The sequence below is a fragment of the Vibrio genomosp. F6 genome (assembly GCF_005146325.1).
In the GTDB taxonomy this organism is placed as follows: Bacteria; Pseudomonadota; Gammaproteobacteria; order Enterobacterales; family Vibrionaceae; genus Vibrio; species Vibrio cortegadensis.
Genome location: NZ_SYUT01000019.1, coordinates 117,197 through 174,867, shown reverse-complemented (window position 1 = coordinate 174,867; position 57,671 = coordinate 117,197). Strand labels below are relative to the sequence as shown.

Sequence of the window (57,671 nt, the reverse complement as noted above, 5' to 3'; positions counted from 1 at the left end):
AACCGCGGAGACGTGGAGATCGAAGCTGGAGAATCGAGCGTTAATTATCGAATGGAAGATCGTATTCATACTGTGATCCAAGGTTTCTGTGGCGCGAACCGACATCAAGGACACTCGTGATGTTGGCGCTGGCAGAAAGACTTGAACAATATAAAGTCGAAGGGCTAACCAGTCGTCCAATCGCTTCTGGTAAGCTAGTACGTGTTGTTGGGTTAACTCTTGAAGCGACAGGTTGCCGAGCACCAGTCGGCAGTTTGTGTCATGTGGAAACCATGTCTGGCGTGATGGAGGCAGAAGTCGTTGGTTTTGCTAATGACAACTTATTCCTTATGCCAAGTGAACAGATATCCGGTATTTTGCCCGGTGCAAAAGTGACGCCTTTAACCCGAGAAAGTGGGTTGCCTGTTGGGATGGAACTATTAGGCCGTGTCATCGATGGTGTTGGGAACCCACTTGATGGTTTAGGTGCTATTTATACTGAAAATCGAGCTCCACTAAACGCAGTTCCGATCAACCCTCTGGCACGTAAACCAATTTCTGAACCTTTGGATGTTGGTTTAAAAGCGATTAATGGGCTTCTTACTGTCGGTAAAGGACAACGTATTGGCCTCTTTGCTGGTTCAGGTGTGGGTAAATCCGTAACCCTAGGGATGATGACGCGAGGCACGACCGCGCAGGTTGTTGTGGTAGGGTTAATTGGTGAACGTGGACGGGAAGTTAAAGAGTTCATTGAAGAGATTCTTGGAGAAGATGGGCGTAAACGATCAGTGGTCGTTGCTGCCCCTGCTGACTCCTCGGCACTGATGCGATTAAAAGGTTGCCAAACCGCCCTGACGATTGCGGAGTACTTTCGTGATCAAGGGTTAGACGTTCTACTGTTGATGGATTCATTGACGCGTTTTGCTCAAGCTCAGCGTGAAATTGCTCTGTCTGTTGGAGAACCTCCGGCAACGAAAGGTTATCCACCTTCTGTTTTTGCAAAACTACCAGCCTTAGTAGAACGAGCGGGTAACGGAAGCCAAGAACAGGGGTCTATTACCGCCTTTTTCACCGTTTTAACCGAAGGTGATGACCTACAAGATCCAATTGCAGATGCTTCACGAGCAATCCTTGATGGACACATTGTACTGTCTCGTGAAATGGCGGATGCAGGTCATTACCCTGCGATTGATGTTGAACGATCTGTGAGTCGAGTGATGCCGCAAATCACCACTGATGAGCATATGTTGATGTCAAAAGCGGTGAGACAAGTGCTCTCAATTTGCCGTAAAAACCAAGATTTAGTGTCGATTGGTGCCTATAAACCAGGGACCGATCCCGCCATTGATGGTGCCTTTACATTGAAACCTAAACTTGATGAGTATTTGCAGCAGAAAATGAAAGAGAGCGTACCTTACGATATGTGTGTCAACATGTTGAAGCATGTTCTCGGAGGGTAGTGAGTTATGGATAATGCATTAGATTTTTTGCTTGAGCAGGCGAAAGAGAAGCAAAACCAAGCTCAAATGGCACTGAATCAAGCCAATATCGAACTTGAAGACTACTACAAGCAAGTGGCCCAGATAGAACAGTATCGATTGGATTACTGTCAGCAGTTGATTGAACGTGGCAAAAACGGCCTTACCGCCAGTCAGTATGGGCACTTGAATCGCTTCTTAACTCAGCTTGATGAAACCTTATCAAAACAGAGAGACGCAGAATCTCACTTCAAAAACCAAGTGGATAATTGCCAAGAGTACTGGTTAGAAATGCGAAAGCAATGCAAATCCTACGAGTGGTTGATGGAGAAGAAAGAGACAGAGAAGCGACAACTCGAAGAGAAAAGAGACCAAAAACAGATGGATGAGTTCTCTACACTGCTGTATAGCCGAAAGAAATCGCATTTCTGATATTTTTCTTTTATGTCACCACACCGATACCCTATTTGATGAACCATTTTAATAATGGTTCTCCCTCCTTATCAATTTAATAGCGAAGCTTTCCGTTAACTGGCTCATTTTTTGCAAAGTTTTCAGTTGCAATTGTATTTTGTCAATGTTTTAGCTGCTTCTGCTCTTGGCTCAGTACGTGTGGTCCTTCACTTGGTGTGAAATAGAACGATTTCAATCAGAAAACTTTTTTGTGAGAGCCTTTGACATGAACCTTAATATTCAATCAACTTCCGATAGCTCAAAGTCTTCCCTTCTGCAAAAGGGCAGCGGCAGTTCCGCATCTTCTTCCAGTGAGGCGGCAGAGTCGAAAGGTTTCTTTGCTACGCTAAAAGAAGCGTTTGGCCAAGGTGAAGAGGCAAAAGTATCGGATGTAGAAAAAACAAAAGTGAAGTCAGAAAAATCGTCTAATGACTCAGATTCAGACACTGAAATTGATGGTGAGAAAAAAGTCGATAGCAGTAAAGCGAGCGGTGACAACGCGAGCAAAGAGGTCTCCTCTGAAGAGGGCGAGATAACTGCTGATAGTGAAGCGCCTCTTACTTCAAATGAAAAGTCAGTTACTGGTGAAGAGCCAGGAGTAAAACAGACATCTAATACGAGCGGTGACTCGGTTCAGGCTGAGCAGTCTGATAGCTCAAAACATCAGGTAATGAGTGCGCAGCAAGGAAAAAACAGCGAACAAAACCCAGTACTGAAAGCAGGTGAGAGCGCGGAACCATCGAAAGTGTCGGCGGTGATGGATGAAGGAAACGAATTGCTTGGCCGACTGGATGAGGCAAATAAAACGCTTCAACCAGAAGACGGCAAAACATTGCCTCAGTCAAAAGGTGCTTCTGAAACGGTGAGTGCGCAAACGAGCACCCAGAATCCACTTCCTAACCATTCAGATTTAATGAAGAGTGGCACATCTGAAATATCGAAAGAGCTAGATCCTACGCTTACGGTATCGGATGTCAGTAAAGAGCCCGCTTCGGGTGGGCAAGAGAGTGTCGCTGAAGAGTTGGCACCACAAAATGTACAGTTAACAGAGCAAGAACGAGCTTTTATCACAGACGTTAAATTCGCGGATCAAAAACAACTCGACGCCTTGATTGCGAAAAGTGAGACGGTTCCTTTATCTGAACAAGAGCTGGAAGCGGTCGCTGTATTAAAAAGTAAGATCGCGGCTGAAGAGCAGATTTTATTATCGAACGAGCTTCCGGCTACTGATCTTTTGGCAAAACAGCCGCTGTCTAACCAATCTGCGGCTAACAGTTCTGCTGTGTCACCAAATAAAGTCGACACGAACTCGTTATCAAATAAAACGTCTGCCAGTAGTGAACTTTCGAACAATAACGAACTCTCTAGCAACAACGTTGCTGCTAATCCTCAAGAAATTCAGTGGGGAAGCGTGGCAGCAATGGAGCCGAAAATAGACGGGCAGATCGCAGCAAAAGGGGCTCAAGGTGCATTAGCCACATCCGTTCATAATGCATTGAATCAGCAGCAAGCTGCTCAAGCGATGTTAACTGAGAATGACATTACAGAAAAAGTGTTGACTGAAAAAGCGGCCCTAGACAAAAGCGCAGCAGATAAAGCGATAATGGGACAATTTTCAGCACAGCAAGCGATGAGCACTGATGCTAACGCTTTAAACATCGCGGCACAGGCTTCTGGAATGAGCGGTAAAAATGCGGCAAGCCAAGCGGCATTAGCGAGTGCGTTAGGGGCTGGAGCAATAGGGGCAACGCGCAAGTCATCGGGCAATGAAGCTTCAGATACATTAGCTCAGCAAATAGCGTCTGCATCTGGTCAGCCTGGAACGCCGACTCCAGCACAAGCTCGTGCTGAAATTCAAGCAGCACAACAAGCCCCGCTGCAGCTAACAAAAGAGTTAGCGAATGAGCAGGTTCAAGAAAAAATACAGATGATGATGTCTAAAAACCTTAAAAACTTAGACATTCGACTCGACCCGCCAGAGCTTGGTCGAATGCAAATTCGTATGACGATGAATAATGATTTAGCGAATGTGCATTTTACGGTATCAAACCCACAAGCTAGGGAAATAATTGAGCAAACATTACCTCGTCTGCGTGAAATGTTAGCTCAACAAGGGTTACAACTTGCAGACTCATCAGTACAGCAACAAAGCTCGGGTCAACAACAGGGGCAGTTTGGATCGTCTGCAAGTGAAGGGGCATCATCAGTTTTTGGTTCAAATAATGATCAAAATGGTGAAAATTTTGATGCAGATGTCAAACTTGATTTGAATGTCGCTACAAAGCGTGATGGAATCAGTTATTACGCTTAAACTAACAATAAAATAATAACCTAGAGACAATTATGGCTGACGAAGTAGAAACAGGCGAAGCGCCAAAAGGAAAGAGTAAGCTCTTAATCATAATTATTGCCGTGGTCGTACTATTAGCTGGTGGCGGTGGTGCTGCCTTTTTCTTTATGGGGTCAGATAGCTCACCTGAACAAAGCGGAACGCAAGAAGCGGCGCCAATTGCAGTAGAAAATCTCGCCGCTTACGTAAATATTCCTCAGCCTTTCTTATTTAATGTTACTGGGGACAAAAGAGATCGTTTAGTACAAATTAAAGTTCAGTTGATGGTTCGAGGCAGCGAAAATGAAAATGCAGCACGCTACCACTCTCCTTTAATCGAAAGTGCACTGCTTGCTACTTTTGCTTCCGCCACAGTGAATCAATTACGTTCGGCAACAGGTCGTGTGGAATTGCGAAACAAAGCGACAGAAGACGTAAAAGCAAGTTTGACCAAAGCGGTAGGGAAACCTGTTATTGAGAAGGTACTTTTCACTGATTTCGTAATTCAATAGGTGTTACGTGACTGATCTATTAAGCCAAGACGAAATTGATGCGCTGTTACACGGCGTTGATGATGTTGATGATATTGATGATGACGATATTGGTGCCGAGGTTGAAGGTGCTACGAGTTTTGATTTTTCATCTCAAGACAGAATTGTTCGTGGTCGAATGCCGACCTTGGAACTTATCAATGAGCGTTTTGCTCGGCATATGCGAGTCAGCTTATTCAACATGCTGAGAAAAACGGCTGAAGTGTCGATAAACGGCGTTCAGATGATGAAGTTTGGTGAGTATCAAAATACACTATACGTTCCAACCAGTTTGAATATGGTGCGTTTCCGACCTCTAAAAGGAACGGCTCTGGTTACCATGGAAGCGCGATTAGTGTTCATTTTGGTAGAAAACTTTTTTGGTGGCGATGGACGTTTTCATGCGAAAATTGAAGGCCGTGAGTTTACTCCCACAGAGCGCAGGATCATACAGTTACTTCTGAAAATCGTATTTGAAGATTACAAGGAAGCATGGTCGCCAGTGATGGGCGTTGAGTTTGAGTATCTTGATTCTGAAGTAAACCCAAGTATGGCAAACATTGTGAGCCCGACGGAAGTGATCGTCGTTAGTTCATTCCATATTGAAGTGGATGGTGGTGGTGGTGATTTCCACGTCGTTATGCCGTATTCGATGGTAGAGCCAATCCGAGAATTGCTTGATGCTGGTGTCCAATCCGACAAAATGGAAACTGACGTTCGTTGGAGCACCGCACTTCGTGACGAAATTATGGATGTTCCGGTCAACTTCAGAGTTAATCTATTGGAACAAGACATTTCATTAAGAGATTTAATGGAACTGCAACCGGGTGATGTGATCCCGATGGAAATGCCTAAACATGCCACCATGTTTGTTGAAGAGCTACCCACTTACCGAGTTAAGATGGGGCGTTCAGGTGAAAAACTTGCAGTTCAAGTGTCTGAGAAAATTAGCAGACCACATGTAGTGAAAACGGATCTAGCATTCTTGGGTAAAGACATCATGTCTGATCTTGATGCTGAAGAGCAAAGTGAAGAATAAAATAATAGGTATTGAGAATGGAACCAAGTGACGACCAAAAGCTAGCGGATGAGTGGGCTGCCGCATTGGGTGAAGATCCAAGTGCACCAAGTATAGATGTTGATGAGATCATGGCTGCGCCTCTTGAAGAGTTACAAGATTCGTCAGCACCAATATCCGAAGATGAGCGACGTAAGCTCGATACGATAATGGATATTCCAGTGACCATCTCTATGGAGGTTGGACGCTCTCAAATTAGCATTCGAAATCTTTTGCAATTAAACCAAGGTTCAGTGGTTGAGTTAGACCGTGTTGCCGGTGAATCTTTGGATGTGATGGTTAATGGCACCTTGATTGCTCACGGCGAAGTGGTTGTCGTGAATGATAAGTTTGGTATTCGCCTGACGGATGTTATCAGCCAGACCGAACGTATTAAGAAGCTTAGGTAGATCATTAATGCCACGTAAGTTAGGTGTTCAATATTTGTTGGTGAGCTGTGGGCTGTTTTCTAGCCAAGCGATGGCAGCGCCACCAACTCAACTGGATTTAGCGACCACATTTGGGTCGCTTTTGTTGGTTCTTGCCTTTATCTTTTTTCTCGCCTTTATGCTGAAACGCATGAAAGTGCCTTCGCTGATTAACCAAAAAGATTTAAGTATTGTTCGCCAAATTGCAGTGGGGACGAAAGAAAGAATCGCAGTGGTGCAGGCCGGAGAAGAGCAGTTTTTAGTGGGGATTACGTCTCAATCGATCCAGCTAATTTCGAAACTAGATACCCCTATAAAACAGGAGGAGCTGGAGAAAAGCCAGTTTTCAAATCAGCTAAGCCAGCTATTAACAAAAAATGAAAAGAAATAGCGCGTTGAATACCCTATTGGTATACGTGGCGATCCTCGGTGCATTGCTACTCTCTCCATTCTCACTTGCCCAAGAAGAGCTTGAAACGGTTCTTCCTAATTCAGCTGCGACCTCAGAAAGTGTGACTGTCTCTGCGATGGAGAAAGAGCAAGGAGCATCACGCAGCTCAATGAGTAGCGTAAATGGCGCAGGTATTCCAGCCTTTACCATGACCAGTAATCCCGATGGAAGTGAGGATTATTCGGTAAACTTACAAATTTTAGCCTTAATGACCATGCTAGGCTTCTTGCCTGCGATGGTGATTTTGATGACCTCATTCACGCGTATTGTGGTGGTCATGTCTATTCTGCGGCAGGCGATGGGCCTACAGCAAACACCTTCAAATCAAGTCATTATTGGGATTTCGATCTTTTTAACATTCTTTATTATGTCCCCAGTACTTGATCAAGTGAACGAGCAGGCGATTCAACCCTATTTAAATGAACAGATAACCGCTCGTGCAGCCTTTGATGCCGCACAAGAACCGATGAAAACTTTCATGCTGAAACAAACCAGAGTAAAAGATCTGGAGACGTTTGTTGAGATATCTGGGGCAGAAGTGAGAAACCCTGAAGATGTCTCGTTAGCAGTGTTGATTCCGGCGTTCATTACTTCCGAGTTAAAAACGGCTTTCCAAATAGGGTTTATGCTGTTCTTACCATTCTTGATTATCGATTTGGTAGTGGCCTCCATTTTGATGGCAATGGGTATGATGATGCTATCTCCGATGATTGTCTCTTTGCCCTTTAAACTCATGTTGTTTGTATTGGTTGATGGTTGGAACCTTATTTTATCCACCTTAGCCAGCAGCTTTGCATTGTGACGAGGAGTAACCTATGACTCCTGAAATGTTTGTCGAACTCTTTAGAGACGCACTGTGGATGGTTCTGATCATGGTGTGTGCGATCATCATACCGAGTTTGATGATCGGTTTAGTGGTGGCGATTTTCCAAGCCGCCACGTCAATTAACGAACAAACACTGAGTTTCTTACCCCGTTTGATTGTGACCTTATTATCGTTGATGCTATTCGCACACTGGATGACACAGATGATGATGGAGTTCTTTTTTAGTATCGTCGAACGATTACCACAAGTTCTTTACTAGGAACGACGATGGAATACCCCACAGCGGTTGTATTAGATTGGCTAGCCAACTACTTTTGGCCCTATACCCGAATATCTGCCATGTTAATGGTAATGACGGTGACAGGGGCAAGGTTTGTTTCGCCTAGAATACGCCTCTATTTGGGGTTAGCGATCACCTTAGCTGTGATGCCTGCAATACCTGCTGTACCAACCAATATCGAACTGCTCTCATTTAAAGGGTTTATCACGGTTCTCGAACAGTTGATTATCGGTGTTGCCATGGGGATGGTGACTCAATTTATGATTCAGACATTTGTTATGCTTGGTCAAATATTGGGTATGCAATCGAGTTTGGGTTTCGCCTCTATGGTTGACCCTGCGAACGGGCAAAATACGCCAGTACTTGGTCAGTTATTTATGTTTTTAGCGACCATGTTCTTCCTCTCAACTAATGGGCATTTAAAGATGCTTCAATTAGTTATTTTCAGCTTTACAACATTGCCGATTGGTTCCGGTTCGTTGACGACGGTTGATTTTAGAGAGTTAGCGTTGTGGCTCGGCATCATGTTCAAAACGGCACTGAGCATGTCTCTGTCAGGCATTATCGCACTGCTGACCATCAACCTCTCATTTGGCGTAATGACGCGTGCCGCTCCTCAGTTAAACATTTTCTCTTTGGGTTTTGCCTTCGCATTGCTGGTTGGTTTAATGCTCTGTTGGTACATTCTTGGCGGCTTGTTTAGCCACTATGAACTATTCTGGATGGAGGGTGAGCAACAAATTTGCCGCCTGATCCGGTTGAACTGTTAGGGGGCCGATTTGTCAGAATCCGATGGTCAAGAACGTACAGAAGACGCCACGCCCAAACGCTTGCAACAGGCAAAAGAGAAAGGGCAGGTTGCAAGGTCAAAAGAATTAGCGTCAGCATCAGTCCTTATCGTTGGGGCGATATCTCTCATGTGGTTCGGAGATGGGCTAGCGAAAGCTCTCTTCGAAGCGATGGGTAGAATGTTCACACTTAGCCGTGAAGAGATTTTCAATGCCTCTAAGCTCCTCGAAATAGCAGCAGGAGCGGTCGGAGGGTTGATATTTCCACTTCTGCTCATCATATTTATCTTGTTTGTCGCCGCAATAATTGGAGCTGCGGGTGTTGGCGGTGTCAGTTTTTCTGTTGAAGCGGCCATGCCTAAAGCATCAAAAATGAACCCGATGAGCGGTCTTAAGCGCATGGTCGGAATGCAAAGTTGGGTAGAGCTGGTTAAATCGATACTCAAAGTTGGATTAGTGTCAGGTGTAGCTGTTTATCTGATCCAAAAATCACAAGCTGATCTAATGCAATTGAGCATGGACGTCTATCCACAAAATATATTCCACGCCCTTGATATTCTATTGAACTTTGTTCTGCTTATTAGTTGTTCATTGTTGATTGTCGTCGCCATCGATATTCCTTTTCAAATATGGCAACACGCTGATCAACTGAAAATGACTAAGCAAGAAGTCAAAGATGAGTATAAGGACACCGAAGGTAAGCCTGAAGTAAAAGGGCGGATCCGGATGTTGCAGAGAGAGGCAGCACAGCGTCGTATGATGGCAGATATTCCCGATGCGGATGTCATCGTAACCAACCCAGAGCACTTCTCAGTAGCATTACGCTATAAACAAGACAAAGATAGAACGCCCGTCGTGGTCGCGAAAGGGGTTGACCATATGGCAATGAAGATACGAGAAGTAGCTCGCGAGCACGATATTTATATTATCCCAGCTCCGCCCCTTGCCCGTGCGCTTTACCACACCACAGAGCTAGAACAAGAAATCCCAGATGGTCTCTTTACCGCAGTTGCGCAGATCCTTGCTTATGTCTTCCAACTAAAGCAGTACCGTAAACGTGGTGGGCAGCGACCGAAGCTCGACCCTAAAAATATTACGATCCCTCCAGAACTTCGACATTAACGGTGAATGCGGATTAAGTTCTATCGCTGATTTAATATTGAAGCAAATAGCGACCAACTAAACGAAAGGACTATTAACGCGCTATAGTTATACAGAGACTGACTAATTAAGAGCTAGTGTTCTTTGAGAAATGAGTAACTGACAAGCTGATTTTCAAGCGAGCAAATTCAAGTCGATGGTGAGGATTTAGAGATAGTTGCCATAATTTTGACAAATACCTTGGACTGATAATTGCTTAGTCAGTGAAATTAGTGCCAAAAACTGTTTAAATGACGTGTTCTTACGCCGAGATAGATAACCAATTTTTATATGAAATTTACCCTACCATTTGCGGATAAATTGCCTTCAATACCAAACCGTGCGATGCCTGCGATAGGCGCACCGGTTATGGTGCTAGCGACGCTAGCGATGGTTGTTTTGCCTATTCCAGCTTTTCTACTGGATATGTTTTTTACCTTTAATATCGCCCTTGCAATGGTCGTATTATTGGTGACTATCTATACTCGCCGCCCGCTAGATTTTGCGGCCTTCCCAACGGTTCTATTGATTGCCACATTGCTAAGGCTGGCACTTAACGTTGCTTCAACTCGTGTCGTATTACTTTACGGGCATGAAGGCTCCGGCGCCGCTGGTAACGTTATCGAAGCGTTTGGTAATGTTGTTATTGGCGGTAACTATGCCGTTGGTCTTGTGGTATTCCTTATCTTGATGATCATTAACTTTATGGTTGTGACAAAAGGTGCAGGACGTATCTCGGAAGTAAGTGCCCGCTTTACTCTTGATGCTTTACCAGGTAAGCAAATGGCTATCGACGCGGACTTGAATGCCGGGTTGATCGATCAGGACCAAGCTCGCTTACGTCGTTTCGAAGTAACCAAAGAAGCGGACTTTTACGGTTCAATGGATGGTGCGTCAAAATTTGTAAAAGGTGATGCGATCGCCGGTATTTTAATCCTGTTCATTAACATTATTGGTGGATTAAGTATTGGAATGGTGCAGTACGATTTAGGTTTCGTTGAAGCGATTGAAATCTATACGCTATTGACCATTGGTGATGGCTTGGTAGCACAAATACCGTCCCTATTGCTATCCATTGGCGCAGCCATGATGGTAACTCGTCAAAATACGGATGAAGACATGGGGCAACAGTTAGTATTTCAACTGTTTGATAACCCTAAGGCTTTAATGATTACCGCGGGTATTTTAGGTGTGATGGGTATCGTACCGGGAATGCCACATTTCTCGTTCTTATTCCTTGCTGCTGTAGCAGGAGGAGGCGCTTATTTCATTGATAAGAAAGCAAAGAAAGCGGAGAAAGAGCCTAAGCTACCAGTGACACCAACAGGTGAGGCTCCTGCTCAGAAAGAACTCTCATGGGATGATGTACAACCCGTTGATATTATCGGCCTAGAAGTGGGCTACCGCTTAATCCCTTTGGTTGATAGAGATCAGGGTGGGGAGCTGTTAGAGCGAGTGAAAGGGGTTCGTAAGAAGCTTTCTCAAGACTTTGGCTTTCTTATCCCTGCTGTTCATATTCGAGATAACTTAGAGCTCACCCCAAATAGCTATCGCATAACATTAATGGGAGTCGCTGTCGGGGAGGCGGAAATTCGACCTGACTTAGAACTTGCGATTAACCCGGGGCAAGTTTATGGAATGATTGATGGTGAGCCAACCATCGACCCTGCGTTTGGGCTTGAAGCGACTTGGATCCGAGTTGAACAGCGAGAACATGCTCAGGCACTAGGCTACACAGTGGTAGACTCTTCCACCGTTTTGGCGACGCATCTAAGTCAACTGCTGACGAATAACGCATCTCAGTTGCTCGGCCACGAAGAAGTTCAGAACTTGTTAGAGATGCTCGGTCGATCTGCACCTAAATTAGTTGAAGGGTTTGTACCTGAACTCATTCAGTTAGGAACCGTGGTTAAAGTGCTACAAAACTTGCTCAACGAGGCGATACCAATTCGAGATATCCGTACAATTGTTCAAACCTTGTCCGAGTATGCGGGCAAGAGTCAAGAACCTGACATTCTTACTGCGGCGGTTCGTATCTCACTGAAACGACTAATTGTTCAAGAAATCAATGGTATAGAGCCTGAGTTGCCAGTAATTACATTAATTCCGGAACTGGAACAATTATTGCATCAAACAATGCAGTCGTCAGGTGGTGAATCAGCAGGTATTGAGCCTGGTTTAGCAGAACGATTACAGATGTCTTTGAGTCAGGCGACACAAGAACAAGAATTAAAAGGCGAGCCTTCAGTTCTACTCACATCTGGAGTATTACGCTCTACTCTGGCTAAGTTTGTCAAAAATACCATACCGAATTTAAGGGTGCTGTCTTATCAAGAAATTCCAGATGAGAAACAGATCCGAATTGTACAAGCGGTTGGAAACTAGCTCGTGGTATACCCTAAATATGGACAATTGCTTTGAAAATTAAACGATTTTTTGCCAAAGATATGCGCTCTGCTCTGCTCCAAGTTAAAGAAGAACTTGGCGCTGAAGCAGTGATCATGTCTAACAAAAAAGTCGCTGGTGGGGTAGAAATTGTTGCGGCAATTGATGGCGAGCCAAATGGCACGGCACAACGCAGCGTGAGTCCTAAACCATCACGAAATGAATACACACAAGTTTCTCCTCAAGTACAGCCAAAAACGAAGCGTCAGTTAGATGATGATCGGGTGAGCTTACAATCGAACCCAGCAGCGGGCAATGGCTCGTCTATGACTAAACGTTTTGCGAATATGCTGAAACAGTATAGTGCTGGAGCGGATGAAGAGAGTGAACATCGCGCTGAAAACGAAGATTCATTGTCCGCTCTGCTCAATCGTCAGAATAATGGGCGAGGGGAGTCCAATTCCGGTAGTCGATACCAGCAAGAATCGGGCTTGGCAAAATTAATTGCCGAAGATCGCCGTGTCGAAAGGCCAAAACCAAAACTCGATCCTACCCGCTACGATCGTCATCGCGAGCCTCAATCACCGCCCACATCAGAAAAAGATATGGAGTCGATGCGCGAGGAGATGACCTCAATACGTCGCCTGCTTGAACATCAAGTTTCTGGCCTTATGTGGCAAGAAGTTGAGCGTCGGGAACCACTCAGAGCTATGCTGATAAAAAGACTAGAGCGGATGGGTGTTTCTTCAGAGTTCGCCGATCAAATGGCATGCTACATTCCTGAAGACACGCCACCTGCCCGAGCTTGGAAAGCCTTGCTAGCATTAGTGTCAGACCAAATTTCCGTCACTAAGCAAGATATCTTGAAGCGTGGTGGCATCGTGGCTCTACTCGGCCCTACAGGAGTGGGGAAAACCACAACTGTAGCAAAACTTGCCGCAAGAGCTGCAATGGAGTACGGCGCAGACAACGTTGCATTGGTTACAACGGATACTTACCGTATCGGTGCTCATGAACAACTGTCGATTTATGGCAGAATTATGGGTTGTCCAGTAAGAGTTGCTAAAGATTCCAGTGAGTTAGCCGATGTAATATATCAGTTACGGAATCGACGTCTGATTTTGGTCGATACCGCAGGTATGGGTCAGCGTGATGTACGTCTATCAGAACAGTTAGACACACTGATGCAAGAGAGTGGTGAAGTCATACACAGTTACTTGGTGTTACCCGCGACCGCTCAGCGAAAAGTACTACAAGAAACAATCGAACACTTTAGACGTATCCCACTTTCGGGATGCATTTTGACCAAGCTTGATGAGTCATTAAGTTTGGGGGAATTTATTAGCGTAGTTGTTCAAAATGCGTTACCCATTGCGTATATTGCAAATGGACAACGCGTACCCGAAGACATCGTCATCGCTCAGCCTAAATACATGATAGCTAAAGCGAATGAGTTACTAGAGAAGTCGACAGAGAATGAACCACACTACTGGAACAGTGATTCGGAAGAATTCTAGGGCGGCGGATAAATATGACTGATAATATGATATATGATCAAGCAAGCGGCCTCCGTCGCTTAACCCAACCTTCATTGACTAAAGTGATTTCGGTTACTGGTGGCAAAGGCGGTGTAGGGAAATCAAACGTAACTCTTGGTTTGGCTATTTGTATGGCTAGACAGGGTAAGAAAGTGACCGTTTTAGATGCCGATTTAGGGCTCGCCAATGTCGATGTTATGCTAGGAATTAGAACTAAGCGTAACTTAGGGCATGTCCTAGCCGGAGAATGTGAGCTCAAAGATGCCATTGTTGAAGGGCCTCACGGGGTGAAAATTATCCCTGCGACTTCAGGCACTCAAAGCATGACTGAGCTTTCTCATGCGCAGCATGTCGGTTTAATCCGAGCGTTTGGTAGCTTAGAAGATGACATGGATGTGCTATTAATCGACACCGCAGCTGGCATCTCTGACATGGTCGTGAGCTTTTCTCGCGCAGCTCAGGATGTCGTGGTTGTGGTTTGTGATGAACCAACATCGATAACAGATGCATATGCTCTGATCAAATTACTTAGCCGTGAACACCAAGTGCAACGCTTTAAAGTTGTTGCAAATATGGTCAGAAGTTATCGAGAAGGGCGAGAATTATTTGCAAAATTGACATTGGTCACAGAGAGATTTCTAAATGTAAGCCTTGAACTTGTCGCATGTATTCCTTTAGATGATAAAGTACGACAAGCAGTTAAGAGACAAAAAATTGTTGTAGACGCATTTCCACGCTCTCCAGCAGCTCTTGCTATTAGTTCGCTAGCGAATAAAGCCTTAACATGGCCTATTCCTAAGACCCCGAGTGGTCATTTAGAGTTTTTTGTCGAACGGCTACTAAATCGCCCAGAAATTTCAGAGGAACCATTTGGTGAATAAGGCGCTTACTTACGACCAACATGCAAATCTAAGTAGCCCCCAGGCTTTTATAGAGAAATACTCGGTGTTGGTTAAACGTATCGCTCATCATCTGCTCGGTCGTTTGCCACCGAATGTATTGGTCGAAGACCTCATTCAAGCAGGCATGATTGGTCTGCTTGAAGCTCAGAAGAACTACGATGGGTCCAAAGGCGCAAGTTTTGAAACTTATGCTGGCATCAGGATCCGCGGTGCTATGCTTGATGATATTCGCAAAGGGGATTGGGTTCCTCGTTCTGTTCATCGAAACAATCGAGAAATTACTCAAGCGATATCAGAATTAGAGGGGATACTAAATAGAGACCCATCTGATGCAGAAGTGGCAAAACATATGGGGTTATCCCTAGAGCAGTATCATAGTGCGCTAACTGATATAAACAGCTCAAGAATTGTAGGCATTGAAGATCTCGGTGTATCTGATGATGCTTTATCACCTAATGAAGATGATAAAGATAATGCACCATTTCAGGGGGTTGCAGATGAGAATTTTAGAGTCGCTCTAGTTGATTCGATCAAACAACTTCCTGAGCGTGAGGCATTAGTACTTTCGCTCTACTATGATGAAGAGTTAAACTTAAAAGAAATTGGTGAAGTTTTAGGTGTCAGCGAATCTCGTGTCAGCCAAATATTAAGCCAATCAATGCAGCGTTTACGTACTAAATTAAGTGCGTGGACACAAAACGACTAACAACACTGATTTCGAGTTCAGTGGAGGCAATTTTGAACAAAAACATGAAAATCCTCATTGTTGATGACTTTTCAACGATGCGCCGTATTGTAAAAAACCTACTAAGAGACCTAGGTTTTAATAACACACAAGAAGCTGATGATGGATTAACAGCATTGCCGATGCTCAAGAAAGGTGATTTTGACTTTGTTGTAACCGACTGGAATATGCCGGGAATGCAAGGTATTGATTTGCTGAAAAACATCCGTGCAGATGCTGAGCTTAAGCATTTGCCTGTATTGATGATTACGGCTGAAGCGAAACGTGAACAAATTATTGAAGCGGCTCAAGCTGGTGTAAACGGTTATATTGTTAAGCCATTTACCGCAGCAACGCTGAAAGAAAAACTCGACAAAATATTCGAACGCTTATAAGCCAGAATACGTAATGTCTGCACTTGGTTTTTGTCTATTTAGTGATCGCCAAATATAAAAAGAGCGACATTAGACTAAGTGACTTATTAATACGAACGTTGAGTTTATAAAGGCTAGGCCCGGATGATTTCATTAGAACAAGCGAAGCAACTCGTTCAGTTGCTTGAAAATGACGAGCAGCAAGAAGCGAACCTTCTTGTCAAAAATATCTATGAAGGCAGTGATAACTTAATGCTGCAACAAATAGGTTCACTGACTCGTGATCTTCATAGCTCATTAACTCAATTCAACCTTGATGAGAGAATGAGTGAAATTGCCAATGACGAAATTCCTGATGCAAGGGATCGCCTTCAATATGTCATTGATAAAACTGAAGTAGCTGCGAATAAAACAATGGACGCCGTTGATCGTTGCTTACCTATTGCAGATAATCTTCATGAATGTCTTGTTCAGGTAAGGCCGCAATGGAACGAATTGATGCATGGGCGAATAGAGTTAAGCGAGTTTAAAGCTCTATGCCACCGCATTGATTCTTTGCTCGTTCAAGTTGAAGGTGACAGTACTGAATTACGCGGGCAACTCACCGAGATCTTGATGGCACAAGACTTCCAAGATCTTACTGGGCAGATCATTCGCAGAGTGATTACGCTTGTTGCTGAAGTCGAAGGAAGACTTGTTGAAATATTGACGGTATTTGGTACGAGTCCAACAACAGAAGAACCTAATAAAGAGAAGAAATCATCAACAGAAGCTGAAGGGCCAATATTGAACCCTGAAGAGCGTGAAGATGCAGTCGCATCACAAGATGATGTTGATGATTTATTATCCAGTCTTGGATTTTAAGGGAAACGTATGAGCTACGAGTTAGACGAAGATATTCTTCAGGACTTTTTAGTAGAAGCCGGGGAAATAATTGAGCTCCTATCTGAGCAGTTAGTAGAGCTTGAAAATAACCCTGACGATAGAGATTTACTTAATGCAATCTTCCGCGGGTTCCACACTGTAAAAGGTGGAGCAGGCTTTTTGGCACTTTCAGAACTGGTTGACACATGTCATGGTGCTGAGAATGTGTTTGATATTTTGCGTAACGGCCAAAGAAGCGTAACTGCTGGATTAATGGATACGATGCTTCGAGCATTGGATACCATCAACATTCAATTTAGTGCTGTTCAGGATCGCGAAAAACCTGAACCTGCGGATCAAGCTCTACTCGATGAGTTACACCGTTTATGCCGACCTGAATCTGAAGATGCTGCTCCTGCTGAAGCTGAAGTTGTTGAACCAGTAAAAGAGCCTGAAGTTGTTAAAGCTCCTGCTGAAAGTTCTACGATTTCTAGCTCCCTGGATGAAATCTCTCAAGATGAATTTGAAAAGTTACTTGATGAATTACATGGGAAAGGTACAGCACCAAGTGCGGCTACACCTTCTGCACCAGTCACTTCTTCGCCAATAGCTTCAGCTCCAGTTGCCTCGGCCCCAAGTTCGACCGCTTCAGTGTTAGCATCTGATGGTGATATTACTGACGATGAATTTGAAAAGTTACTAGATGAATTACATGGTGCTGGACAAAGTCCTTCTGCCGCGTCGGAAAGTGCAGCTCCTGTTACACCTCCGCCAGCGCCAACACCAGCTCCGGTGGCAACATCAAGCTTCAGTAATGCAGATGACTTAATGTCAGATGAAGAGTTTGAAAACCTTCTTGACCAACTGCACGGTTCAGGTAATGGCCCGACAGCTGAAGAATTGGAAGCGGCAACGAAGCCTGCGATTGAGAATGTTGCACCACAAGCGCCTGCAGCGGCTCCAGCTCCTAAGCCAGCAGAACCAAAAGTAGCAGCGCCAGCAAAATCGGCTCCTACGGCAGTAGCGAAAGAACAAGCAGCAAAAACTCCTGCCAAGGGAGGACAAAAGAAACCACAGGCTGAAGCGACCGTTCGTGTTGATACGTCAACATTAGACACCATTATGAATATGGTCGGTGAGTTAGTATTAGTCCGTAACCGTTTGGTGAGTTTAGGCTTAAATAGTAACGATGAAGAGATGGCTAAAGCTGTCTCGAATCTAGATGTTGTTACTGCTGACTTGCAAGGCGCTGTGATGAAAACGCGCATGCAGCCAATTAAGAAAGTATTTGGCCGTTTCCCTCGCGTGGTCCGTGACTTAGCAAGAAGCTTGAAGAAAGATATCGTGCTAGAAATGCGCGGTGAAGAGACGGATTTAGATAAAAACCTTGTGGAAGCTCTTGCCGACCCGCTTATTCACTTAGTGAGAAACTCTGTCGATCACGGTGTTGAAATGCCGGAAGATCGTGTGAAAGCCGGTAAGCCTCGAACAGGTAAAGTAATTTTATCAGCATCACAAGAAGGTGATCATATTGAACTTGCTATCGTTGATGATGGCGGTGGTATGGACCCAGATGTATTACGTGGTATCGCCGTTAAGCGCGGTATTATGGACGAAGATGCAGCGTCTCGTTTATCTGATAAAGAGTGTTTCAATCTGATTTTTGCTCCTGGTTTCTCAAGCAAAGAGAAAATTTCAGATATCTCTGGTCGTGGTGTTGGTATGGACGTTGTAAAAACAGCCATCAATACATTAAACGGTTCGATTGACATTGATTCAGAGAAAAACAAAGGGACTAAGATAACCATCAAAGTTCCTCTGACCTTAGCCATTCTTCCTACGTTGATGGTTGGTGTTGCAGGTCATCCATTTGCGTTGCCATTGGCTTCTGTAAATGAGATTTTCCACTTAGATTTAAGCAGAACTAACGTTGTTGATGGTCAGCTAACCATTATCGTTCGTGAAAAATCAATTCCGCTTTTCTATCTGCAAAACTGGTTAGCGCCTAAAGATGGAATGGCAGAACTACGTAAAGGGCATGGGCACGTTGTTATTGTCCAAATCGGTAGTCAGCGAGTTGGTTTTGTTGTTGATGCATTAATTGGCCAAGAAGAGGTGGTGATTAAACCCCTTGATAACCTTCTACAAGGTACGCCAGGTATGGCAGGTGCGACAATCACAAGTGATGGCCACATTGCATTGATTCTTGATGTGCCAGATTTGTTAAAGCAGTACGCAGCAGCATCACGAATTTAAGATAAGGAAAGGTATGGCGATTAAAGTACTAGTCGTTGATGATTCGAGTTTTTTTCGTCGTCGTGTAAGCGAGATCATCAATTCAGATGCACGCCTAGAAGTTATAGATGTGGCTGTAAATGGTAAGGAAGCGGTAGAGAAGGCGAAGCGACTCAAGCCTGATGTGATCACGATGGATATCGAGATGCCGGTGATGGATGGTATTACTGCTGTCCGTCAAATCATGGCTGCTTGCCCGACACCGATTTTAATGTTCTCTTCGCTTACCCATGATGGGGCAAAAGCGACGTTAGATGCGTTAGATGCCGGTGCATTGGATTTCTTACCTAAAAAGTTTGAAGATATTGCTCGTAATCGAGACGATGCCGTTTCGCTGTTACAGCAGCGTGTGATTGAGATTGCCGCGAAACGCGTGTTTATGCGTCGTCAAACGGTGAGAGCAACACCAGCTCCGGCTCCAACATCAACTGCGGGACAAAGAACCACTCTTCAAGAGCGTTCTGCGCGTCCTGCTGCGTCTAGCGTAGCGAGCAAGTTTAGAGCGTCGGGTAAAAAATATCAGCTAACCGCAATCGGGACTTCTACAGGAGGGCCTGTTGCGCTACAGAAAATATTAACGAAACTACCAGCACATTACCCACATCCAATCGTTCTAATTCAGCATATGCCAGCGACATTTACCGCTGCCTTTGCGAGCCGTCTTAACTCACTTTGCAAGATACAAGTAAAGGAAGCTGAAGACGGAGATATCTTGAAACCTGGCGTTGCTTACCTCGCTCCAGGTGGAAAGCAAATGATGATTGATGGACGTCCAGGTACGGCGAAACTGCGCATTATTGATGGCGGTGAACGCATGAACTACAAACCTTGTGTGGATGTGACATTTGGCTCTGCGGCGAAAATATATGGCGATAAAGTATTATCCATGGTTCTCACTGGTATGGGTGCTGATGGTCGTGAAGGCGCGCGAATGTTGAAATCTGCGGGTGCAACGATTTGGGCTCAAAACGAAGAGAGCTGTGTAGTATATGGAATGCCACAGGCCGTCGCTAAAGCTGGTATATCAACAGAAGATCTACCTTTAGAACGAATTTCAGAACGTATGCTAGTGGAAGTTGGCCTAGCCTAGGAATTATATTAATGATTGTTTGGAGTGTAGCAAACCAAAAAGGTGGTGTTGGGAAAACAACCACAACAGTAACATTAGCCGGCCTGCTGAGTAAGCAAGGCCATCGAGTGTTACTTGTTGATACCGATCCTCACGCATCTTTAACTACCTATCTAGGGTTTGACTCTGATGCGGTGCCAGCAAGTTTGTTTGATCTGTTTCAACTTAAAGAGTTTACCAAACAATCTGTTGAGCCTTTAATTTTAAAAACAGAAGTTGAAGGCATCGATATTATTCCCGCACATATGTCACTGGCAACTTTAGATCGTGTCATGGGCAACAGAGGTGGTATGGGACTCATCTTAAAACGAGCATTAGCTTCGATTGAAAATGAGTATGACTACGTACTGATAGATTGCCCTCCGATTTTGGGTGTAATGATGGTTAATGCGCTTGCTGCCAGCGATAGGATATTGATTCCGGTTCAAACTGAATTTTTAGCGATGAAAGGGCTAGAGCGCATGGTTCGAACTCTCGCAATTATGCAGAAATCGCGTAATACACCATTTAAAGTTACCGTTGTGCCGACAATGTATGACAAACGGACTCGGGCATCTTTGCAAACACTGACACAGCTTAAGCAGGACTATCCTGATCAAGTTTGGAACTCGGCGGTACCCATTGATACTAAATTTAGAGATGCAAGTTTGAAGCGATTGCCAGCTTCGCATTTTGCTTCTGGTAGTCGTGGCGTTTTTGCTTATAAGCAGTTGTTGATTTTCCTTGAGAGGTTAACAATTGATGAGCAGTGATTATGTACTGTCGAGTGAACAAGCTCTAGATGATTACTTTAGTGCGTTGTTGGGGGAAGATACAGAGGCTGAAGTCTCTCCCTCTTTGCCGATAACGGAACTCGATATTGAACCTGAACTGAAGACCCAGCCGTTGAAGGATGAGGCTGAAAGTAGCCAGTCTCTTTCATACGCTGAGATTCAAACAGAAGATTTTGACGTACCAAACCTTGAAGATGTTCAGAAACTACTCAGTCAATTAGAGTCCACTGATATTGTTGGTGAGCTTGATATCGACAGTATTCTTGAACAAAACACAGTCGAGATCGCAACGCTTCAAGATGATATTCTGATTCAAAATAACGATATCAAGCTAGACGTTGAGCCAAGTGTTGAAGTCGTTGATGAGATTCAAAGCTGGGACATTCCAGAAGAGCCTAGTGTTGATATTTCAGTTCAAACTGAGACAACCTCTGAAGCAGTTGAAAATATTGCTGAAGAAGTTGAAAAATTAGATGAATGCTTAGAGACAAGCCCCGTTATTGAGGCTACTCAACCTGAAGTTGATACATCGGACAGTGCCAATGTTGCGACCGAAAGTGAGTTAGAAACCCAGGCTGGTGGACATCAATTAGATAACTGGCAAACCACAAGCAGAACAGAAGACTTTCAAGTACTATACTTTGACGTTAATGGTGTGACGTTTGCTGTGCCTCTTGATGAACTAGGTGGTATTCACCGGATAACGGAACTTAGCCATATCATTGGTAAACCAAGTTGGTATTTAGGTTTACAAATGAATAAAGAGCACCAGTTAGACGTCGTTGACAGTGCTAAATGGGTGATGGCTGAAAAATTAGCCAATGACGATTATAAAGATAACTATCAATATATCGTGATGTTGGGTGAAAGTTCGTGGGGGCTGGCAAGTACAGAACTCATGGGAACCGAATTGTTAAATACTGACAAAGTGCGGTGGCGTGAACAGGCAGGAAAACGCCCTTGGCTTGCCGGTATGGTAAAAGAAAAAATGTGTGCCTTGATCCATGTTGAGGCAATGGTAGCTATGCTTAATGCAGGGCTAGATGTAAAAGCATTAGATTGATAAAAATTTTAGTCGGGAACGACATTAAGAGGATTGACTATGTCTCAAGCTAACGAAGTTGAAGTAAGAAAAGAACAAGGTAACGACGAAGTTCTTCAGTGGGTGACGTTCCAATTAGAACAAGAAACATACGGTATTAATGTAATGCAAGTTCGTGAAGTACTGCGTTACACCGAAATCGCGCCAGTACCGGGCGCTCCAGATTACGTTTTAGGTATCATTAATCTTCGTGGTAACGTAGTTACTGTTATTGATACGCGCTCTCGTTTTGGACTGATGCAAGGTGAAACGACGGACAATACTCGAATTATTGTTATCGAATCTGAGCGTCAAGTGATTGGTATCTTAGTTGATAGCGTTGCTGAAGTGGTTTACCTACGTTCTTCAGAAATTGATACCACACCAAGTGTTGGTACGGATGAAAGTGCTAAGTTCATTCAAGGTGTAAGCAACCGTGACGGTAAACTTCTTATCTTGGTTGATCTAGATAAGCTGCTTACCGATGAAGAATGGGATGACATGGCTCACCTATAATGACTAATGTTTTGTCACAAAATATCCCCTTCCTGATTGGTGGGGGTGTTTTAATTGCTCTTCTGTTTGTGCTTGCCTTGTTTCGAACAAAACAAGCATCACAAAAGCTTTTTGACGCATCTCGCTTGCAAACACGGCACCTTGAGAAAGAGCTTCAAAAAGCCAATAAGCAGTTGCTAGAAGTGAGATCTGTAGTGGTTGGTCTTGGTCAACGAGTGACTGAGCAGCAGGATATTATCAAGCATCTAAATGAGCGAGTAGTGGAGCTTGAACACGTTGATACTGATGGCCGTTTGTATACGAGAGCCAGTAAAATGGTTCAGTTAGGTGCGAGTGTCAATGAGTTGATTGAAGAGTGCGAAATCCCTAAAGCGGAAGCTGAGCTTATGATGTCTCTACAAAATAAGCTTACAGGAAAAGAGAAATTGCCACCATTGAGAGGGACCCCTCGCTCTACTGGTGAACATCGAGCATCGCCTCAATCGCCTAAAAATGTTCGGCGGTAAACGGTGTACAAAACAGAAGAAGAAAAAAGAAGCCTCGGCTTCTTTTTTTGTTTTTAGGAATAAAATGCAAAATAGAGGGATGGAAATTTAGCCATATCCAATATTAATTGTGAAATTGTGATAGAACATTAACAGTTTCTTACGTAGTTTCGTGATTCGTAAAGGTCTACTCCTGTTTTGTATTCGGCTTGCTGTGTTAAGATAACTGTTATGTTTTTGTGCCGAAAAAATTTATGCTCGAAGTATCTAATTTAACTGCAATTCGCGATGAGAGAGTTTTGTTTGAATCTCTTTCCTTTAATATTCAACCGGGTGAACTTGTTCAAGTTGAAGGTAGAAATGGCACGGGTAAAACAACACTTTTACGCATTATTTCTGGCTTAGGCGAGAGAGACGAAGGTACGATTTCGTGGAAAGGTGAGCAAATTGAATCTAGCCGCGATACCTACCATCAAGACTTGCTCTTTTTAGGCCATCAAACAGGAGTGAAGCGCGAGCTCACCGCATTTGAGAACCTGAATTTTTACCAATCTATTCATGGTAATAACACCTCTAGAGAAGACATTTTCCAAGCGCTCACTCAAGTTGGGCTTGCTGGTAGAGAGGATGTACCCGTCGGACAGCTTTCCGCTGGTCAACAGCGACGAGTCGCGCTGGCTCGTCTATGGTTTAGTGAACAGATTTTATGGATCCTTGATGAGCCTTTAACGGCAATTGATAAGCAAGGGGTGAAAGTGTTAGAAGCGCTTTTTCTAAAGCATGCGCAAAGTGGGGGCATAGTATTGCTCACGACCCACCAAGACATGTTTGCTGATAATCCGATACTTCGAAAAATTAAGTTGGGTGGTTAACATGATCTCAGCGATGAGCACGATTGTACGCCGCGAATTGCTAATTGCATTTCGCAGGCAAGCTGACATTTTTAACCCTCTGTGGTTTTTTATTATTGTTATTACTTTATTCCCGCTGAGTATTGGGCCGGAGCCTAATTTATTAGCGCGAATTGCGGCAGGTATTGTCTGGGTAGCGGCGCTGCTATCTGCTTTATTATCATTAGAACGACTATTCCGTGATGATTTTCAAGACGGCTCTTTAGAGCAGATGATGCTAATGCCCATCCCATTACAATTAGTTGTGATGTCAAAAGTCATCGCGCATTGGTTGTTAACGGGGTTGCCTCTTATCTTAATCAGTCCGTTACTGGCGGTGTTGTTATCGCTTGATTTCGATACTTGGTTAGCGGTCGTTCTAACCCTCTTTGTCGGAACACCTACGTTAAGTTTTATCGGTGCAATTGGTGTCGCTTTGACTGTCGGGCTGCAAAAAGGTGGCGTGCTGCTGAGCCTATTGATTTTACCTCTGTATATTCCAATCCTAATTTTTGCTACCTCAGCAATTGATGCGGCATCTTTAGGGGTGGCTTATAATGGACAACTTGCCGTTTTAGGTGCCATGTTTATGGGAGCAATGACGCTGACACCATTTGCGATTAGTGCTGCATTAAGAGTCAGTGTGAACTAATTGATTTTCGACAGCTCTAATTGAGTTAATTATAAATATAATAATCAACAACGCGTAATAGCATTGTTAGCAATTTGAAGTAAAAGTGAGAGTGAACATGTGGAAATGGCTCCATCCTTATGCCAAACCGGAAACCGCTTATCGGCTAAGCGGCACACTTCTTCCGTGGTTTTCTGTATTAGCTATATTGTGTTTGTTTAGCGGTACTATTTGGGGGTTAGCATTCGCTCCTTCAGATTATCAACAAGGCGATAGCTTTAGAATTATCTATATTCATGTGCCATCGGCTATTTGGTCTATGGGCGCTTATATGTCTATGGCAATCGCAGCATTTATTGGTCTGGTTTGGCAAGTAAGGTTGTCGAATATGGCAGCTGCGGCAATGGCTCCAATTGGTGCTGTTTTTACCTTCATCGCTTTGTTGACTGGAGCGGTATGGGGTAAGCCTATGTGGGGAGCTTGGTGGGTTTGGGATGCTCGTTTAACATCTGAACTTATTCTTCTATTCTTATATTTAGGTGTAATTGCGCTTTATCACGCATTTGATGATCAGAAAACGGCAGCTAAAGCGGCGGGTATTTTGGCTATTGTTGGTGTGATTAACCTACCTATTATTCACTTCTCAGTTGAGTGGTGGAATACCCTTCATCAAGGTGCCTCAATTACTAAATTCGATAAACCATCTATCTCTTCAGATATGCTATGGCCACTATTATTGAATATATTTGGTTTTGCATTTTTCTTTGGAGCGGTGACAATGCTGCGCTTCAGAAATGAAATTATCAGTAAAGAAAGCCATCGCCCTTGGGTGCAACAATTAGCATTAGATAACGCTAAGAGAGGTAACTAATATGCATTTTGAATCATTCAGCGCGATGTTGAACATGGGCGGCTATGCGGCCTATGTATGGAGTGCTTTTGGGATTACCTTCTTATCGATGTTTATTCTGCTTATCTCAAGCATTAAGCGTGGTAAAACCTTACTTCGCGATGTACAAGCTAAAATCGATCGTCAAGCTCGAATTGATGCTGCAAAAAATATGGAGAACACACTATGACCCCAAGACGCAAAAAGAGACTTGGTATTATTCTCGCTCTTTTCATTGGTATTAGTGCCACAGTAGGTTTAATGCTATATGCACTGAATCAAAACATGGATCTGTTCTACACGCCAACGGAATTGGTCAATGGCAAAGATGACGGGACCAAACCAGAAGTCGGCCAAAGACTCCGTATCGGTGGTATGGTCGTGGTTGGGTCTGTAAAGCGTGATGTTGAATCTTTACGAGTAAGCTTCGATCTTGCTGATGTTGGTCCAAAAGTGACGATTGTTTACGATGGTATTCTTCCAGACCTTTTCCGTGAAGGCCAAGGTATTGTTGCTCAAGGGGTTCTACTTGACGCAACAACAATTGAAGCATTTGAAGTGCTTGCTAAGCATGATGAAGAATACATGCCGCCTGAAGTGGCTGAAGCAATGAAGAAAACCCATGAGCCATTAACGTACACAGACGAACAAACTCAAGGAAGTAATCAATGATTGCTGAAATTGGTCACTTTGCTTTAATCCTATCGTTAGGGTTGGCAGTGTTACTCAGTCTGCTTCCACTGGTGGGAGCATCGAGAAATAACACCACATTGATGAATACGGCGAGACCTTTGTCTTGGGGTATGTTCATCATGCTTTGCCTATCATTTTTTATTCTATGTTGGGCCTTTTACAAAAACGATTTTACGCTGCAATATGTGGCGAGTAACTCGAATAGCTTACTTCCTTGGTACTACCGCATTACCGCGGTTTGGGGTGCGCATGAAGGCTCTTTGCTTTTATGGGTTCTCATTCAAGCAGGATGGACGGTTGCAGTGGCGACATTTAGCCGAGGCATGCCGCAAGAATCAGTTGCGCGGGTACTCGCGGTTATGGGGATGATTTCCGTTGGTTTCTTACTGTTTATCATCGTCACTTCGAACCCATTCCTGAGAACACTGCCATTCTTCCCAATTGATGGTCGAGATCTAAACCCTCTATTACAAGACCCTGGTTTGATCATCCACCCACCAATGCTATATATGGGTTATGTTGGTTTCTCAGTGGCGTTCTCATTTGCTATCGCTTCTTTGATGACTGGTCGTTTAGATACGGCTTGGGCCCGTTGGTCTCGTCCTTGGACTATCGCTGCGTGGTCATTCCTAACAGTTGGTATCGCACTAGGTTCATGGTGGGCTTATTACGAACTTGGCTGGGGCGGCTGGTGGTTCTGGGATCCAGTAGAAAATGCTTCATTTATGCCGTGGTTAGCGGGTACAGCATTGATGCACTCTCTTGCTGTAACAGAAAAGCGTGGCACATTTAAAGCTTGGACAGTGCTACTCGCTATTTCAGCGTTCTCTTTAAGCTTATTAGGTACCTTCCTTGTTCGTTCGGGGATTTTAGTCTCTGTTCATGCGTTTGCCTCAGATCCGGCTCGTGGCATGTTCATTCTCGGCTTCTTAGTCTTTGTGATTGGCGGTTCATTACTGCTGTTTGCAGTGAAAGGTGCATCGGTACGAGTTCGCGGCAACTTCAGTCTTATTTCACGCGAAAACGCATTGCTTTCAAATAACATTTTATTGATTGCAGCTTTGGTTGTGGTGCTGGTTGGGACACTGCTTCCGCTAGTGCACAAACAGATTGGCTTAGGCTCAGTTTCAATCGGTGCTCCATTCTTTAACATGTTGTTTAGCTGGTTAATGATCCCTTTCTCGTTCCTATTAGGTATTGGTCCTTTGGTTCGTTGGAAGCGTGACAATATGTCAGCACTGATCAAACCAATGTTGATCTCTGGTGTTGGGTCATTCACTTTAGCCGCAGCTATGGTTTGGCTATTGGCAGACCGATTCACTGGAATGGCCTACATGGGCTGGGTTATGGCGTTATGGATTGTGTTCATGCACAGCTTTGAGCTGTATGAACGTGCAACTCACCGTCACGATTTTTTCACAGGGTTAAGAAAACTTCAGCGCAGTCACTGGGCGATGATGTTCGCACATATTGGTTTGGCTGTTACTGTGATTGGTATCGCAATGGTGCAGAACTACAGCATTGAACGTGATGTTCGTCTTGCGCCAGGTGAGCACTTCCAAATAGAAGATTACAATTTCTACTTCTCTGGCGTACGAGATGAAGATGGACCAAACTATGATGGTTACATCGCTGATTTTGAAATCACGCAACAAGGTAAGTACGTTAATACGCTACACGCTGAAAAACGTTTCTACACAACGACTCGTTCAATGATGACAGAAGCTGCTATCGACAGCGGTTTCACTCGTGATTTATACATTGCAATGGGTGAGAGACTGGATGATAACCGCTCATGGGCTGTTCGAATTTACTATAAACCCTTTATTCGTTGGATCTGGGCTGGTTCAATATTGATGGCACTAGGTGGCTTAATCGCAATTAGTGATAGACGCTACCGCTTCCGTAAATCGTCATCATCAAAAACAACCAGCAGTGAACAAGAGAAGGTCGCGTAGATGAACAAGAAAATATTATTTGTCCCACTGGTTATGTTTATGGTTCTAGCGGCGGTTTTTGCATCGCAGCTTGTTCGAAACTCTTCAGGTGATGACCCGACCAAATTGGAATCGGTATTGATTGGTAAACAAGTTCCAGAGTTTCGTTTAGAAGACTTAGCTCAACCAGGAAAGTTGCATGATCAAGCTATTTTCAAGGGCGAACCATTGCTGTTGAATGTTTGGGCTACCTGGTGTCCGACATGTTATGCCGAGCATCAATACCTTAATGAATTGTCGTCAGATGGTGTGAAAATCATTGGTCTTAACTATAAAGATCAGCGTGATAAAGCGGTGCAGTGGTTAACTGAATTAGGCAACCCATACCTGATTAGCCTGTTTGATGGTGATGGTATGTTAGGGCTAGATCTTGGCGTGTATGGCGCACCTGAAACTTTTTTAATTGATGCAAATGGCGTAGTTCGCTATCGCCATGTTGGTGATGTTAATCCAGCTAACTGGAAAGAGACATTGCAACCAATGTACCAAGCTCTTCTGGAGGAGGCGAAATGATGAAACGTATCTTCGTTGCTTTTATGACGAGCATGCTTCTGTCAATTTCAGCTTATGCCACAATTGAAGTTCATGAGTTTGATAACTTTGAACAAGAGCAGCAATTCAAAGAGCTAAGTAACACGTTGCGTTGCCCTAAGTGTCAAAATAATACGATTGGTGACTCTAACGCAGAATTAGCACAAGATCTTCGCCAAAAAGTATATGAAATGACGAAAGCAGGAAAGTCGGAGCAGGAGATCATTGACTATATGATCGCTCGCTATGGCAATTTCGTTACTTATAACCCGCCGTTGACTCTAGCAACATCGGTGTTATGGGGTGGACCACTGTTTGTCATCGTTCTAGGTTTTGCTCTGATTGTGGTACGCAGCCGCAAATCTAAAGTGGTAAAAACGGCAGAATCTAAAGAGTGGGATGAAGAGAAAGAAGCACGTTTGAAATCGTTGCTTAATGAAGAAAAAGACGGAGATAAACAGTAATGACGTTATTTTGGATATCGAGTCTAGTTCTTACTCTTATTAGTTGCCTCTTTATTGCGATGCCTTTCATTAAAAAAAGGGCAAATAATGATGAAGCACTACGCGATGAATTAAACAAAGCTCTCTACAAAGATCGTTTATCTGAACTTGAAGAAGAAGCCGATGAAGGGCTTGTGGATGATCAACAAGATCTGATTTCAGACCTGAAGCAGTCGCTTTTGGATGACATCCCTACGGAGCAAAAAAACAGTCGTGGTAGCGAAATACCGGCGGCCGTTATTTTACTACCATCGTTTTTATTGGTGATTGCACTCTCTTATGCCATGTATATGAAGTTTGGTGCGATAGATAAAGTGCAGCAATGGCAAGACGTTTCAGCCAATTTACCGGCATTAACGAAGAAATTGATGTCTCCAGAAGGCGATGCATTAACTGATGATGAGATGCAAGACCTGACGTTAGCACTTCGTACTCGCTTACATTATCAACCTGAAGATTCCACAGGGTGGTTGCTACTTGGGCGAATTGGGTTAGCGAACCGTGATGTTGAAACTGCCATTAACTCTATGCGCAAGGCGTATCGATTCGAACCAGAGAATGAAGATGTTAAATTGGGTTATGCTCAAGCTCTGATGTTGTCTCAAGATGAAGCTGATCAAGACAAAGCGCGTCGATTGCTCGGTAGCCTCGTTCAGGAAGACTATGTCGATTTGCGAGTCTTTTCTCTACTTGGTTTTGATGCTTTTGAGCGTCAGGATTATCCGGCTGCGGTTAAATACTGGAGTATTATGCAGCAAATGATTGGCCCTGATGATAGCCGTTATACTATGTTGGCTCGTAGTATTGAGAATGCTAAGAAGAAAATGGGCGTTGAAGCGACTCCAAGTGGTAAAAATGTCGCGGTTACTATCTCATTAGGTGCTCAAGTTAATCCATCAAGTAACGCTGTTTTGGTGGTTTCAGTGCATAGTGCTGATGGCGCGCCAATGCCAATTGCTGCTGCTCGATATCCTTTAGGTTCATTCCCAAGAACGATCGTATTGGATGACGGCAATAGTATGATGCAAGGTCGTAAACTATCGGATCTAGAGAGCTTAATTGTTCGAGCTAGACTGGATAGTGACGGAAATGTTTCAACGCGAGATGGTGATTGGTATGGTGAAAGCTCAGTCGTTTCTCTTGGTGAACCTGCGTCGTTGAAGATTGAGCAGCAATACTGATGTAGTTAAACGGTTGATTACATATTAAATATACTTATTTCTATGGTATTGAATATCAGTATAATAAGTATATTGCTACTTAGGCCAGCATCGCTGGCCTTATTTATGGAAGATAGAATGCTAACACGCGGATTACAATTACATTTAAGTCTGTTTTTAGCTTTGATGACGGTGGGTTGTTCTAGTGCACCGGAAAAGCAAGTCATTGATGAAAGTAATGCTGTGAATGGAACTGACTCAACAGCTAATATCGATGAAACACACCCTAGCGATCCCTTTGAAAGCTTTAACCGAGCAATGTGGGATATCAACTACGACTATCTTGACCCCTATTTAGTGCGTCCTGTATCTGTCGCCTATGTTGAATATGTTCCTCACCCGATACGCCTAGGTATTATTAACGTGCTTGCCAATTTAGATGAACCTTCTAGCATGGTAAATAACCTCGTAATGGGTAATGGAGAGCAAGCGGTCAATCACTTTAACCGTTTTTGGATTAACACTACGTTTGGTTTAGTGGGCTTAATTGATATTGCATCAGAAGCAGGAATACCTAAAAACGATGATAAAGCGTTCAGTGATGCGCTTGGTCATTATGGTGTCGGCAACGGCCCGTATTTGATGCTCCCTGGTTACGGACCTTATACCGTTCGAGAAGTCACCGATACCGTTGATGGAATGTATGTGCCGCTTAGTTATTTGAATGTTTGGGCTGGGCTAGGTAAGTGGGCGTTAGAGGGGATGGAAAAACGAGTGCAGTTGATTCCTCAAGAGGGACAGCTAAAAACGTCGCCAGATCCATATGCATTGTCTCGTGAGGTATTCTTGCAGCGCCAAGATTTTAAGGCTGAAATTAACACCACAACTGAAATTGATGAAGATGAAGAAGCTTATCTTGATGAATATCTAGATGAAGAATTTTAACGGTTCTTGTCACTGTCGATAAAAGAAAGGCTTGGTATGAAACCAAGCCTTTTTTGTACGAAGAAGCTTTTTGCTAAGAAACTCTTTATTCAGAAGCTCTTTATTAAGAAACCTTTTATTCAGAAATTCTTTATTCAAAAACTTTTGATTCAGAAACGGAATTAGAAAACGTAGTTAGCTTGAACACCGACTAACCAAACATTACCTGTTACTTCGCCTTCAAAGTTGCCACCAAACATAGATGATTTAGCATCATCTTCGTGCATTTTCGCATCTTTTGCGAAAATATAGGTGTAACCAGCATCTAAAGACAGTTGGCTAGACCATTGGTAGCTTGCACCAACGCTCAACCAAGTACGGTCGGTTTCTGGAATAGTCGCGGTACGGTCGGCTTCGTCTACTGCTGAAGTATCGTAAGCTACGCCTGTACGTAACGCTAATTTTGGTGTTGCTTGATAAGTTGAACCAATGGCAAAGCGATAGTTGTCTTTCCAGTTCTCTTTTTTGATATCTTGTGTTGGCTGAGGTAGCTCAGGAATGTGTGCTACCAATTCTTTAAAGCTGCTCCAATCAGTCCAGTTGATACTAGCATGGACAGCTGTTTTGTCTGTTAATTGATGAAAACTTGCAAGTTCAGCGGTTGCAGGAAGTGCTAGCTCCATTGAGCCCGCATATTTTGCTTTAACATTTGGAGCTGCAATAAGGTCAAACCCTGCACCATTAGCATGGCCTTCAAGTGTTAGTGCTACTTCAGATTTGTAAGCAAAACCAACACGGTGGTTATTATTGATCTGCCAAACTGTACCTACTTGCCATGCCCATGCTTTATCATCGCCTTCCATGTACTTTAGAGTGGTGCCTGATAGTGCACCTGTTTGCGGTGGAGCTACCGCACCAAAGCTACCTTCTGCGATTACATAGCGAACACCGCCACCGACACTTACTTGTTCATTTAATTGGTAAGCAACGTTGAGGTTTAGTTCTTTACTGATCACGCTTGCTTCGTTGCCGTGGTTAGCGCCAGCAAAGTCAGTACCAAGATCCGTTTCCATACCGTAGTTAGTGCTTAGTGCAACACCAACGGCAAATTGGTCATTATATTTGTGGGAAATATAAAGGTTCGGGATGATCGCATCGTGAGCAAAGTCGTGTGATTCAGCTTTAATGCTGCCAGCACTTGTGCCGTCAACGTTAATATTTGGGTTTACATAAATTGCACCAGTTGAGATCTGTGTCCCTTCTAAATAAGTCAACATTGCAGGGTTGCGCCACTGTGCACTTGCGTTGTCAGCCATTGCCGCTTCACCAGCATAAGCACGGCCAAGACCGGTTGCTGAATATTCAGCAAGCTGAAAACCTGCCGCGTTAGTGGCGCTTGATACAGATGCGAGGCTAAAAGCGACCGCTAAAGATAGAAGAGTTTTATTTGATTTCATTATAATGTTCGCTGAACTGATAAAATTTAGTAGCGTGATTCTAATGTTAGAGTGATTACTTTAAAAATGTAATTCGATGAAAAGCATGTTTTGAGGATAAATGGCTAGATTTAATTTTTATATAGATGTTTATGCTAATTGTTGCGAGATGGTTTTGATTTTTGAGCGAACACATGTGGTATGGAATAGGCAGTTTCGCTAACAACTGTACACTGAAAATATGATATTGAAGTATAGCAGCCACAAAAAAAGGCTGGAAAACCAGCCTTTTACATAGAGTGCTAAATAGCTTGTGCTTAGAAAGTACGGCTGTACTGTAAGCCGACTAAGATTGCATCTGCGTGAGTTGTGGCACTGATCGATGAGATGTTATCCCCACCAATGATGCCTGCTGCTGGGTTTTCTGTGGATTCATTAACTTTCACATCTTTGCCTAGTAGGTAAGTGAAACCGAAATCGATATTGGACTTTTCAGTGATGTGGTAAGTGAAACCTGTAGAGAACCATTGGCGATCTGAATCAGGTACTGAAATTGAAGTTACCTGATCTTGAGCACTTGTGTCGTACATGTAACCAGCACGCAGAGTCCACTTATTATTGAGGTAGTATGTACCGCCAATTGAGTAGTGCCATCCATCTTGCCATTGATATTCATTAAGAGTACCAATGCCATCAGCTTCTAATACATCAAACTCACCCCAAGTGATTAGCTGTACGCTGTAATGTACTGCAAATTTAGTATTTTCGATTTTGTGGAAACCAGAAAACTCTGCAATATCAGGCAATGGAATGTATAGCGTATCGCTTGTCTGACCTAGGTAATTGATATCCCCTTCAGCTTCTAATCTTGGAGCGTAATGATAAGCTAAGCCAAAACGGTTATTTTCATCTAATTCGTAAACAGAACCTAAGTTGAAACCAACCGCCCAACCGTCCGCTTCTGCATCTAAAGCTGTAGAACCTGGTTGTGGAAATGGAGCAAAACCAGGAGTTGCAACTGCTGAACTCATAGTTCGCTCAAGAGTACCTTTACCATAAATGAAATCTAATCCAGCACCAAAACTCCACTGTTCATTCACTCGGTATGAACCTGCAACACCAACGTTGACACTTTTTACATCTGTTAAACCTGCATACTCCCCACCGACATAGCTGTCGCTAAATTCAGTTTTGGTACCAAAGTTAGAGTAAGCATTCACACCAACTGCAAACTTGTCGTTAATTGGGACAATTAAGTGAATATTTGGTGCTATAGATGTATCACCAGCGTCATCATAATTTGCATTATGAGTCGCGCCATCGAAACCAGTGTACTGTGCATCTTTTACTTCAATCATTGAAGTAATGCTTTCGAAACCGATGGAGAAAGCGGTTTTATCGAATAGTGCCATTGCTGCTGGGTTACGCGCCATGACAGAAGCGTTATCAGCAATTACCGCATCACCAGCAAATGCACGGCCAATGCCGGTTGCTGATTGTGCGTTAATTTGGAAACCTGCCGCCATTGCTTGGCTAGAGGCTAAAGTAATTGTCACTGCTAAAAGAGACTTTTTAAACAGACGCGTTTTATTAGTCATTAGTGTTTTCCTTGAGATGTCCCGCCTCTAATAGGGCGATTTAATTTGAGTTAATACTCAGTTGGGAACGGATAATAGCGGTTAGTATAAGGTATAGAAATCCGACCATTGAATTAAATGTCGACAAAATTACAGAAATGATGGCTATCTGGCACGATATTGGTTGTAAATGCATGGTTTTAGAGTTTTAACTCTAAGTTGAATTGCCGATGCAGGAGGAAATTGAATGATAGATTAAAATAAAGCAGCCCAGCACGAATGCTGGGCTGAAAATTGAATTAACTTGCAGGTTGTATCATCGGTGTTAGGTTTTCGGCGATCTTAGCGACATCTTCACCATTTTCCCCGACGATGATCATACTGGTGTTGCCAATTGGAGTAACAACGCCTGACATGCCTTTTTCATTAAAGTCGATAGGCTGCTCACTTTTAATGCCTGTTAGGAACAGCGTGACTTTGCCTTTTTCACCCTGAAAAACCATATGCATCGCATTAGATTTACCAAAGCCACAATGATTTAAGTAGTAAACATGGTAAGGAAAGTTCTGATCGAACTGGTAAGCAAAAGGTGACATCTTGGCATTGATTTGCTGAGAAGTGACTTTTTCATCCAGTACGTTTACAAAGCTGCTTTCATCGACGACATGCTTCATCGCGGTATCGGCTAAACTTGCTTGTGCTGGGGAAACCACAATATTACCCCAATTGACTTGCCCAACTAATAAACCAAATGCAAAAGCCACAGATGCCGCCATCGCCATGGCACGCTTAGCAAAAGTCGGTCTGATGATATTCTGTTCATTCGATGTTTGCTTAAATAGAATTCGATCGGCTAAATCATCCGGAACATCAACGTTCATTGCGTTAGATATTTGTGTATCTAAATTTAAAACGTCATCAAGAAACTTCCCGTTAGCTTCATTATTTGTTAATGCGTCTAATAGCTGTTGATCTCGCCGTTTTGGGTCAGACAAAACGCGGCGGCGAAATTCTAAATCATCCATTTTGCTGCCCTCTCTGTTTCTCATCCGAATCCAACATCTCTTTTAATTGATTGCGGGCTCGGAATAAGCGAGTCATTACCGTATTTTTGTTGAGATCTAAAATATCTCCAATCTCTTCACCACTGAATCCACCTACAACTTGTAGGAAGAGGGGTTCTCGGTAATCGACCTCTAGTTTCATTATTTGTGCTTGAAGCCACTCTTGTTGATGATGTGGGTCATCATTGATCTTGGCTTCATGGCCGTGATCATCAATATCGACGAGATCAAGCTGTTTTCGTTCAAAGCGTCGCGCATTTTCTCGTCTCAAGATAGTAATGAGCCAAGATTTTGCCGCTTTTTCGTCTTGTAGGCTATCGAGAGATTTCCATGCCCTTAAGCAGGTCTCTTGCACAAGATCTTCAGCAACGCTCTTATCTTTACATAGCCAATAAGCGTAGCGGAATAGATCTCGATGGTAGGCCCTTACAAGCGCTTCGTATTTTCTTTGTTTGTCCATATCAGAGTTGACCGGACGATCTGGCTTTTTATTTCCAAACATTTTTAATATCGACACATGAGCCTCCATTTTTGCTCTGCGGATAGCATTTTTTTTATTTATGTCCAGTTTCGAAAGTTGCAAATCACACTAAAATTGATCTACTTCAAAATATCGCGCTCTCAAGCCGTTATAGTACACATTGTTGTCTAGTTAGTCATTTATGACTAGCGTGTTGAGCAAGACAACAACTTCCTTTTGAAGGCTGACTTTACTTTCTCCTAATCAGGAAACTGATTATTTCAATTGGCGCAAGTTAATTGCTTTATATACATTCCAACCACACAGCTTTGTGTGGTTTTTTTTTGCTTTAAATTCAAGTGGTTCGAACCTACTCCTTCCCAATAGTTCCCTAGATTAAGTAGTAAATTGTTAATCCAGAACACGATTGTAGTTCACGTTTAGTTAAACGAGCGTTTGATTCTTTTAACAACTTCGTTACAATGCAATCAGGTCAGACCTCTTATTCTAAGGAGAAACAATGGGCAAACAGGAAGTCACCACGCGTTCAGGTGAACGTGTAGCAATCGTTGCGGGGCTGCGAACACCATTTGCACGTCAAAGCACTGAATTTAGACAAGTACCAGCCGTCGATCTTGGAAAAATGGTGGTGAGTGAAATGCTTGCTCGTACCGATATCGATCCTGCTTTAATTGAACAAGTCGTGTTTGGTCAGGTGGTTCAAATGCCTGAAGCGCCGAATATTGCCCGTGAGATTGTCCTTGGAACAGGAATGAATATCCATACTGACGCTTATAGTGTTACTCGCGCTTGTGCGACGAGCTTCCAAGCTTCTGTAAATGTTGCAGAGAGCATTATGGCTGGCTCTATTGATATCGGTATCGCTGGCGGTGCAGACTCCTCTTCTGTTTTGCCTATTGGTGTGACGAAAAAACTGGCGGCAAATTTACTTGCTTTAAGTAAAACCAAAACGGTCGGGCAGAAACTTAAAATCCTCAAAAGCCTATCACTGAAAGATTTGATGCCAGTACCTCCTGCGGTGGCTGAATATTCCACAGGGCTATCGATGGGGCAGACGGCGGAGCAGATGGCAAAAACTCACGGTATCACTCGCGCCGAACAAGATGCCTTGGCTCATCGCTCGCACTCCTTAGCATCAATTGCTTGGAACGAGGGTAAGATCCAAGATGAAGTCATGACTGCATTTCCTGCGCCATATAAGAAGTGGATCTCTCAAGATAACAATATTCGACATGACTCGACTCTAGAGGGTTACGCTAAGCTTAGACCTGCTTTTGACCGCCAATACGGAAGTGTCACTGCTGCGAATAGTACGCCTTTAACCGATGGTGGCGCTGTGGTCATGCTTATGCGTGAAGGAAAAGCGAAGGAGCTCGGTTTAGAAATCATGGGTTACATTCGGTCGTATGCCTTTTCTGCGATTGGCGTTGAGACAGATATGTTGATGGGGCCATCTTATGCGACGTCAATGGCGTTACAAAAGGCGGGTCTAGAACTGTCAGATTTAACTTTAATTGATATGCATGAAGCCTTTGCTGCACAGGCTCTTGCGAATGTGAAGATGTTTGCGAGTGATAAATTTGCACAAGAAAACCTCGGTCGTTCAAAAGCGATGGGGGAGATCGATATGGACAAATTTAATGTACTTGGTGGTTCTATTGCTTATGGGCACCCATTTGCAGCAACAGGCGCAAGAATGATGACGCAAACTCTACGTGAATTAAAACGCAGAGGTGGCGGAATTGGTTTAAATACAGCATGTGCAGCTGGTGGTTTGGGCGCGGCAATGATTTTGGAGGTTGAGTAATGAGTGAGCAAGCATTTAATTTAACGATTGATGAGCAAAACCTAGCTTGGCTCGCCATCGATGTACCCAATGAAAAAATGAACACCCTTCAAGCGGCGTTTGCAGATGACATGAAAGCCATCTTTGTTCAGTTAGAAGAGAAAAAATCGACAATTAAAGGGTTGATTGTTCACTCACTGAAACCGGACAATTTCATCGCAGGTGCTGATATTCGCATGCTAGATGATTGCACGACAGCAGAACAAGCCGAAGCCTTAGCGACACAAGGGCAAGAGATGTTTCAGACATTGTCTGACTTGCCATACCCTGTTGTGGCTGCGATTCACGGCCCATGTTTAGGTGGTGGACTTGAGTTAGCGCTCGCTTGTGACTATCGAGTGTGTAGTGATTCTGATAAAACGCGCTTAGGTTTACCGGAAGTTCAATTAGGACTGCTTCCGGGTTCCGGTGGTACTCAGCGTCTGCCTCGCTTGATTGGCCTGCTTCCGTCTCTTGATCTTATTATGACGGGTAAGCAACTTAGAGCTAAAAAAGCGAAGAAACTCGGAGTGGTGGATGCTTGTGTGCCTAATTCGGTGTTACTCGACGTCGCCAAAGATTTTGTAGAAAAGTATTCAGGTAAGAAAAAAGCAAAACGTAAAGTATCAACCAAAGAGAAGTTGATTGCTCATAGTGGACTTGGACGCAAAGTCATCTTCGAACAAGCGGCAAAGAAATCATATGAGAAGACTCGCGGAAATTACCCTGCGATTGATGCCATCCTTGAGGTTATTCGCAACGGATTAGAAAATGGGTTTGAGAAAGGCCAGCAATTAGAAGCGAAAAAATTTAGTGAACTGGTGATGACGCCAGAATCTAAATCGCTGCGTTCGATTTTCTTTGCAACGACGGAAATGAAAAAAGACAACGGCTCAGATTCTACGCCATTGCCCGTTAACCGTGTTGGTGTACTTGGTGGCGGTTTGATGGGAGCGGGAATCAGTCACGTTAGTGTCGCTAAAGCGAAAGTCCCAGTTCGGATTAAAGATGTGTCTAATGACGGTGTATTAAATGCGTTGAACTATAACTACAAGTTGTTCAACAAGCAGTTTAAGCGCCGGATCATTACTAAATCTGGTCTGGAAAGTAAGATGTTACAGCTTTCTGGGGGCATTGATTTCACGAGCTTTAATACTATTGATGTTGTCGTTGAAGCGGTATTTGAGGATCTTGACCTTAAACAGGGAATGGTTGCGGATATAGAAGCAAACGCAAAACGAGATACTATTTTTGCTACCAATACGTCATCGTTGCCAATCCACAAAATTGCAGAAAAAGCACAGCGCCCTGAAAATATTGTGGGTCTGCACTACTTCAGTCCGGTTGAAAAAATGCCGCTAGTGGAAGTGATTCCACACGCGACCACCTCTGACGAGACTATTGCGACAGTGGTTGCTTTTGCTCGTAAACAAGGGAAAACGCCAATTGTTGTAAAAGATTGTGCGGGCTTCTACGTAAACCGAATCTTAGCGCCATATATGAATGAGTCAGCTCAGGTGTTGATAGGTGGTGAGCCTATTGATGCACTAGATAAAGCGCTGCTTAATTTTGGTTTCCCAGTTGGGCCGATTACGTTATTAGACGAAGTTGGTGTGGATATTGGAGCGAAAATTATGCCGATTCTTGTGGATGAATTAGGCCCTCGTTTTAAAGGCCCGGATGTTTTCGATATTTTGCTTAATGATGATCGTAAAGGTCGTAAGAGTGGTAAAGGCTTCTATAGTTACAAAGGCAAGAAAAAGGAAGTCGATAAATCCGTTTATAAACTACTGAAATTACAGCCAGAAGCTAAGCTAACAGAAAAAGATATTTCACTTCGCTGCGTGCTTCCTATGTTGAATGAAGCGGTTCGCTGCTTGGATGAAGGTATTATCCGTAGCCCAAGAGATGGTGATATCGGTGCGATCTTCGGTATCGGTTTCCCTCCTTTCCTCGGTGGCCCATTCCGATATATGGATCAGATTGGAATCAAAGCCCTCGTTGAAATGATGAATGAATACGCGGAAAAATATGGTGACCGATATGCTCCGTGTGATGGTTTGCTCACTCGCGCGGGTTTAGATGAAAGCTTCTACTGATATTTAGTCGCAGGGGATAAATGGTAGCCATTGCTTTATGGTTATCGTTTATTCACTAGATACAAAAACGCCCGCTAACTATTTGCGGGCGTTTTTATTACTTGCTTTTACATTTCGCCAATCACTGACCCTAAATTAGAAACTTAGTCCAATTTATCGATTAGCCTAAATCACAATCTTTAGCTCTGAGCTGAAATTGATCAATTGAATCAATATCGTGCCCTAGATCCAGCCTTTCCTCTTCTAGGTGAGCGTTACCTAAACTGTGCATGATCAGTCGATTTGATGTCCGAGGTTTTAATTCATTAATAACAAAACGAATCATGTCTGAACGGCTAAGGGCTTTTAGTTCCTCTAACACTTTCTCTCGTTGATTGAACTCTACATCTTTATTCCCAATGGCAACCCATAAGCGCTGAGAGCGTCCACGTAAAGTCACGTCTGGTGTCGCCATTTGATTCCATAATCCTTTTTTACTGCTGTGCCATTGGTACTCATTCAGCTCAAGTAGCACTAAGTAGAAAGCATTTAAGAACTCGTCAATCGACGCAACTAACTCTGTTGGAGCCGCATTAGGCGATTGAACATAGAGGACGATCCCCGGGTGGCGGTTTAGAGGCATGTTACCCGTTCCCACCATATAGCCTAATTGCTGTTTGGTGCGGATCTCATGAAAGAATGTTGCCGACATAAGATGATTAGCTAGCGAATATAGCGCGATGCTGCGCGGAAGAATGTCATCGCATTGGTAATAAACAACCACCGCAGAATCTTGCTGATCGCACACAACCTCATGCTGGAAAGTACCACTGTTGCCCAACATGATTAATGGTCTTAGTGACTCTTCGTATGCTTGGTTCTTTACTCGTAATGCGTTTTTTAATGTCGTGGCAATATCGTGAGCTTGTTGCTGAGTCCAATCCCCATAAACAAAGGTCTCTACATGAAGTTCTGCGAGAATAGCGTCAACAAAAGTAGATAATTCATCTATCTTAATCTGTTCTAATGCTTCGATTAATACCATGTATGGAGGATTGTTTGGTTGAAGAACTCCAGACATCGCATTAAAAAGCTGTGAAATTGGGCGATCTTGAGCTGAATTCCGCCAACTACGCAAAAGTTGATTCTTAATCGAATCAAATCTTTCTTGACTAAAATCTCGTTGTGAGAAACGCGATAGGATCATATCGAGCAGTTGAGGTTGTTTCTGACTAAAGCCCGATAATGTCAGTGTGACTCCACCTTGATGAGCGTACATGTTATAGCCCATACCAGCAATTTCAGCCTGATAAGTCTCTTCGGCCAGTGAGTCTAGGAACATCTCAACACACAGCCGAGTTTTAACGATGTTAATGGGCGTTTCAACGGCATGAGGGCTGTCTATTGCCACATAGACGACCCCTTTTGGTACTCGGAATTGAGCATCTTGCAAATGCCACAATCGGAAACCCTCAAGATCTTCAATCAGCTCAGGAGTCTCAGCCTCTTTTTCCAGTGGCGTTGGGTCTAAGTCGTAGCAGATAAAGGGGTTTTTTTCTGGAAGTTGAAAATCCCAACTAGGATCGATCTGCTGGAAATGGGCAAGTTGTTGTTGGCTAAACGGTGTGACGGAGTAGGGGGTAAAATACCACTTAGCGGTTCTATCATAGCTTAGCCCTTTACCTATCACTGTCGCTTTTAGGTTGAGTGGGCAAAAATAGGAGAAGAGGGAGCGCAGGAACGTCTCATCGTAATGAGACATTTTATAATCCCCATAGATCACATCTTCTGGTGAATAGTGCTGCATGTTGATGACGAGATGGCTGACTAAATCCATAGAGCGTGTTGGTTCTTGGAAACGGAACGCTGATTCAAGAACGGCTTGTTTCTCAATGTAACGCCACTCATCCATCCCTTGAAACTCTATAAGCTTGAAGTATTGGAAAACCGCTTGAGTGATCTGATCGGTATGCGCTAACCCTTCATCGGTTAGTGAGCAACTGAGGGTAAACTCTCGATAGTTACTGCCGCTTGCGCCTCCTCCTGCGGAAAGCGAGGTGATCCAACCTTTATTTTTCAGCTGCATCATTAGGCTTCCTTTCCCTTCATAACCTAATAGATGAGCAAAGTAGGATAAAGGTTTGCTGCCATAATATTCGTCCATTGAGGGAAGAGGGAACGCGAGAATTAGTTTGCGGATCTCTTTTACAGGTTCGATACAGATAGTGATACCAGCGCTGTTGTCGTCTGTCATCGGTTCTGAAATGGACTTTTGATTGAGATTTTTATTTTGGATAGCGGAAAATTTGTCTTCGACCCACTGTTGCAACTCATCTAACGATTGAGGGCCTGTTACTGCGAGCGTCATTAGATCAGACGAGTAGCACTGCTGGTGGAAATTTAAAATCTCTTGGCGAATGGATTGCCCGTCACGATCATTGAGGGTTTCAAGATTGCCCACCGAAAATTTAGCAAAAGGGTGTTTGGGGTTGGCTACCTCTTTCTGAACTTGATACAAACGCCTAGAGTCATCGGCGAGTTTCAGTTTGTATTCCGACTCGACGGCTTGGCGTTCTTTATCTAATGCTTCTTCATTAAAGAGAGGTGCTTCAAAAAATTGGGCAAAGCGATCGAGTGCTTTTTCGAAGACGTTCGGCGATATATCAAAGAAAAAGCAAGTATGTTCAGTTCCAGTCCAAGCATTATTTCTACCACCATGTTGGCTAATATAGCTTTGAAACTCACCCACTTTAGGGTATTTTTCCGTACCCAAAAAAAGCATGTGTTCAAGATAGTGAGCGAGCCCTTCACGATCGAGAGGATCATCAAAGTGGCCAACATTCACGGCAAGAGCGGCGGCAGATTTTTGTGCGTCGATTTCTTGAATCAACAAAACACGTAACCCGTTCGATAACGTTAAATAACGATATTGATTGGTATCATTTGGACTTAGGTGCACAGAGCATCTCCAAAAAAAGCGATGTATTAATTATGACTCTGATATGAGCAGGTGCAAATCTTGATTTTAGATTTTGGGATATATCCCCAAGCTAGCCCAAGTGGGTTGTATTTACTAGAATTTAATAGACTGTTAAGAGTATCGAAGTCTTTCATTCGTGAATTGATATAATTAAGTGTCGGAAAATAATAGTCAGTTAGCATGAGCGGCATTCGCTTGAATACAAAACTGACGTATAAGAGATAAACAGCAATAAGACTGTTTTATCAATTAGCGCAAATGCCAAGAAGTGTCTAATGCTTGGTAAAATAGGATAGAACATGAAAATTTTTATTATGCGCCACGGGGAAGCGGAGCACTATGCTGCGAGTGATGCAGAAAGAGCGCTTACTGAGCGAGGTCAACGTAGCTCAGCGGCTGTCGCTAAAGCATGTAAAGAGCAAGGTTTCAGCCAATTTGATAAAGTGCTAGTTAGTCCTTACTTACGTGCGCAGCAAACATGGCAAACGATTAGCGAATATTATAACGCGAAAAGTGTTGAAACATGTGACGACATCACGCCTTATGGCCAATCTGACTATGTGCGTGATTACGCAACGGCTCTCATCGAAACAGAGCAATTAGAGTCACTACTTTTTGTATCTCACCTTCCATTAGTGGGTTACTTAACGGCTGACTTTGTCACAGACATGATGCCGCCAATGTTCCCCACATCAGGTTTAGTGTGTATTGAATTTGATCCAGAAACCCAAACCGGAGATTTGTTATGGAATATTAATCCGTAACTACGCCTACTTTTCTGGAATCGATAGCAGAATCAATAAGGCACCATTGCCACCAAATTCGAGTGGTGCTTGGTGAAACGCCATGACATCAGGGTGTTGGGCTAACCATAACGGCACTTTCTTTTTCAGAATGTGTTTGCCAATACCATGTTGCACACAAGCACAATGTACACTCTCTTTTACACAGTGAGCGATCATGGCACCAAGTTCGCGTTTGGCTTCTTGTTGAGTCATGCCGTGCATATCTAGATAGACATCAGGGACATAGACGCCTCTACGAAGGCGTTTGACCTCATATTTTGAGACATCATCACGGGCATAGCGTGTTGGTCCGTCTTCATTTAATAGCGGTACAAACTCATCAGAGAAATAAAATTCTGTATCACTCGCTTGGCGGGCCGTACGTTTTATTTCTTTTTGTGTTGTATCTCTTTTTGGCTGCTGGATTATGGTATCCTGTTGCAACTTTTTAACGCCCTGTACTGCATCCTTGAATAAGGCGAAATCATCATCGATATCGGTGTTTTTTTTGCTCATCAGGTTATCAATTCTAAACAGAAACTAAATTAGCAGTATTGTAGCGCTTTTCGGAGGCAATTTTGGATAAGATTTTTGTAGAAGAGGCCGTGTCTGAACTTCACACTCTTCAAGATATGATTCGTTGGACGGTTAGCCGCTTTAATGCAGCAGGTTTATTCTATGGTCATGGAACCGATAACGCATGGGATGAAGCAGTTCAATTAATCCTACCAACTCTTTATTTACCGATTGATGTGCCTCCTCATGTTTTGAATTCTCGCTTAACCAATAGTGAGCGTTTACGTATTGTGGAACGAGTAATTCATCGTATTAATGATCGAACGCCAACCGCTTACTTGACCAATAAAGCTTGGTTCTGTGGTTTAGAGTTCTTTGTTGATGAGCGCGTACTTGTGCCTCGTTCTCCAATTGGTGAACTTATTGAAGCGCAATTCCAACCGTGGTTAGTTGAAGAGCCAGTACGCATTATGGACTTATGTACCGGAAGTGGTTGTATTGCGATCGCTTGTGCACATGCATTCCCTGATGCGGAAGTGGATGCTATCGATATCTCAACCGATGCACTACAAGTTGCTGAGCAGAATGTACAAGATCACGGAATGGAGCAGCAAGTGTTCCCAATTCGTTCTGATCTATTCCGCGATTTACCAAAAGAAAAGTACAACCTAATTGTATCGAACCCACCTTATGTGGATGAAGAAGACATGGGTAGCTTGCCTGAAGAGTTTACCCATGAGCCTGAACTTGGTTTAGCTGCGGGTACTGATGGCCTTAAACTGGTTCGTCGTATTTTGTCTAATGCTCCTGACTATTTAACCGATGACGGTATCTTGATCTGTGAAGTAGGCAATTCAATGGTGCATATGATGGAACAGTACCCAGACATTCCATTCACTTGGATTGAGTTCTCTAATGGTGGTCATGGTGTATTCATGATCACTCGCGCTCAGTTGATTGAGTGTGCAGAAGAGTTTGCACTCTACAAAGATTAAACCATTCGTATAAATAGATTTTGTTCTATTTGTATCTGAAAACGTCAGCTTTTAACGCTGGCGTTTTTTTATGTTTTTCGAGAAGCAAGGAAAGCATGTCATTAATTGTTAGAATTTAGTGTATTTTTTGGTTTACAAGAATTGCTATTAAAGCCACTATGAAATCACGAAGAATTGATGATTGAACGCGGTGATGAGTAAAATTGGTTGGCAAGATGCCCCAAATCTTATCCCCACTTCTACACAGAGGATGTAATGGCAGGAAATAGTATCGGGCAACACTTTCGAGTAACAACATTCGGGGAGAGTCACGGTATCGCACTAGGATGTATCGTCGATGGATGCCCCCCGGGATTAGAGCTTACCGAATCAGATTTACAAAAGGACTTGGACCGCCGCCGTCCGGGTACCTCTCGCTATACAACGGCTCGTCGTGAAGCCGATGAAGTGAAAATTCTATCTGGTGTCTTTGAAGGGCAAACAACAGGAACGTCAATTGGCCTGTTGATTGAAAACACCGATCAGCGTTCTAAAGATTATTCTGAAATCAAAGATAAATTCCGTCCAGGCCATGCTGACTATACCTACCATCAAAAATATGGGGTTCGTGATTATCGTGGTGGTGGTCGCTCTTCTGCGCGTGAAACGGCAATGCGTGTGGCTGCCGGAGCCATTGCAAAAAAATACCTTAAACAAGAATTTGGTGTAGAAATCCAAGCTTATTTATCGCAAATGGGCGATATTTCAATTGATAAAGTCGATTGGAATGAGATCGAGAATAACGCTTTCTTTTGCCCTGATGCTGATAAAGTGCCTGAATTTGATCAATTGATTCGTGATTTACTCAAAGAAGGCAACTCCATTGGTGCAAAGATTCAAGTGGTGGCAACGAAAATTCCAGTAGGGTTGGGTGAGCCAATATTTGACCGATTGGATGCTGATATTGCTCATGCGCTGATGAGTATCAACGCAGTCAAAGGCGTTGAAATTGGCGATGGCTTTGGTGTTGTGAACCAAAAGGGAAGTGAGCATCGTGATCCATTAACTCCTGAAGGTTTCTCAAGTAATCATGCTGGTGGTATTTTGGGCGGCATTTCGACTGGACAAGATATTGTTGCGAGTATTGCGCTTAAACCGACATCGAGCATTACCGTTCCCGGTGAAACGATCACGAAAGATGGTGAACCGACTCAGTTAATTACTAAAGGGCGTCACGATCCATGTGTGGGTATTCGTGCGGTACCAATTGCTGAAGCTATGCTGGCGATTGTGTTGCTCGATCATCTGCTGCGCCACCGTGGTCAGAACTTTGGCGTGCAGACGACGACTCCACAGATATAGAGTTCAAGTCGAGCGTTTAAAATAAAACCGCGTCCAAGGTAAAATAGCTTCAACGAAAAACGCCCTCATATGTTATGAGGGCGTTTTTATTAGGTCGGTTATCGCTTTGTGTAAAGTATAGCTAATGATCAAGAGTCGCCTTATTTCGATAGCTTAATTTCAGAACATAGTTTTATCGAAGAAATAGCTTAATCGCAGAACATAGTTTTATCGAAGAAATAGCTTAATCGCAGAACATAGTTTACTCACAGAAATAGCTTAATCGTAGATATGGATGGATTAATGAATGGAGCCTTCAGTTTCCAAGTGGAAAGAGGGCAATCGCCATTTAAATCGAACGGCTGCCATTCGCAGTAAATAGCCGACACTGAGTGTCACAACTGTGCTGGTTACATCACTGATGCCATATTCAAGCAAAGCTAAATAGAGCCCAGATGCGACGAGCGCGACAGAGGCATAAAGCTCTTCATGCAGTACGAGTGGTGTTTGTCGACAAATCATATCGCGAAGTAGCCCACCAAATACACCCGTGACTAAGCCTGAAACCATACAGATAGCAGGATGAAGCCCCATTGTCATGGCGACTTTTGTTCCGATGATACTGAATACAATGAGCCCCAGAGCATCCAGACGAATAAATAGCCCTTTAAATTTAATGACCCACTTTGCCAAACCAGTCGTCACCACGCCAGCAACGCAGGTGATCATCAAGTATTCAGGGTTTTTAACCCAGCCGAGAGGGTAGTGCCCTAGGAGAATATCGCGAACCGTCCCACCCCCAATTGCTGTCGCACTTGCGACCAGCATGACACCAAACCAATCCATTTTTTTTCGACCAGCACTGAGCGCACCTGTCATTGCTTCTGCTGTGATCCCTACGATATATAAAACACTTAATAGCATCGTCTTAAACTCTATAAATTACCTAGCAGGAAGTGCTTGGTTATAAAAAATGAAAGCGCGATTCTAGTGCTTAAGCGGCAATCTGACGAATGAGATTTTGTACTGTGAACAGAGCTTATTGATTAGATTAACTAATTCTAGGGTGATGATATAACTCAGCTAAATCCTTTACCTAGGAAGATAAAAAATGGAGAATGTATCGTGTTGTTCCTAATAGACCTAAATAAACTATGAGCCATCACTATCCAGACATCATCGCCATTTTTAATACCACATTTTCCAACAGCTTTAATACCCAATTAGAGCTTGGCGGAGATGAACCTATTTACTTACCCGCTGATGATAATAATGAACACCATCGGATTATTTTTGCTCGTGGTTTCTATGCGTCGGCCATGCATGAAATTGCTCACTGGTGTGCGGCTGGTCCAAAGCGCCGATTACTGGAAGATTTTGGTTACTGGTACGAGCCTGATGGGCGTACTGCCGAAGTTCAAGCTGAATTCGAGAAAGTCGAAATCAGACCACAAGCTTATGAGTGGATTTTGTCACAAAGCGCAGGCTTTCCTTTTAGTGTTAGCTGTGACAATCTACACGGCGATTTTGAACCGGATAGATTAGCGTTTATGAGTAAAGTTCATCAGGAAGTGATGAGCATTTTAGACGCTGGGTTACCAGAAAGAGTCAAAATGCTTGCAGACGCTTTGAGTGACTTTTATAAGACACCAGCATTAACCCCTTGCCAATTTGTCGTGAAATAAAAAAGAGAACGAAATGATTATTGAATTTGAAGAGAAGTTACTTGAGTTGATTGATAGCCGAATTGAAACTGCGTCTGATGATGAATTGTTTGCCGGTGGTTACTTGCGTGGTCATATTTCTCTTTCTATTGCATCATGCGAAGAAGAGGGAATCAACGACGTCGCTGTAGTAAAAGAGCTTATTGAAAAAAGCCTCGATGATGCGCGTTCAGAACTCAGCCCTGCCGATCGTACTATTGTTAGCGATTTATGGCAGGAGCTACAAAGCCAAGCGTAGCTCATTCACAGTGCTGCGCACCTATATATAAGCTATAGATAAGATATAGATAAGACTCGTTCGAATAATTTGAATGAGTCCGTACAATTTTTGTAGTTGTTGAAATATTGCCCTGCTGTAATCTTATTAGCACTTAACGAGATGACAGAAACGAAAGGGTATCATCATGAAAATTATCGCATTTGGCGCAAGCACCAGCTCAACTTCTATTAATAAAGCTCTCGCAACTTATACAGCTAATTTGATTGAAGATGCTGAAGTTATCGTTTTAGATATCAATGACTATCAAGTTCCGATGTTTAGCGAAGATAAAGAAAAAGAGATCGGTCAAGCGGAAGGGGCGCAAGCATTCTTACGTGATCTTTCTCAAGCGGATGCCTTTGTTATCTCATTTGCTGAGCATAACGGTTACTTCCCTGCGGCTTACAAAAACCTATTTGATTGGACGACACGTATTGAGCGCTCTGTTTTTCAGGATAAGCCAGCGGTCTTTTTAGCTACATCGCCAGGTCCGGGTGGTGCACAATCTGCACTAGCGGCAGCAACGGGCTCTGCTCCATTCTTTGGCGGCAACGTGAAAGCTTCGGTTTCTGTGCCTAGTTTCTATGATAACTTCGATTTTGCGACTGGCTCAATCAGTAACGATGAGATCACTGCTCAACTAAAAGAGGCGGTTGCCCAGTTAGCGCAGTCATAATATTTAGCATAATGATCACGTTCGCACCGAGCGATTAATTTTAAAAAAGCCAGAACAGCCATGCCGTTCTGGCTTTTTTGTTTGAGGAAAACTCAACTTTATTTAGCTCAACAGCTCAACAGCTCAACAGCTCTTAGCTCAACTCAACCGGGCCGTATTACGTATTATTGAGGCTGGTGGTTTTTGTCTGCCACGTAACCGTTAGTCAATGCTTTGCCTTTGCGCAGTCGTCTTACCCACATTCTGCTTGGGTGAATGGCTTCTAAGACATCCGCAGGAAGTGGGAGCGGGTCGCCGCAAATTTGAGAGGCCAACACTTCTGCCAATAAAGAGGCAGAGCTTAATCCGCGTGAGCCTAAACCAATAAAGCAGTAAAGATTCGGGTAGCTTGATACCGGCTTAATGTCATCCAGTGAATCGCGCTTAGGATTAAAGTTATGCAGATTTTGGTACTGGGTGGTAATTGCTTCGAAATCCCCTACATTTCCGACAAAAGGCAGGTGATCTCGACTGACACTGCGAATACCCTGGCGAGATAAGTTACCGCTCGTATCTGTCTCTTTTGCCCACTCTTGATCGGGAAGTGAACCCGCGAGTCTTACCCCATTGTGCTGTTGCACTTCAGGATCAAACTCTTGGTCAATATTACTTTTATCGTAGTTCGCACCAATGCAGTGGTGACCATTATTGAGATTTTGAGGAGTTAAATAGCCATCAAAGCACAATACCGTTTTCAACTTACTTAAGTTTTCAGTGGTTGGGATATGGCTCACTTGCCCTTTGACCGGAGTCAGCGGGATCCGCTGAGTTTGTTCAAATTGAGTAAATTTATGCCCATTTGCCACCACGACTTGATCATGATGAGTGATGACTTCACCGTTAGGTGTCTCTATCGTTAATTGCCACTGGTTTGTGTCGACTAACCACTTCAAATCGGTGACTTGATGCTGGTAGTGAGTGGTTACGGCGGATGCCTCTTCTAGCTTTTTGAACAAACCTTGGGTTAGTTGTAACGGGCTTAACCAGCCACCAAGTGGGAAGTAGACACTCTCTTTATCAACATTGAGGCCGATTTTCTTATTTGCTTCTTCTTGGGATAATCGTTGAATAAGATCGTGATGAAAGTTCCCTTCGAGCATTCGATTCAGTTTTTTCTTCGAGGCTTCATCCCACATCAGAATGTTAACGCCACACCAATCATGGTCAAACGGAATGCTCTCCGCTGCTTGCTCGATAAATTGACGTGCGAACAGCATTCCTGGGCTAAATACTCGTGAAACATTCGATTTTTCATCACTCAAAAGAGGGTAAATTGCTCCTTGGTTGTTGCCAGAAGCGTTGCCTGCGGCCTGTTCGTGTTCGCAATAGACTGTAATGTTTTTACCGCGACGAGATAGCGTTTTGGCTAAAGCTGCACTCGCGATACCACCACCGATAATTGCGATATCGTCAGAATCCGAATGGGGAGACAGACCATACCAAGGTTTTGTATTGGTGTAAGGGACTTTGTTTTTGAGTGTTCCCGCGATCATTTCGCGTTTAATGCCAAAGCCTTTGACCTTTTTCATCTCAAAGCCAGCGTCTATCAAGCCACGTCGAACAAAGCCGGCTGCGGTGAAGGTCGCGCAAGTGCAATCTTGTTTTGCTAATTTTGCCATGCCATCAAACAGGTCTTGATTCCACATCTCAGGATTTTTACTTGGTGCAAAACCATCAAGGAACCAAGCGTCAATAATGCCTTCTGAGTAAGTCGGAACTAAAGGCATGCAATCTTTTATGTCCCCAAACCACAAATCAAGAGTGATAGCGCCGTCAGCTAAAACGATCCGGTGGCACTCAGGAACGGCAATCGGGTAGTGCTGCTGTAACTGTTCTGCGTATTGAGCAAGTTCAGGCCAAGCTTGATGCGCTTTAATTAGGTCATCTTTGTTCAGTGGGAATTTTTCGAAACTGACAAAATGCAGCTCTTTCAGCTCAGCGTCTGGGTTTTCTTTAAGAAACTTATCAAACCATTGCCATACCGCTAGAAAATTGAGACCAGTGCCAAACCCTGTTTCGCCAATGGTAAAGCGCCTTTGTTGATGCTCTTGCCATCGTTGAGGAAGGTGATTTTGTTGCAAGAACACATAGCGTGTTTCCTCTAAGCCGTTTACATTAGAGAAATAAACATCATCAAATTGATCAGATACGGGTGTTCCAGCCTCGTTCCAGCCGAGTTCAGCATTGGTTATTGAAGTCATATTGCCTTTGTTTTTGTGATATGGGACGGTCTGTAAGAGTTGATTGTACGAATTTCTGGGAAAGCTGACCACTTTTGTTATGCTTCTTAGTTATCATCTAGCTGTATTTTGAATTATAGGAATGTCACATGAAACGAGTCGTAATCACCGGTATGGGTATTGTTTCAAGTATCGGTAACAACGTCGAAGAAGTTTTAGCTTCACTAAAAGCGGGTAAATCAGGTATCACAGCTTCAGAACAGTTCAAGGAAAACGGACTTCGTTCTCAAGTTTGGGGTAACCTGAAAATGAACCCTGCTGACCATATTGATCGCAAAAAAGTGCGCTTTATGGGTGATGCGGCAGCCTTTGCTTACCTTTCAATGGAACAAGCAATCGCAGACTCTGGTCTAGCTGAAGACCAAGTTTCAAATGACCGTACTGGTATCGTTGCGGGTTCTGGTGGTGCATCATCACTGAACCAAGTAAATGCGGTTGATATTCTACGTAACAAAGGCGTTAAGCGTGTTGGTCCATACATGGTTCCACGTACTATGGCGTCAACGGTTTCTGCATGTCTTGCAACACCGTTTAAAATCCGTGGCGTGAACTACTCAATGAGTTCAGCTTGTGCAACGTCTGCACACTGTATCGGCCACGCAATGGAGCTGATCCAACTAGGCAAGCAAGATGTCGTATTTGCTGGTGGCGGTGAAGAACTTGATTGGTCTTTGACTATGATGTTCGATGCAATGGGCGCACTGTCGACTAAGTACAATGATTCTCCAGATCAAGCTTCTCGTACATACGATGCAGACCGTGATGGTTTCGTTATCTCTGGTGGCGGCGGTATGTTGGTTATCGAAGAGCTAGAGCACGCAAAAGCTCGTGGCGCAAAAATTTACGGTGAAATCGTAGGTTACGGTGCGACATCAGATGGCTACGACATGGTTGCTCCTTCAGGCGAAGGCGCAGTACGTTGCATGAAGATGGCAATGCAAAATGTTGATAGTGTTGATTACGTGAACACTCACGGTACTTCAACTCCTGTTGGTGACGTAAAAGAGCTTGGCGCAATCCAAGAGATCTTTGGCGGCGACAGCCCTGCTATTTCAGCAACAAAAGCGATGACAGGTCACGCTCTCGGTGCTGCTGGTGTTCATGAAGCGATTTACTCTACTTTGATGCTTGATAATGGTTTCGTAGCGCCAAGCATTAACATTGCGAATTTAGATGAAGCGGCTGAAGGCCTAGATATCGTGACAGAAATGCGCGAACAAGAGTTGACGACAGTAATGTCTAACAGCTTTGGCTTTGGCGGTACAAACGCTACGCTAGTGATTAAGAAATACCAAGACTAGGAGCGTTCCTAGCCATCTCGATACCTTTCAGCGTTAAATCAGTAAACGTTTAACGCTGATATCAAGGAATAGATTTTAAGGTTTCCAGAGCTTGATCAGGCTAACTGATCGAACAGACGCAGACTCTGTCCCCTGGAGAGCGGGACCGGATCCTTTTGTTCTGGATTTTGCCCAGTGGTTTACGCCACTGGGCATTTTTATTTGCTCGACAGATAGCCCCTGTTTACTGCAAAATCTATTTTCTCTTTTCATACCATTGATATGACTTCCTATGAAAATCCTAATTGATGAAAACATGCCTTATGCTGAACAACTCTTTAGCCAGCTAGGGGATGTTGTACTAAAGCCAGGTCGCACTCTAACCGCAGATGATTTAATTGACGTTGATGCCTTGATGATTCGCTCAGTGACGAAAGTGAACTCGGCACTGTTAGAAAAAGCGAATAAGCTAAAGTTCGTTGGTACGGCAACCGCAGGAATGGATCACGTCGATCAGCCGTTATTAGCGCAGAAAGGTATTTTTTTTACCGCTGCCCCAGGTTGTAACAAAGTCGGTGTGGCTGAATACGTCTTTAGCGTGATGATGGTACTTGCGCAGCAACATGGTTTCTCCGTTTTTGATAAAACCGTCGGAATTGTTGGTGCAGGCCAGGTGGGGAGTTACTTAGCTAAGTGCTTATCCGGTATTGGAATCAAAGTCTTGCTGAATGATCCTCCGAAAGAGAAAGCAGGCGATGCTCGTTCTTTTACACCATTAGATGAATTATTAGAACAGGTGGATATTATTAGCCTGCATACACCTATCACCAAAGAGGGTGAACACCCAAGTCATCATTTGCTTGACGGTGCTCGGTTGAGTGCTTTACGTGCTGATCAGATATTAATAAATGCCGCGCGCGGCCCAGTCGTAGATAACCAAGCCCTGAAGCAACGGCTTGAAAAACAAGATGGTTTTATTGCTGCGCTGGATGTATTTGAATTTGAACCACAAGTGGATATGGAACTCCTACCTTATCTTGCTTTTGCGACGCCACACATAGCAGGCTATGGTTTAGAAGGCAAAGCTCGTGGGACAACCATGATTTTCAACTCTTATTGTGAGTTCATCAATAATGAACAGCGAGCGGATCCAAACCGCTTATTACCTATCGCGCCTATCCCTGAAGTGCATTTAGATAGAGAATGGGATGAAGCAACACTGCACAATTTGACTCAGTTGATTTATGATGTGCGCCAAGATGATGCATTGTTCCGTCGCGAAATTGCCAAACCTGACTCTTTTGATCAGATGCGTAAGCAATATTGGGATAGAAGGGAGTACAGTGCAATCCAATTAGTTGGGGATGATTCATGCAATCTAGAGCCCCTAGCTAAGTTAGGCTTTAAGACAAAGCCCAATTTTCAGAATGAATGAGAGAGACAATGAGCCAAGAATTTAATATTGCTATTTTAGGTGCGACAGGTGCGGTTGGCGAGACCATCATTGAAGTACTAAAAGATCGTAAATTCCCTGTAGGTGAAATCTTCTTGCTTGCAAGTGAGCGTAGTGAAGGTAAAAGCTACCGATTCAATGGCAAAACGATCAGTGTTCAAAATGTAGAAGAGTTTGATTGGTCTCAAGCGCATATTGCATTCTTCTCTGCGGGTGCTGAGCAGTCTGCTAAGTGGGCTCCTGTTGCGGCAGATGAAGGTGTGGTTGTGATTGATAACACATCACAATACCGTTATGAATACGATGTGCCTCTAGTTGTTCCTGAAGTGAACCCAGAAGCGATTGCAGAGTTTCGTAACCGTAACATCATCGCAAACCCAAATTGCTCAACCATTCAAATGTTAGTGGCGCTTAAGCCAATTCATGATGCTGTTGGTTTAGAGCGTATTAACGTGTCGACTTACCAATCGGTTTCTGGTGCGGGTAAAGCCGGTATTGATGAGTTAGCAGGACAAACTGCAAAACTTTTAAATGGTCACCCAGCAGATAGCGAAGTGTTCAGCCAACAGATCGCATTTAACTGTGTGCCTCAAATTGACGAATTTACGGAAAATGGTTACACACGAGAAGAGATGAAGATGGTTTGGGAAACTCAAAAAATCTTTAATGATTCTTCAATCACCGTAAACCCGACTTGTGTACGAGTGCCTGTTTTCTACGGCCACGCAGAATCATTACATGTTGAAACATGCTCTCCAATCGGGGCTGAACAAGTAACAGAATTACTTAACGCGACGGATGGGGTTGAAGTGTATCCAGATTTGGATTTCCCAACTCAAGTTCGCGATGCTGGTGGCAAAGACCATGTAATGGTTGGTCGAATTCGTAATGATATTAGCCACCATAGTGGTATTAACCTTTGGGTCGTTGCAGACAACGTTCGCAAAGGTGCCGCAACCAATGCCGTACAAATCGCAGAAGTTCTGATTCGTGATTACTTCTAATTAGCGATTCAATAAAGCCTCACCTAGTGTGAGGCTTTTTTCATCATATCGTTTATACCATCGACTATTTATGTGAGATTGCTGCGATTATCACGCCTGCCACACATTTTTTGCCTTCATCTCTATAGTTTTACGGCATTTATCCGATATATTTAATAGATCATAATTTTTCATACCTAAGCACATAGCTGAGCCTTATATGCGTCAAATTTATAAGCGATTATTAACGTCACTAACATTGATAGCCGCGACTCAGGTTTCAAACGTCCATGCAGATTCAATTCGTCTTTTAGGGCCGAATGGTGAAGTTCAGACATCTCCACAATACTCTGAACAAGTGCAAAGAGCTCAAGCTCCTGTTGCAAGTAGAGTTGTGTCTGATGAACCTTCACGTTTTTATGGTCCAACAGGTGCCCGAGAGACCCTTTGGTCTATCGCTTCAAACCTGCGTCCATCGAATCGAGTTTCTGTTCAACAGACGCTTCTTGCTATTTATCGTCTGAACCCTCAAGCGTTCGAAAATCAAAATATTCACAGCTTGCTCCCTAATCAAAATTTGAGAGTCCCTTCTTTAGAGCAAGTGAGTGCGAGTACCACTCAGCAAGCCATTGCCATCATGGATGCGCATACCGCCAAATTAGCCAATACTCCAACGGTTCGGCCTGTTACGAAAGCGGTGCAACCGATCCCTCGAACCGCATCTTCGAACGTAAGTGCACCGAGTGCATCTTTAGCCGCGGAAAAACCGGTTATGGAAAAAGCGGTGACGCCAAAGTCAGCTGCCAAACCTACGCCTTCGAAAACCGTTTCACCAGTATCTAGTAACCCGCTACCTAGCAATCAAGACATCGTTAAATTAGAGCAGGATCTAAGTAGCTCTGAAACCGAATTAACGTCACTTGAAGAGAAAAACCACCAATTAAGATTGATGCTGGCAGATGTGCAATCTGAAGTCGATGGACTAAAAGGTGAGCTTGGGGATGAAAGCCGTATTCGGTCAGAAGTGGAAAAACTTCTTGCTGAAGAACGTGCAAAAGAACTCGAAGAGCAAAAACTAGCGCCAACATCATTAGATACATTGCTTTCTAATGGATGGTTAGTGGCGTTATTAGCCATTATTCCAGGTTTACTGCTTGGTCTGATCGTCGTATTGCTGCTTGGCCGTCGTTCGAAGAGTGAAGAAACTGAAGCGAAACCAGTAGAAGAGTCGGTTGCTGAAGATGCACCGATTATCTTAGGTGAAGATGCGGATGAGCTGTCTGATGATCTCTCATTGGATGATGACCTATTCGGTGATGGCAGCGATCCTGATGCTCTATTTGGTGATGATACGACATCTGATGACGACGATATTTTTGCCAGTCTAGATGACGATGATCTTGATTTTAACCTTGAAGGTGAAGATGAAGAGGATCCATTTGCAGGCATTGGTGATGATGGTGATCTCGATGAGAGTTTCAGCGAATTTGACTCAAGCAGCAATGGCATCAGCGTTAACGGTGATGAAAAAGCGCTTGGCTTAGAAGAGATGGAGCGAGCACTCGATGAAGTTGAGCCTGAGTTATCAGAGGAAGAAGAAGCCGCTTTCGACTTATCAGATGAAGGCGGAATGTCTCAAGATGAGATTGAAAAACTTCTCGCAAGCGATGAGCCAACAGAAGAGCTAGAAGATGATGCGGTTGATCAGTCGTTTTTAGATGAACTGCTTGCCGGAAATGGAGACGACGATGACGACGATTTTGACATTGATAGTCTCATTGCTGAACAGGCTCCAAGCCCAAGTAGTACACCTGATCCCGATGATATTGATGATATCTTTGCACAAGTCGCCGCTGAAGAAGCGTCATCAGATGAATTTAACCTAGATGATGATACCGATAGCACTCCAGCCCCTACAAGCAATGCTGATGCATCTATTGATGATATCGATGACATCTTTGCTCAAGTTGCAGCGGAAAAAAGTGCGGAACCAGAAAGTTTAGCGTCTGATGATATTGACGACATTTTTGCTCAGTTCAGCACAGAAGCCTCCGACGATTTAAACTTAGACGATTCGGATAGTGATGATGTCACTCTACTTGACGAAATGCTTGACGACGAGGCTCTGCTTGAAGCTGAAAGTACAGACTTACTTGATGAACTTCTGAGTGACGACGATGAGCAAGATCTCGATCTGCAAGACAGTAGCGACTTATTGGATGACTTACTTAGTGAAGATGAGCCAAGTAATGGAGCTACGGAAGCTGAGTTAGAAAACGAAGAGTTTGACCCTATCGCTGAGTTAGAGTCTCTTTCAGGTCTTTCCGATGATGAGCTTCTTGACCTTGATGAGAACAGTACAGAAACTCTGGATGAGTTACTGGGTACGGATTCGAACGATGAAACACCAGAGCTTGAACTTGATGAAGATAGCACTGATCTATTCGACGAACTCCTTGCTGGTGATATCGACGTAGATCAAGACGATAGCGATACTTTAGATGAACTTCTGAGTTCTGAATTGACGGACTTGAGCGAGGATTCTGTTAGTGCGAATGCAGAACCAAGCGTCGGTGAGAAAGCATCAGATGTCACTGAACCTTCGTTTGATGAGATTTTCAATAGCGCCATTGAAACAAACGAACAGCCAGAACATGAGGCTCCAGTTGTTTCTAATGAAGTGTCGTCTGATTCTGAGCTAGATGAAAATAGTACTGAGCTTCTTGATGAATTATTACTTGATGATAGCGATGACGATAGTAGTGAGGAGTCGCTAACATCAAGTGAATCTGCATTTGATCGTGATGATTTCATTGATGACTTATTTAATGCAGCACCAGAAACGGATGCTCTACTTGATGATGTTATCGAAACAACGGATCAAGCCCTTGCCGATGAACTAGATGCTGATTTAATCGTGCCAGAGCCAGAGCCAGA

At 43.6% G+C, this 57,671-nt stretch carries 54 protein-coding genes (1 of these 54 cut by a window edge); 46 read left to right on the top strand and 8 right to left on the bottom strand.

What is annotated here, in order from left to right; translation table 11 throughout:
• The 34 genes from fliH to FCV43_RS06330 form a co-directional block, all read left to right on the top strand.
• Positions 1-120 carry the final stretch of a flagellar assembly protein FliH gene (gene fliH, locus FCV43_RS06495; protein WP_017052503.1) on the top strand. The gene continues 681 nt to the left of window position 1, outside the view, so 120 of the gene's 801 nt are visible here — the last part of the coding sequence; its start codon lies beyond the left edge, outside the window; its stop codon occupies positions 118-120.
• Positions 120-1,439, top strand: coding sequence for a flagellar protein export ATPase FliI (gene fliI, locus FCV43_RS06490; protein ID WP_017052502.1), 1,320 nt, complete (start codon positions 120-122; stop codon positions 1,437-1,439). Before fliH ends, fliI begins: the two co-directional genes overlap by 1 nt.
• A gap of 6 nt (positions 1,440-1,445) precedes the next feature.
• A complete protein-coding gene (fliJ, locus tag FCV43_RS06485) occupies positions 1,446-1,889 on the top strand; it encodes a flagellar export protein FliJ (protein WP_017052501.1) in 444 nt (147 codons plus the stop codon).
• Positions 1,890-2,136: 247 nt separating this feature from the next.
• Positions 2,137-4,221 (top strand): flagellar hook-length control protein FliK, encoded by a 2,085-nt coding sequence (locus tag FCV43_RS06480; protein WP_136994389.1) that lies wholly within the window; start codon positions 2,137-2,139, stop codon positions 4,219-4,221.
• A gap of 32 nt (positions 4,222-4,253) precedes the next feature.
• On the top strand, positions 4,254-4,751 hold the full coding sequence (gene fliL / locus FCV43_RS06475) for a flagellar basal body-associated protein FliL (protein WP_017052499.1): 498 nt from the start codon (positions 4,254-4,256) through the stop codon (positions 4,749-4,751).
• 7 nt (positions 4,752-4,758) lie between these two features.
• The gene (fliM, locus tag FCV43_RS06470; protein WP_017052498.1) at positions 4,759-5,808 is read left to right on the top strand and encodes a flagellar motor switch protein FliM; all 1,050 of its coding nucleotides are present in this window, start codon (positions 4,759-4,761) and stop codon (positions 5,806-5,808) included.
• Between the two features lie 17 nt (positions 5,809-5,825).
• Positions 5,826-6,236 carry a flagellar motor switch protein FliN gene (fliN, locus tag FCV43_RS06465; RefSeq protein ID WP_017052497.1) on the top strand — a complete coding sequence of 137 codons (411 nt, stop codon included), beginning with the start codon at positions 5,826-5,828 and terminating at the stop codon, positions 6,234-6,236.
• A gap of 7 nt (positions 6,237-6,243) precedes the next feature.
• Entirely contained in the window at positions 6,244-6,645 is a 402-nt protein-coding gene (gene fliO, locus FCV43_RS06460) for a flagellar biosynthetic protein FliO (protein WP_017052496.1), read from the top strand.
• Positions 6,632-7,507 carry a flagellar type III secretion system pore protein FliP gene (fliP, locus tag FCV43_RS06455; RefSeq protein ID WP_113796788.1) on the top strand — a complete coding sequence of 292 codons (876 nt, stop codon included), beginning with the start codon at positions 6,632-6,634 and terminating at the stop codon, positions 7,505-7,507. Before fliO ends, fliP begins: the two co-directional genes overlap by 14 nt.
• A gap of 13 nt (positions 7,508-7,520) precedes the next feature.
• Complete coding sequence (fliQ, locus tag FCV43_RS06450) at positions 7,521-7,790, top strand: flagellar biosynthesis protein FliQ (RefSeq protein ID WP_017052494.1); 270 nt, start codon at positions 7,521-7,523, stop codon at positions 7,788-7,790.
• A gap of 8 nt (positions 7,791-7,798) precedes the next feature.
• Positions 7,799-8,581, top strand: a complete 783-nt coding sequence (fliR, locus tag FCV43_RS06445; protein ID WP_136994387.1) for a flagellar biosynthetic protein FliR — start codon at positions 7,799-7,801, stop codon at positions 8,579-8,581.
• A gap of 9 nt (positions 8,582-8,590) precedes the next feature.
• On the top strand, positions 8,591-9,721 hold the full coding sequence (flhB, locus tag FCV43_RS06440; protein ID WP_017052492.1) for a flagellar biosynthesis protein FlhB: 1,131 nt from the start codon (positions 8,591-8,593) through the stop codon (positions 9,719-9,721).
• A 309-nt stretch (positions 9,722-10,030) separates the two neighbouring features.
• On the top strand, positions 10,031-12,124 hold the full coding sequence (gene flhA, locus FCV43_RS06435; RefSeq protein WP_136994385.1) for a flagellar biosynthesis protein FlhA: 2,094 nt from the start codon (positions 10,031-10,033) through the stop codon (positions 12,122-12,124).
• Positions 12,125-12,156: 32 nt separating this feature from the next.
• A complete protein-coding gene (gene flhF, locus FCV43_RS06430) occupies positions 12,157-13,641 on the top strand; it encodes a flagellar biosynthesis protein FlhF (RefSeq protein WP_136994383.1) in 1,485 nt (494 codons plus the stop codon).
• Positions 13,642-13,655: 14 nt separating this feature from the next.
• Positions 13,656-14,543 (top strand): MinD/ParA family protein, encoded by an 888-nt coding sequence (locus tag FCV43_RS06425; RefSeq protein ID WP_017052489.1) that lies wholly within the window; start codon positions 13,656-13,658, stop codon positions 14,541-14,543.
• Positions 14,536-15,270 (top strand): RNA polymerase sigma factor FliA, encoded by a 735-nt coding sequence (locus FCV43_RS06420; protein ID WP_017052488.1) that lies wholly within the window; start codon positions 14,536-14,538, stop codon positions 15,268-15,270. The genes FCV43_RS06425 and FCV43_RS06420 overlap by 8 nt, the downstream gene beginning before the upstream one ends.
• Positions 15,271-15,314: 44 nt before the next feature.
• Positions 15,315-15,683 (top strand): chemotaxis response regulator CheY, encoded by a 369-nt coding sequence (gene cheY, locus FCV43_RS06415; RefSeq protein ID WP_017052487.1) that lies wholly within the window; start codon positions 15,315-15,317, stop codon positions 15,681-15,683.
• A 123-nt stretch (positions 15,684-15,806) separates the two neighbouring features.
• On the top strand, positions 15,807-16,526 hold the full coding sequence (locus FCV43_RS06410; protein ID WP_017052486.1) for a protein phosphatase CheZ: 720 nt from the start codon (positions 15,807-15,809) through the stop codon (positions 16,524-16,526).
• A gap of 9 nt (positions 16,527-16,535) precedes the next feature.
• Positions 16,536-18,782, top strand: coding sequence for a chemotaxis protein CheA (locus FCV43_RS06405; RefSeq protein WP_136994381.1), 2,247 nt, complete (start codon positions 16,536-16,538; stop codon positions 18,780-18,782).
• 13 nt (positions 18,783-18,795) lie between these two features.
• Positions 18,796-19,911: a protein-glutamate methylesterase/protein-glutamine glutaminase gene (locus FCV43_RS06400; protein ID WP_136994379.1), complete on the top strand. Its 1,116-nt coding sequence runs from the start codon at positions 18,796-18,798 to the stop codon at positions 19,909-19,911.
• An 11-nt stretch (positions 19,912-19,922) separates the two neighbouring features.
• Positions 19,923-20,702, top strand: a complete 780-nt coding sequence (locus FCV43_RS06395) for a ParA family protein (RefSeq protein WP_136994376.1) — start codon at positions 19,923-19,925, stop codon at positions 20,700-20,702.
• Positions 20,692-21,786, top strand: coding sequence for a chemotaxis protein CheW (locus FCV43_RS06390; RefSeq protein WP_136994374.1), 1,095 nt, complete (start codon positions 20,692-20,694; stop codon positions 21,784-21,786). Before FCV43_RS06395 ends, FCV43_RS06390 begins: the two co-directional genes overlap by 11 nt.
• Before the next feature lie 39 nt (positions 21,787-21,825).
• Positions 21,826-22,320, top strand: a complete 495-nt coding sequence (locus FCV43_RS06385; protein ID WP_017052481.1) for a chemotaxis protein CheW — start codon at positions 21,826-21,828, stop codon at positions 22,318-22,320.
• Positions 22,320-22,826: a DUF2802 domain-containing protein gene (locus tag FCV43_RS06380; protein ID WP_136994372.1), complete on the top strand. Its 507-nt coding sequence runs from the start codon at positions 22,320-22,322 to the stop codon at positions 22,824-22,826. Before FCV43_RS06385 ends, FCV43_RS06380 begins: the two co-directional genes overlap by 1 nt.
• Before the next feature lie 233 nt (positions 22,827-23,059).
• Complete coding sequence (ccmA, locus tag FCV43_RS06375) at positions 23,060-23,677, top strand: cytochrome c biogenesis heme-transporting ATPase CcmA (protein ID WP_136994370.1); 618 nt, start codon at positions 23,060-23,062, stop codon at positions 23,675-23,677.
• A gap of 1 nt (position 23,678) precedes the next feature.
• A complete protein-coding gene (gene ccmB, locus FCV43_RS06370; RefSeq protein WP_017052478.1) occupies positions 23,679-24,347 on the top strand; it encodes a heme exporter protein CcmB in 669 nt (222 codons plus the stop codon).
• Positions 24,348-24,444: 97 nt separating this feature from the next.
• Complete coding sequence (locus FCV43_RS06365; RefSeq protein WP_136994368.1) at positions 24,445-25,197, top strand: heme ABC transporter permease; 753 nt, start codon at positions 24,445-24,447, stop codon at positions 25,195-25,197.
• Position 25,198: 1 nt separating this feature from the next.
• Positions 25,199-25,405, top strand: coding sequence for a heme exporter protein CcmD (gene ccmD, locus FCV43_RS06360; protein WP_017052476.1), 207 nt, complete (start codon positions 25,199-25,201; stop codon positions 25,403-25,405).
• A complete protein-coding gene (gene ccmE / locus FCV43_RS06355; RefSeq protein WP_136994366.1) occupies positions 25,402-25,887 on the top strand; it encodes a cytochrome c maturation protein CcmE in 486 nt (161 codons plus the stop codon). Before ccmD ends, ccmE begins: the two co-directional genes overlap by 4 nt.
• Positions 25,884-27,866, top strand: coding sequence for a heme lyase CcmF/NrfE family subunit (locus tag FCV43_RS06350; protein WP_017052474.1), 1,983 nt, complete (start codon positions 25,884-25,886; stop codon positions 27,864-27,866). Before ccmE ends, FCV43_RS06350 begins: the two co-directional genes overlap by 4 nt.
• Positions 27,867-28,418 carry a DsbE family thiol:disulfide interchange protein gene (locus FCV43_RS06345; RefSeq protein ID WP_113796801.1) on the top strand — a complete coding sequence of 184 codons (552 nt, stop codon included), beginning with the start codon at positions 27,867-27,869 and terminating at the stop codon, positions 28,416-28,418. It abuts the gene before it with no gap.
• The gene (locus tag FCV43_RS06340) at positions 28,415-28,900 is read left to right on the top strand and encodes a cytochrome c-type biogenesis protein (protein WP_017052472.1); all 486 of its coding nucleotides are present in this window, start codon (positions 28,415-28,417) and stop codon (positions 28,898-28,900) included. Before FCV43_RS06345 ends, FCV43_RS06340 begins: the two co-directional genes overlap by 4 nt.
• Complete coding sequence (gene ccmI / locus FCV43_RS06335; protein WP_113796803.1) at positions 28,900-30,120, top strand: c-type cytochrome biogenesis protein CcmI; 1,221 nt, start codon at positions 28,900-28,902, stop codon at positions 30,118-30,120. The genes FCV43_RS06340 and ccmI overlap by 1 nt, the downstream gene beginning before the upstream one ends.
• A gap of 117 nt (positions 30,121-30,237) precedes the next feature.
• A complete protein-coding gene (locus FCV43_RS06330) occupies positions 30,238-31,044 on the top strand; it encodes an MlaA family lipoprotein (RefSeq protein WP_017052470.1) in 807 nt (268 codons plus the stop codon).
• Positions 31,045-31,205: 161 nt separating this feature from the next.
• Here FCV43_RS06330 and FCV43_RS06325 read toward each other — a convergent pair whose 3' ends face one another.
• From FCV43_RS06325 to FCV43_RS06310, 4 genes are all read right to left on the bottom strand, one after another.
• Positions 31,206-32,480 (bottom strand): outer membrane protein transport protein, encoded by a 1,275-nt coding sequence (locus FCV43_RS06325; protein ID WP_136994362.1) that lies wholly within the window; start codon positions 32,478-32,480, stop codon positions 31,206-31,208.
• A gap of 296 nt (positions 32,481-32,776) precedes the next feature.
• The gene (locus FCV43_RS06320; RefSeq protein ID WP_136994360.1) at positions 32,777-34,057 is read right to left on the bottom strand and encodes an outer membrane protein transport protein; all 1,281 of its coding nucleotides are present in this window, start codon (positions 34,055-34,057) and stop codon (positions 32,777-32,779) included.
• Between the two features lie 278 nt (positions 34,058-34,335).
• Positions 34,336-35,061, bottom strand: coding sequence for a DUF3379 domain-containing protein (locus FCV43_RS06315; RefSeq protein ID WP_136994358.1), 726 nt, complete (start codon positions 35,059-35,061; stop codon positions 34,336-34,338).
• Entirely contained in the window at positions 35,054-35,602 is a 549-nt protein-coding gene (locus FCV43_RS06310; RefSeq protein ID WP_017052466.1) for a sigma-70 family RNA polymerase sigma factor, read from the bottom strand. The genes FCV43_RS06315 and FCV43_RS06310 overlap by 8 nt, the downstream gene beginning before the upstream one ends.
• Before the next feature lie 478 nt (positions 35,603-36,080).
• Here FCV43_RS06310 and fadI point away from each other — a divergent pair, with 478 nt between their 5' ends.
• Positions 36,081-37,388, top strand: coding sequence for an acetyl-CoA C-acyltransferase FadI (fadI, locus tag FCV43_RS06305; protein WP_136994356.1), 1,308 nt, complete (start codon positions 36,081-36,083; stop codon positions 37,386-37,388).
• Positions 37,388-39,505 (top strand): fatty acid oxidation complex subunit alpha FadJ, encoded by a 2,118-nt coding sequence (fadJ, locus tag FCV43_RS06300; RefSeq protein ID WP_017052464.1) that lies wholly within the window; start codon positions 37,388-37,390, stop codon positions 39,503-39,505. The genes fadI and fadJ overlap by 1 nt, the downstream gene beginning before the upstream one ends.
• Positions 39,506-39,665: 160 nt before the next feature.
• On the opposite strand, the gene FCV43_RS06295 is transcribed toward fadJ, so the two are convergent.
• The gene (locus tag FCV43_RS06295; protein ID WP_136994354.1) at positions 39,666-42,443 is read right to left on the bottom strand and encodes an insulinase family protein; all 2,778 of its coding nucleotides are present in this window, start codon (positions 42,441-42,443) and stop codon (positions 39,666-39,668) included.
• Positions 42,444-42,763: 320 nt separating this feature from the next.
• On the opposite strand from FCV43_RS06295, the gene sixA reads away from it, so the two are divergent.
• A complete protein-coding gene (sixA, locus tag FCV43_RS06290) occupies positions 42,764-43,228 on the top strand; it encodes a phosphohistidine phosphatase SixA (RefSeq protein WP_017052462.1) in 465 nt (154 codons plus the stop codon).
• A 6-nt stretch (positions 43,229-43,234) separates the two neighbouring features.
• On the opposite strand, the gene smrB is transcribed toward sixA, so the two are convergent.
• Positions 43,235-43,765, bottom strand: a complete 531-nt coding sequence (gene smrB / locus FCV43_RS06285) for an endonuclease SmrB (protein ID WP_017052461.1) — start codon at positions 43,763-43,765, stop codon at positions 43,235-43,237.
• Positions 43,766-43,827: 62 nt separating this feature from the next.
• Between smrB and prmB the strand changes: the two genes are divergently transcribed.
• Together prmB and aroC are read left to right on the top strand one after the other, a co-directional pair.
• A complete protein-coding gene (prmB, locus tag FCV43_RS06280) occupies positions 43,828-44,760 on the top strand; it encodes a 50S ribosomal protein L3 N(5)-glutamine methyltransferase (RefSeq protein WP_017052460.1) in 933 nt (310 codons plus the stop codon).
• Positions 44,761-45,015: 255 nt separating this feature from the next.
• Positions 45,016-46,101, top strand: a complete 1,086-nt coding sequence (aroC, locus tag FCV43_RS06275; protein WP_017052459.1) for a chorismate synthase — start codon at positions 45,016-45,018, stop codon at positions 46,099-46,101.
• A gap of 279 nt (positions 46,102-46,380) precedes the next feature.
• On the opposite strand, the gene FCV43_RS06270 is transcribed toward aroC, so the two are convergent.
• The gene (locus FCV43_RS06270; RefSeq protein WP_017052458.1) at positions 46,381-47,004 is read right to left on the bottom strand and encodes a trimeric intracellular cation channel family protein; all 624 of its coding nucleotides are present in this window, start codon (positions 47,002-47,004) and stop codon (positions 46,381-46,383) included.
• Between the two features lie 230 nt (positions 47,005-47,234).
• Between FCV43_RS06270 and FCV43_RS06265 the strand changes: the two genes are divergently transcribed.
• The 3 genes from FCV43_RS06265 (at position 47,235) to FCV43_RS06255 (ending at position 48,739) form a co-directional block, all read left to right on the top strand.
• A complete protein-coding gene (locus FCV43_RS06265; protein WP_136994352.1) occupies positions 47,235-47,765 on the top strand; it encodes an elongation factor P hydroxylase in 531 nt (176 codons plus the stop codon).
• 13 nt (positions 47,766-47,778) lie between these two features.
• On the top strand, positions 47,779-48,042 hold the full coding sequence (locus FCV43_RS06260) for a YfcL family protein (protein ID WP_136994350.1): 264 nt from the start codon (positions 47,779-47,781) through the stop codon (positions 48,040-48,042).
• 166 nt (positions 48,043-48,208) lie between these two features.
• The gene (locus FCV43_RS06255) at positions 48,209-48,739 is read left to right on the top strand and encodes an NADPH-dependent FMN reductase (RefSeq protein ID WP_017052455.1); all 531 of its coding nucleotides are present in this window, start codon (positions 48,209-48,211) and stop codon (positions 48,737-48,739) included.
• A gap of 164 nt (positions 48,740-48,903) precedes the next feature.
• Here FCV43_RS06255 and mnmC read toward each other — a convergent pair whose 3' ends face one another.
• On the bottom strand, positions 48,904-51,051 hold the full coding sequence (gene mnmC, locus FCV43_RS06250) for a bifunctional tRNA (5-methylaminomethyl-2-thiouridine)(34)-methyltransferase MnmD/FAD-dependent 5-carboxymethylaminomethyl-2-thiouridine(34) oxidoreductase MnmC (protein WP_136994348.1): 2,148 nt from the start codon (positions 51,049-51,051) through the stop codon (positions 48,904-48,906).
• A gap of 56 nt (positions 51,052-51,107) precedes the next feature.
• Here mnmC and fabB point away from each other — a divergent pair, with 56 nt between their 5' ends.
• From fabB to FCV43_RS06225, 4 genes are all read left to right on the top strand, one after another.
• Positions 51,108-52,319 (top strand): beta-ketoacyl-ACP synthase I, encoded by a 1,212-nt coding sequence (gene fabB, locus FCV43_RS06245; protein WP_017052453.1) that lies wholly within the window; start codon positions 51,108-51,110, stop codon positions 52,317-52,319.
• A 271-nt stretch (positions 52,320-52,590) separates the two neighbouring features.
• Positions 52,591-53,733, top strand: coding sequence for a 4-phosphoerythronate dehydrogenase (locus FCV43_RS06235; RefSeq protein ID WP_136994347.1), 1,143 nt, complete (start codon positions 52,591-52,593; stop codon positions 53,731-53,733).
• Positions 53,734-53,741: 8 nt separating this feature from the next.
• Positions 53,742-54,755 carry an aspartate-semialdehyde dehydrogenase gene (locus FCV43_RS06230; protein ID WP_017052450.1) on the top strand — a complete coding sequence of 338 codons (1,014 nt, stop codon included), beginning with the start codon at positions 53,742-53,744 and terminating at the stop codon, positions 54,753-54,755.
• Between the two features lie 199 nt (positions 54,756-54,954).
• The coding region (locus FCV43_RS06225; protein WP_276607065.1) for a FimV/HubP family polar landmark protein at positions 54,955-57,671 on the top strand (2,717 nt) is incomplete at its 3' end.

What these genes read in the sequence shown, in the direction of transcription:
- cheY (WP_017052487.1), top strand. Translation starts at nt 15,315, where the DNA reads ATGAAAATCCTCATTGTTGATGACTTTTCAACGATGCGCCGTATTGTA.
- FCV43_RS06340 (WP_017052472.1), top strand. Translation starts at nt 28,415, where the DNA reads ATGATGAAACGTATCTTCGTTGCTTTTATGACGAGCATGCTTCTGTCA.
- FCV43_RS06425 (WP_017052489.1), top strand. Translation starts at nt 13,656, where the DNA reads ATGACTGATAATATGATATATGATCAAGCAAGCGGCCTCCGTCGCTTA.
- FCV43_RS06330 (WP_017052470.1), top strand. Translation starts at nt 30,238, where the DNA reads ATGCTAACACGCGGATTACAATTACATTTAAGTCTGTTTTTAGCTTTG.
- FCV43_RS06235 (WP_136994347.1), top strand. Translation starts at nt 52,591, where the DNA reads ATGAAAATCCTAATTGATGAAAACATGCCTTATGCTGAACAACTCTTT.
- FCV43_RS06385 (WP_017052481.1), top strand. Translation starts at nt 21,826, where the DNA reads ATGTCTCAAGCTAACGAAGTTGAAGTAAGAAAAGAACAAGGTAACGAC.
- fliQ (WP_017052494.1), top strand. Translation starts at nt 7,521, where the DNA reads ATGACTCCTGAAATGTTTGTCGAACTCTTTAGAGACGCACTGTGGATG.
- FCV43_RS06265 (WP_136994352.1), top strand. Translation starts at nt 47,235, where the DNA reads ATGAGCCATCACTATCCAGACATCATCGCCATTTTTAATACCACATTT.
- FCV43_RS06310 (WP_017052466.1), bottom strand. Translation starts at nt 35,602, where the DNA reads ATGTTTGGAAATAAAAAGCCAGATCGTCCGGTCAACTCTGATATGGAC.
- fliJ (WP_017052501.1), top strand. Translation starts at nt 1,446, where the DNA reads ATGGATAATGCATTAGATTTTTTGCTTGAGCAGGCGAAAGAGAAGCAA.
- ccmA (WP_136994370.1), top strand. Translation starts at nt 23,060, where the DNA reads ATGCTCGAAGTATCTAATTTAACTGCAATTCGCGATGAGAGAGTTTTG.
- aroC (WP_017052459.1), top strand. Translation starts at nt 45,016, where the DNA reads ATGGCAGGAAATAGTATCGGGCAACACTTTCGAGTAACAACATTCGGG.
- fliI (WP_017052502.1), top strand. Translation starts at nt 120, where the DNA reads ATGTTGGCGCTGGCAGAAAGACTTGAACAATATAAAGTCGAAGGGCTA.
- FCV43_RS06395 (WP_136994376.1), top strand. Translation starts at nt 19,923, where the DNA reads ATGATTGTTTGGAGTGTAGCAAACCAAAAAGGTGGTGTTGGGAAAACA.
- FCV43_RS06350 (WP_017052474.1), top strand. Translation starts at nt 25,884, where the DNA reads ATGATTGCTGAAATTGGTCACTTTGCTTTAATCCTATCGTTAGGGTTG.
- fliP (WP_113796788.1), top strand. Translation starts at nt 6,632, where the DNA reads ATGAAAAGAAATAGCGCGTTGAATACCCTATTGGTATACGTGGCGATC.
- FCV43_RS06255 (WP_017052455.1), top strand. Translation starts at nt 48,209, where the DNA reads ATGAAAATTATCGCATTTGGCGCAAGCACCAGCTCAACTTCTATTAAT.
- ccmI (WP_113796803.1), top strand. Translation starts at nt 28,900, where the DNA reads ATGACGTTATTTTGGATATCGAGTCTAGTTCTTACTCTTATTAGTTGC.
- FCV43_RS06345 (WP_113796801.1), top strand. Translation starts at nt 27,867, where the DNA reads ATGAACAAGAAAATATTATTTGTCCCACTGGTTATGTTTATGGTTCTA.
- ccmE (WP_136994366.1), top strand. Translation starts at nt 25,402, where the DNA reads ATGACCCCAAGACGCAAAAAGAGACTTGGTATTATTCTCGCTCTTTTC.
- FCV43_RS06260 (WP_136994350.1), top strand. Translation starts at nt 47,779, where the DNA reads ATGATTATTGAATTTGAAGAGAAGTTACTTGAGTTGATTGATAGCCGA.
- sixA (WP_017052462.1), top strand. Translation starts at nt 42,764, where the DNA reads ATGAAAATTTTTATTATGCGCCACGGGGAAGCGGAGCACTATGCTGCG.
- FCV43_RS06270 (WP_017052458.1), bottom strand. Translation starts at nt 47,004, where the DNA reads ATGCTATTAAGTGTTTTATATATCGTAGGGATCACAGCAGAAGCAATG.
- fadJ (WP_017052464.1), top strand. Translation starts at nt 37,388, where the DNA reads ATGAGTGAGCAAGCATTTAATTTAACGATTGATGAGCAAAACCTAGCT.
- ccmD (WP_017052476.1), top strand. Translation starts at nt 25,199, where the DNA reads ATGCATTTTGAATCATTCAGCGCGATGTTGAACATGGGCGGCTATGCG.
- FCV43_RS06410 (WP_017052486.1), top strand. Translation starts at nt 15,807, where the DNA reads ATGATTTCATTAGAACAAGCGAAGCAACTCGTTCAGTTGCTTGAAAAT.
- FCV43_RS06480 (WP_136994389.1), top strand. Translation starts at nt 2,137, where the DNA reads ATGAACCTTAATATTCAATCAACTTCCGATAGCTCAAAGTCTTCCCTT.
- FCV43_RS06365 (WP_136994368.1), top strand. Translation starts at nt 24,445, where the DNA reads ATGTGGAAATGGCTCCATCCTTATGCCAAACCGGAAACCGCTTATCGG.
- FCV43_RS06325 (WP_136994362.1), bottom strand. Translation starts at nt 32,480, where the DNA reads ATGAAATCAAATAAAACTCTTCTATCTTTAGCGGTCGCTTTTAGCCTC.
- flhA (WP_136994385.1), top strand. Translation starts at nt 10,031, where the DNA reads ATGAAATTTACCCTACCATTTGCGGATAAATTGCCTTCAATACCAAAC.
- FCV43_RS06230 (WP_017052450.1), top strand. Translation starts at nt 53,742, where the DNA reads ATGAGCCAAGAATTTAATATTGCTATTTTAGGTGCGACAGGTGCGGTT.
- FCV43_RS06405 (WP_136994381.1), top strand. Translation starts at nt 16,536, where the DNA reads ATGAGCTACGAGTTAGACGAAGATATTCTTCAGGACTTTTTAGTAGAA.
- FCV43_RS06315 (WP_136994358.1), bottom strand. Translation starts at nt 35,061, where the DNA reads ATGGATGATTTAGAATTTCGCCGCCGCGTTTTGTCTGACCCAAAACGG.
- FCV43_RS06400 (WP_136994379.1), top strand. Translation starts at nt 18,796, where the DNA reads ATGGCGATTAAAGTACTAGTCGTTGATGATTCGAGTTTTTTTCGTCGT.
- FCV43_RS06320 (WP_136994360.1), bottom strand. Translation starts at nt 34,057, where the DNA reads ATGACTAATAAAACGCGTCTGTTTAAAAAGTCTCTTTTAGCAGTGACA.
- fabB (WP_017052453.1), top strand. Translation starts at nt 51,108, where the DNA reads ATGAAACGAGTCGTAATCACCGGTATGGGTATTGTTTCAAGTATCGGT.
- FCV43_RS06380 (WP_136994372.1), top strand. Translation starts at nt 22,320, where the DNA reads ATGACTAATGTTTTGTCACAAAATATCCCCTTCCTGATTGGTGGGGGT.
- fliR (WP_136994387.1), top strand. Translation starts at nt 7,799, where the DNA reads ATGGAATACCCCACAGCGGTTGTATTAGATTGGCTAGCCAACTACTTT.
- fliL (WP_017052499.1), top strand. Translation starts at nt 4,254, where the DNA reads ATGGCTGACGAAGTAGAAACAGGCGAAGCGCCAAAAGGAAAGAGTAAG.
- fliN (WP_017052497.1), top strand. Translation starts at nt 5,826, where the DNA reads ATGGAACCAAGTGACGACCAAAAGCTAGCGGATGAGTGGGCTGCCGCA.
- fadI (WP_136994356.1), top strand. Translation starts at nt 36,081, where the DNA reads ATGGGCAAACAGGAAGTCACCACGCGTTCAGGTGAACGTGTAGCAATC.
- ccmB (WP_017052478.1), top strand. Translation starts at nt 23,679, where the DNA reads ATGATCTCAGCGATGAGCACGATTGTACGCCGCGAATTGCTAATTGCA.
- fliO (WP_017052496.1), top strand. Translation starts at nt 6,244, where the DNA reads ATGCCACGTAAGTTAGGTGTTCAATATTTGTTGGTGAGCTGTGGGCTG.
- FCV43_RS06390 (WP_136994374.1), top strand. Translation starts at nt 20,692, where the DNA reads ATGAGCAGTGATTATGTACTGTCGAGTGAACAAGCTCTAGATGATTAC.
- smrB (WP_017052461.1), bottom strand. Translation starts at nt 43,765, where the DNA reads ATGAGCAAAAAAAACACCGATATCGATGATGATTTCGCCTTATTCAAG.